The 57671-nt window shown below is 47.8% G+C and carries 55 protein-coding genes and 1 riboswitch (1 of these 56 running past the window's edge); of the genes, 53 read left to right on the top strand and 2 right to left on the bottom strand.

Annotated elements, in window-relative coordinates; genetic code table 11:
• The 6 genes from HQN90_RS30960 to HQN90_RS30935 form a co-directional block, all read left to right on the top strand.
• Positions 1–983: the 3' portion of an L-threonylcarbamoyladenylate synthase gene (locus tag HQN90_RS30960; protein ID WP_173226360.1), read on the top strand. 79 nt of this gene lie to the left of the window's left edge; the window shows 983 of its 1062 coding nt (coding positions 80–1062); its start codon lies beyond the left edge, outside the window; it ends in the stop codon at positions 981–983.
• Positions 984–1046: 63 nt separating this feature from the next.
• The gene (locus HQN90_RS30955) at positions 1047–1607 is read left to right on the top strand and encodes a manganese efflux pump MntP (RefSeq protein ID WP_173226326.1); all 561 of its coding nucleotides are present in this window, start codon (positions 1047–1049) and stop codon (positions 1605–1607) included.
• A gap of 43 nt (positions 1608–1650) precedes the next feature.
• Complete coding sequence (locus HQN90_RS30950; protein WP_173226324.1) at positions 1651–2238, top strand: low molecular weight protein arginine phosphatase; 588 nt, start codon at positions 1651–1653, stop codon at positions 2236–2238.
• A gap of 80 nt (positions 2239–2318) precedes the next feature.
• Positions 2319–2399, top strand: a riboswitch (ZMP/ZTP riboswitch).
• Positions 2400–2501: 102 nt separating this feature from the next.
• Positions 2502–2960, top strand: a complete 459-nt coding sequence (gene rpiB, locus HQN90_RS30945) for a ribose 5-phosphate isomerase B (RefSeq protein ID WP_079416962.1) — start codon at positions 2502–2504, stop codon at positions 2958–2960.
• Between the two features lie 14 nt (positions 2961–2974).
• Positions 2975–3580: a TIGR01440 family protein gene (locus HQN90_RS30940; protein ID WP_173226322.1), complete on the top strand. Its 606-nt coding sequence runs from the start codon at positions 2975–2977 to the stop codon at positions 3578–3580.
• Positions 3581–3640: 60 nt separating this feature from the next.
• On the top strand, positions 3641–4891 hold the full coding sequence (locus HQN90_RS30935) for a serine hydroxymethyltransferase (protein WP_079416966.1): 1251 nt from the start codon (positions 3641–3643) through the stop codon (positions 4889–4891).
• Positions 4892–5049: 158 nt separating this feature from the next.
• Here HQN90_RS30935 and HQN90_RS30930 read toward each other — a convergent pair whose 3' ends face one another.
• The gene (locus tag HQN90_RS30930) at positions 5050–6264 is read right to left on the bottom strand and encodes a helix-turn-helix domain-containing protein (RefSeq protein WP_173226320.1); all 1215 of its coding nucleotides are present in this window, start codon (positions 6262–6264) and stop codon (positions 5050–5052) included.
• A 226-nt stretch (positions 6265–6490) separates the two neighbouring features.
• Here HQN90_RS30930 and HQN90_RS30925 point away from each other — a divergent pair, with 226 nt between their 5' ends.
• The 17 genes from HQN90_RS30925 (at position 6491) to HQN90_RS30845 (ending at position 21059) form a co-directional block, all read left to right on the top strand.
• On the top strand, positions 6491–7795 hold the full coding sequence (locus HQN90_RS30925; RefSeq protein ID WP_173226317.1) for an NtaA/DmoA family FMN-dependent monooxygenase: 1305 nt from the start codon (positions 6491–6493) through the stop codon (positions 7793–7795).
• Between the two features lie 3 nt (positions 7796–7798).
• A complete protein-coding gene (locus tag HQN90_RS30920) occupies positions 7799–9160 on the top strand; it encodes an LLM class flavin-dependent oxidoreductase (RefSeq protein WP_173226315.1) in 1362 nt (453 codons plus the stop codon).
• A gap of 27 nt (positions 9161–9187) precedes the next feature.
• The gene (locus tag HQN90_RS30915; RefSeq protein WP_173226314.1) at positions 9188–10081 is read left to right on the top strand and encodes a transporter substrate-binding domain-containing protein; all 894 of its coding nucleotides are present in this window, start codon (positions 9188–9190) and stop codon (positions 10079–10081) included.
• Between the two features lie 21 nt (positions 10082–10102).
• A complete protein-coding gene (locus HQN90_RS30910) occupies positions 10103–10789 on the top strand; it encodes an amino acid ABC transporter permease (protein WP_173226311.1) in 687 nt (228 codons plus the stop codon).
• Positions 10790–10809: 20 nt separating this feature from the next.
• The gene (locus HQN90_RS30905) at positions 10810–11523 is read left to right on the top strand and encodes an amino acid ABC transporter permease (RefSeq protein ID WP_246362922.1); all 714 of its coding nucleotides are present in this window, start codon (positions 10810–10812) and stop codon (positions 11521–11523) included.
• Positions 11524–11706: 183 nt separating this feature from the next.
• The gene (gene upp, locus HQN90_RS30900) at positions 11707–12336 is read left to right on the top strand and encodes a uracil phosphoribosyltransferase (RefSeq protein WP_079416976.1); all 630 of its coding nucleotides are present in this window, start codon (positions 11707–11709) and stop codon (positions 12334–12336) included.
• Between the two features lie 177 nt (positions 12337–12513).
• The gene (gene wecB / locus HQN90_RS30895; RefSeq protein WP_173226309.1) at positions 12514–13650 is read left to right on the top strand and encodes a non-hydrolyzing UDP-N-acetylglucosamine 2-epimerase; all 1137 of its coding nucleotides are present in this window, start codon (positions 12514–12516) and stop codon (positions 13648–13650) included.
• 222 nt (positions 13651–13872) lie between these two features.
• Positions 13873–14094, top strand: a complete 222-nt coding sequence (locus HQN90_RS30890; protein WP_173226307.1) for an AtpZ/AtpI family protein — start codon at positions 13873–13875, stop codon at positions 14092–14094.
• Positions 14094–14474 carry an ATP synthase subunit I gene (locus HQN90_RS30885; protein WP_173226305.1) on the top strand — a complete coding sequence of 127 codons (381 nt, stop codon included), beginning with the start codon at positions 14094–14096 and terminating at the stop codon, positions 14472–14474. The genes HQN90_RS30890 and HQN90_RS30885 overlap by 1 nt, the downstream gene beginning before the upstream one ends.
• Before the next feature lie 33 nt (positions 14475–14507).
• Positions 14508–15206 carry a F0F1 ATP synthase subunit A gene (atpB, locus tag HQN90_RS30880; protein ID WP_173226303.1) on the top strand — a complete coding sequence of 233 codons (699 nt, stop codon included), beginning with the start codon at positions 14508–14510 and terminating at the stop codon, positions 15204–15206.
• A gap of 76 nt (positions 15207–15282) precedes the next feature.
• A complete protein-coding gene (gene atpE, locus HQN90_RS30875) occupies positions 15283–15507 on the top strand; it encodes a F0F1 ATP synthase subunit C (protein ID WP_028556930.1) in 225 nt (74 codons plus the stop codon).
• A 79-nt stretch (positions 15508–15586) separates the two neighbouring features.
• The gene (atpF, locus tag HQN90_RS30870; RefSeq protein ID WP_173226301.1) at positions 15587–16072 is read left to right on the top strand and encodes a F0F1 ATP synthase subunit B; all 486 of its coding nucleotides are present in this window, start codon (positions 15587–15589) and stop codon (positions 16070–16072) included.
• Positions 16069–16602: a F0F1 ATP synthase subunit delta gene (locus HQN90_RS30865; protein WP_173226298.1), complete on the top strand. Its 534-nt coding sequence runs from the start codon at positions 16069–16071 to the stop codon at positions 16600–16602. Before atpF ends, HQN90_RS30865 begins: the two co-directional genes overlap by 4 nt.
• A 32-nt stretch (positions 16603–16634) precedes the next feature.
• Entirely contained in the window at positions 16635–18149 is a 1515-nt protein-coding gene (atpA, locus tag HQN90_RS30860) for a F0F1 ATP synthase subunit alpha (protein ID WP_079416984.1), read from the top strand.
• Between the two features lie 128 nt (positions 18150–18277).
• The gene (gene atpG, locus HQN90_RS30855; protein ID WP_173226296.1) at positions 18278–19135 is read left to right on the top strand and encodes an ATP synthase F1 subunit gamma; all 858 of its coding nucleotides are present in this window, start codon (positions 18278–18280) and stop codon (positions 19133–19135) included.
• A gap of 45 nt (positions 19136–19180) precedes the next feature.
• Positions 19181–20578, top strand: coding sequence for a F0F1 ATP synthase subunit beta (atpD, locus tag HQN90_RS30850; protein WP_147950322.1), 1398 nt, complete (start codon positions 19181–19183; stop codon positions 20576–20578).
• Positions 20579–20654: 76 nt separating this feature from the next.
• Complete coding sequence (locus HQN90_RS30845; protein WP_173226294.1) at positions 20655–21059, top strand: F0F1 ATP synthase subunit epsilon; 405 nt, start codon at positions 20655–20657, stop codon at positions 21057–21059.
• A gap of 473 nt (positions 21060–21532) precedes the next feature.
• Here the strand turns inward: HQN90_RS30845 and HQN90_RS30840 are convergent, their stop codons facing one another.
• Positions 21533–21829 (bottom strand): hypothetical protein, encoded by a 297-nt coding sequence (locus HQN90_RS30840; RefSeq protein ID WP_173226292.1) that lies wholly within the window; start codon positions 21827–21829, stop codon positions 21533–21535.
• A 288-nt stretch (positions 21830–22117) separates the two neighbouring features.
• On the opposite strand from HQN90_RS30840, the gene HQN90_RS30835 reads away from it, so the two are divergent.
• The 30 genes from HQN90_RS30835 to HQN90_RS30690 all read left to right on the top strand — a co-directional run.
• The gene (locus HQN90_RS30835; protein ID WP_079417058.1) at positions 22118–22483 is read left to right on the top strand and encodes an NADH-quinone oxidoreductase subunit A; all 366 of its coding nucleotides are present in this window, start codon (positions 22118–22120) and stop codon (positions 22481–22483) included.
• A complete protein-coding gene (locus tag HQN90_RS30830; protein WP_029195655.1) occupies positions 22468–22986 on the top strand; it encodes a NuoB/complex I 20 kDa subunit family protein in 519 nt (172 codons plus the stop codon). Before HQN90_RS30835 ends, HQN90_RS30830 begins: the two co-directional genes overlap by 16 nt.
• Positions 22983–24065, top strand: a complete 1083-nt coding sequence (locus HQN90_RS30825; protein ID WP_173226290.1) for an NADH-quinone oxidoreductase subunit C — start codon at positions 22983–22985, stop codon at positions 24063–24065. Before HQN90_RS30830 ends, HQN90_RS30825 begins: the two co-directional genes overlap by 4 nt.
• A 3-nt stretch (positions 24066–24068) precedes the next feature.
• Positions 24069–25169 carry an NADH-quinone oxidoreductase subunit D gene (locus tag HQN90_RS30820; protein ID WP_079416992.1) on the top strand — a complete coding sequence of 367 codons (1101 nt, stop codon included), beginning with the start codon at positions 24069–24071 and terminating at the stop codon, positions 25167–25169.
• Positions 25169–26176, top strand: a complete 1008-nt coding sequence (gene nuoH, locus HQN90_RS30815; protein WP_079416994.1) for an NADH-quinone oxidoreductase subunit NuoH — start codon at positions 25169–25171, stop codon at positions 26174–26176. The genes HQN90_RS30820 and nuoH overlap by 1 nt, the downstream gene beginning before the upstream one ends.
• A 73-nt stretch (positions 26177–26249) precedes the next feature.
• The gene (gene nuoI / locus HQN90_RS30810; RefSeq protein WP_173226288.1) at positions 26250–26702 is read left to right on the top strand and encodes an NADH-quinone oxidoreductase subunit NuoI; all 453 of its coding nucleotides are present in this window, start codon (positions 26250–26252) and stop codon (positions 26700–26702) included.
• Positions 26695–27225, top strand: a complete 531-nt coding sequence (locus HQN90_RS30805; RefSeq protein ID WP_173226286.1) for an NADH-quinone oxidoreductase subunit J — start codon at positions 26695–26697, stop codon at positions 27223–27225. Before nuoI ends, HQN90_RS30805 begins: the two co-directional genes overlap by 8 nt.
• A 2-nt stretch (positions 27226–27227) precedes the next feature.
• Complete coding sequence (nuoK, locus tag HQN90_RS30800; RefSeq protein WP_079417000.1) at positions 27228–27539, top strand: NADH-quinone oxidoreductase subunit NuoK; 312 nt, start codon at positions 27228–27230, stop codon at positions 27537–27539.
• A gap of 15 nt (positions 27540–27554) precedes the next feature.
• The gene (nuoL, locus tag HQN90_RS30795) at positions 27555–29474 is read left to right on the top strand and encodes an NADH-quinone oxidoreductase subunit L (RefSeq protein WP_173226284.1); all 1920 of its coding nucleotides are present in this window, start codon (positions 27555–27557) and stop codon (positions 29472–29474) included.
• Positions 29464–31089, top strand: coding sequence for a complex I subunit 4 family protein (locus HQN90_RS30790; RefSeq protein ID WP_173226282.1), 1626 nt, complete (start codon positions 29464–29466; stop codon positions 31087–31089). Before nuoL ends, HQN90_RS30790 begins: the two co-directional genes overlap by 11 nt.
• 4 nt (positions 31090–31093) lie before the next feature.
• Positions 31094–32605: an NADH-quinone oxidoreductase subunit NuoN gene (locus HQN90_RS30785; protein ID WP_173226280.1), complete on the top strand. Its 1512-nt coding sequence runs from the start codon at positions 31094–31096 to the stop codon at positions 32603–32605.
• 203 nt (positions 32606–32808) lie between these two features.
• Positions 32809–35337 (top strand): S8 family peptidase, encoded by a 2529-nt coding sequence (locus HQN90_RS30780; RefSeq protein ID WP_246362921.1) that lies wholly within the window; start codon positions 32809–32811, stop codon positions 35335–35337.
• 20 nt (positions 35338–35357) lie between these two features.
• Positions 35358–35618: a DUF1146 family protein gene (locus HQN90_RS30775; protein WP_244209196.1), complete on the top strand. Its 261-nt coding sequence runs from the start codon at positions 35358–35360 to the stop codon at positions 35616–35618.
• Between the two features lie 197 nt (positions 35619–35815).
• Positions 35816–37135 carry a UDP-N-acetylglucosamine 1-carboxyvinyltransferase gene (gene murA / locus HQN90_RS30770; RefSeq protein WP_173226355.1) on the top strand — a complete coding sequence of 440 codons (1320 nt, stop codon included), beginning with the start codon at positions 35816–35818 and terminating at the stop codon, positions 37133–37135.
• Positions 37136–37871: 736 nt separating this feature from the next.
• Positions 37872–38924, top strand: coding sequence for a stage II sporulation protein D (spoIID, locus tag HQN90_RS30765; protein WP_173226278.1), 1053 nt, complete (start codon positions 37872–37874; stop codon positions 38922–38924).
• Between the two features lie 82 nt (positions 38925–39006).
• Positions 39007–39732, top strand: coding sequence for a M23 family metallopeptidase (locus HQN90_RS30760; RefSeq protein WP_173226276.1), 726 nt, complete (start codon positions 39007–39009; stop codon positions 39730–39732).
• A gap of 175 nt (positions 39733–39907) precedes the next feature.
• The gene (spoIIID, locus tag HQN90_RS30755; RefSeq protein WP_079417016.1) at positions 39908–40198 is read left to right on the top strand and encodes a sporulation transcriptional regulator SpoIIID; all 291 of its coding nucleotides are present in this window, start codon (positions 39908–39910) and stop codon (positions 40196–40198) included.
• 166 nt (positions 40199–40364) lie between these two features.
• The gene (mreB, locus tag HQN90_RS30750) at positions 40365–41366 is read left to right on the top strand and encodes a rod shape-determining protein (RefSeq protein WP_079417018.1); all 1002 of its coding nucleotides are present in this window, start codon (positions 40365–40367) and stop codon (positions 41364–41366) included.
• A 35-nt stretch (positions 41367–41401) separates the two neighbouring features.
• A complete protein-coding gene (locus HQN90_RS30745) occupies positions 41402–42295 on the top strand; it encodes a flagellar hook-basal body protein (RefSeq protein WP_173226274.1) in 894 nt (297 codons plus the stop codon).
• Positions 42296–42318: 23 nt separating this feature from the next.
• Entirely contained in the window at positions 42319–43185 is an 867-nt protein-coding gene (locus HQN90_RS30740) for a flagellar hook-basal body protein (RefSeq protein ID WP_173226272.1), read from the top strand.
• A 26-nt stretch (positions 43186–43211) separates the two neighbouring features.
• Entirely contained in the window at positions 43212–43430 is a 219-nt protein-coding gene (locus tag HQN90_RS30735; RefSeq protein ID WP_079417024.1) for a DNA-directed RNA polymerase subunit beta, read from the top strand.
• 100 nt (positions 43431–43530) lie between these two features.
• Positions 43531–44049, top strand: a complete 519-nt coding sequence (locus HQN90_RS30730) for a CDP-alcohol phosphatidyltransferase family protein (protein WP_246362920.1) — start codon at positions 43531–43533, stop codon at positions 44047–44049.
• Positions 44050–44217: 168 nt separating this feature from the next.
• On the top strand, positions 44218–44646 hold the full coding sequence (gene fabZ, locus HQN90_RS30725) for a 3-hydroxyacyl-ACP dehydratase FabZ (protein WP_079417028.1): 429 nt from the start codon (positions 44218–44220) through the stop codon (positions 44644–44646).
• Positions 44647–44670: 24 nt separating this feature from the next.
• Entirely contained in the window at positions 44671–46374 is a 1704-nt protein-coding gene (locus tag HQN90_RS30720) for a phospho-sugar mutase (RefSeq protein ID WP_420851098.1), read from the top strand.
• Between the two features lie 173 nt (positions 46375–46547).
• Positions 46548–48596 carry a DUF5693 family protein gene (locus HQN90_RS30715; RefSeq protein WP_173226266.1) on the top strand — a complete coding sequence of 683 codons (2049 nt, stop codon included), beginning with the start codon at positions 46548–46550 and terminating at the stop codon, positions 48594–48596.
• Complete coding sequence (csaB, locus tag HQN90_RS30710; protein ID WP_173226264.1) at positions 48572–49693, top strand: polysaccharide pyruvyl transferase CsaB; 1122 nt, start codon at positions 48572–48574, stop codon at positions 49691–49693. The genes HQN90_RS30715 and csaB overlap by 25 nt, the downstream gene beginning before the upstream one ends.
• Before the next feature lie 47 nt (positions 49694–49740).
• Positions 49741–50529 carry a WecB/TagA/CpsF family glycosyltransferase gene (locus HQN90_RS30705; RefSeq protein ID WP_173226263.1) on the top strand — a complete coding sequence of 263 codons (789 nt, stop codon included), beginning with the start codon at positions 49741–49743 and terminating at the stop codon, positions 50527–50529.
• 132 nt (positions 50530–50661) lie between these two features.
• Positions 50662–51771 carry a glycosyltransferase family 4 protein gene (locus tag HQN90_RS30700; protein WP_079417038.1) on the top strand — a complete coding sequence of 370 codons (1110 nt, stop codon included), beginning with the start codon at positions 50662–50664 and terminating at the stop codon, positions 51769–51771.
• 262 nt (positions 51772–52033) lie between these two features.
• On the top strand, positions 52034–55903 hold the full coding sequence (locus HQN90_RS30695) for an S-layer homology domain-containing protein (protein WP_173226261.1): 3870 nt from the start codon (positions 52034–52036) through the stop codon (positions 55901–55903).
• A gap of 387 nt (positions 55904–56290) precedes the next feature.
• Positions 56291–57671: S-layer homology domain-containing protein (locus HQN90_RS30690; RefSeq protein ID WP_173226259.1), on the top strand; the 1381-nt coding region annotated here is incomplete at its 3' end.

Raw genomic sequence — 57671 nt, 5'->3', positions numbered from 1 at the left:
GTGAAACGGTCGCGTTCCCAACGGAGACGGTATACGGACTTGGTGCAGATGCGACGAATACAGAAGCTGTGCAGCGTATTTTCAAAGCCAAAGGAAGGCCTTCTGACAACCCGCTGATCGTTCACATTGCTGATAGGGAGCAGCTCTCAGATTTGGTAAATCCTGATAGTCTAACATCAGAACATCGCCAGCTTATGGATGCTTTCTGGCCAGGTCCCCTTACCCTCGTGCTGCCTGTGCAAACAGGCGGCATTTCGTCGTTGGTGACCGCAGGACTTGCCACTGTGGGCGTGCGCATACCGGATCATCCGGTTGCTTTAGAGCTGCTTCGTGAAGCTGGGCTCCCGATAGCGGCGCCAAGCGCCAATAGCTCCGGTCGACCTAGCCCAACGTTAGCTTCACATGTACGGGATGATTTGGAAGGACGTATTGGTGGAATTGTAGACGGCGGCGCAACAGGCGTTGGTGTGGAGTCAACGGTGATCCAGATTGTAGACGGTCAATTATTTATCCTGCGACCTGGCGGTGTTACAGCGGAACAGCTGCAGGCGGCACTTCCGGCAATTCGGATTCATGAACCGGAGCAGGAAGAGGTGCGAGATTCGGAGACTCCTCGTGCTCCTGGAATGAAATATACGCATTATGCGCCGAAAGGGTATATGCATATTGTGCAGGGCGACAAGTCAGAGGCCGTCATGGCCTGGATCCAAGCCGATATTCATGCTGCCAAGGCTCGCGGCGAATCTACGGGTATTCTTACTTTTGAAGAAAGAGCCGGTGCGTATGAGGCGGATTTGGTTATTGCCTGTGGGTCGCTTGCGCAGCCGGAAACGATTGCACAGGAGCTCTATGGGGCGCTGCGACGATTTGATCAGGAAGGAATCGCCTATATTGCAGCAGAGGGCTGCCCGGAAACGGGAATCGGCCTTGCGATTATGAATCGTCTGCGCAAAGCAGCCGGTCATCGGCTTGTCCGTATTTAGCTAGAATGTTTCCCTGTTTGTCCGCATATCTTGAGAGAGAAAGCGGACAAGGGGGATAGCACGATGCTCGAATCAGGTGTGGATTTTGGACAACTTTTAACCATTATGATTATGGCGATTGCTCTGGGTCTGGATGCTTTTTCCTTAGGGATCGGCATTGGCATGAAGGGCATTCGTTTGCTGGATATTTTGAAAATTAGCTTCGTGATTGGCTTTTTCCATGTCATTATGCCTTTGATGGGGATGCTTATGGGCCAATACGTATCCTTGCTACTTGGGAATGTGGCGACTGCCGCCGGAGGATGCTTGCTTATTCTGTTAGGCTCTCATATGGTGTATAGCTCGATTCGGGGCGAAGAAGCGACTTCTTTTGATCACAGAACGTTATGGGGATTAATGATTTTTGCCCTTAGCGTCAGCATAGATTCTTTTTCAGTAGGCGTATCTCTGGGTATGTTTGCGACAGATATCGTTTTGACGGTCCTTATTTTTGGTCTGTTTGGCGGTTTGCTTTCCATAGCGGGCTTATTGGTTGGCCGGCGGGTAAGCGGCTGGGTTGGAGAATATGGAGAAGCGTTCGGTGGATTGATTCTGCTGGCGTTTGGGATCATGCTTTTACTGTGATACAATAAGGGCGAGAACGTTTAACGCTTAGGAGGATTTCAAGTTGCGAATTCTATTTGTTTGTACAGGAAATACGTGCCGCAGTCCATTAGCAGAAGGTTTGCTGCGTATTCGGGTGCACCAAGAAGGGCTTGCGGCGGAGGTTCGTTCAGCAGGGGTATCCGCAATAACAGGAGGTCCTATTTCTCGAAACAGTGCATCGCTGCTGCAGGAAGCAGGATTCAAGGAGCCATTGTATTCATTGACGATTCAAGAGTCAGAGGTGCAGTGGGCCGATCTTATTTTAACCATGACCATGGGGCACAAAAGAACCGTCATTCAGCGGTTTCCGCATGCGATAGATAAGACGTTTACACTCAAAGAGTACGTGGAAGACGATGAGCATGTCCTACAAGCGATTGAAGAGCGGGAGCGCCTCGTAACTGAGGTTCAGCTCAAACAAGCTCTTTCGCAAGCAGTTTCCGTGGAAGAAAGAAGTCGGATCTATCAGCTTGAGGTTGAAATTCCTGACTATGACATATCCGATCCATTCGGCGGACCTTTAGAGGTTTATCGGCAAACGGCGGAAGAGATCGGCAGCAGCTTGGATAAATTAGTTATAAAACTCCGCAAGAGCCGTGAAGAGCAGTAATCATTCGACAAATGGACTTAGGAAATGAGGTTCCATCTTTACACTTAAGCCGGAATGCGATAGAATATAAAGTATCAAGCAAGACTCAATGTAACTGGCGACGAGTGGGGGCAACCACAATGGAGCATTGAGCTATACGGCCGGTCGCCTGGGCAAAAGAGCAACGCGCGTATTTTAGCGTGTCCGCTCTTTTTTTCGTTTTTGGTGCGCTTTGGGATATAATAGGATGGTCGAATTCGAAGAAGATGAGGAGCGTTCTATTCATGAAAATTGCCTTAGGTGCGGATCATGCAGGCTATCGTTTGAAAGATGTAATCATTCCTTTTATTGAATCTTTAGGCCATCAAGTCATCGATTATGGCTGCAGTTGTGCAGATTCGGTGGATTATCCCGACTATGCGCTTCAAGTGTGTGAGCAAGTCGTTTCAGGCGGTGCCGATAAAGGAATCCTCATTTGCGGGACGGGCATTGGCATGTCGATTGCTGCGAACAAAGTGCCGGGCATCCGCTGCGCGCTTGTTCATGATCTTTTTTCGGCGAAAGCAACGCGTGAGCATAACGATACGAATGTGCTTGCGTTAGGGGAACGTATCATTGGTCCCGGCGTAGCCGAGGAAATTGTGAAAATCTGGCTGGAAACCGAGTTTTCCCAAGGTGTTCGCCACCAGAACCGCATTAATAAAGTGCAAAGCATCGAAGATCGCTTCACGGTTCAATCGTAGGAGCGGGCGCCATCATGACAGATTCCATACTTCACAATGTTGCTGAAGGTTTGGAAACGAATCTTCGAGAGTTGATCCAAGTAGGCAGTCTGCGGCCAGGTCATATTCTGGTCATCGGTACGAGCACGAGTGAAATCCTCGGGCATCAGATTGGCACGTCGGGCACGCTGGATGCGGCGAAGCCGATTTATGACACGGTGCAGCGCATTAGCCGCGAATTCGGGCTGCATGTTGCTTTTCAGTGTTGTGAGCATCTGAATCGTGCTCTCGTTATTGAAGAAGAGCTGTTGCTGCTAGCACCGCAGCTTGAGCCTGTATCCGTGATCCCAGTTCCAAAAGCTGGAGGCTCGATGGCCTCCTACGCCTATCGCCAATTCGCGAAGCCGGTGGTTGTGGAGACGATTCAAGCGCATGCCGGCATCGATATTGGCTCTACCCTGATAGGGATGCATCTACGTCGTGTCGCTGTTCCTGCAAGGCCGCCCGTGCGGCATCTGGGTCATGCTTATGTGACCATGGCATTCACACGGCCCAAACTCATCGGCGGTATCCGAGCTGTCTATTCGGCAGATACGGCTGAGCAGCTTTACCAAACAGCCGCACCGGATGCGGATTGTTAACTTATTCTCTCAGTGAATGATGATTCAACAGATATGACTATTTTCTAGGAGGAATTTCAAATGACTAATTTTCTGAACAAACAAGATCCGAAAATCGTAGAAGCAATGAACCTTGAGCTTGGCCGTCAACGCGACAAAATCGAGCTGATCGCTTCCGAAAACATCGTAAGCCAAGCTGTTCTTGAAGCAATGGGTACTGTACTTACGAACAAATATGCAGAAGGCTACCCAGGCAAAAGATACTATGGCGGTTGTGAGTACGTAGACATCGTGGAAGATATCGCTCGCGACCGTGCGAAAGAGCTTTTCGGTGCTGAACACGCGAACGTTCAACCTCACTCCGGCGCACAAGCGAACATGGCTGTTTATTTGGCAGCTCTGAACCCTGGTGACACGGTGCTTGGCATGAACTTGGCGCATGGCGGTCACTTGACGCATGGCAGCCCGGTGAATGCTTCCGGTATTCTTTACAATTTCGTCGCTTACGGCGTAAGTGAAAAAGATTTCCGCATCGATTACGACGATGTTCGCAAAGCCGCATTCAAACATAAACCTCGCATGCTTGTAGCTGGCGCAAGTGCTTACCCGCGCACGATTGATTTCGAAGCTTTAGCTTCCATCGCTAACGATGTAGGCGCATTGTTCTTCGTCGATATGGCACATATCGCAGGTCTGGTTGCTGCTGGTTTGCACCCGAACCCAGTGCCGCACGCGCATTTCGTTACAACAACAACGCACAAAACGCTTCGCGGACCACGTGGTGGTATGATTCTGACGCGCAAAGCTTGGGCAGCAGCGATTGATAAAGCGGTATTCCCTGGTTCCCAAGGTGGTCCTTTGATGCACACAATCGCAGCGAAAGCTGTTTCCTTCGGTGAAGCTTTGCAGCCGGATTTCAAAGTATACGGTCAAAATGTGATCAACAATGCACAAGCATTGGCGACAGCTCTTACAGCTGAAGGCATCAACCTGGTTTCCGGCGGTACAGATAACCACTTGATGTTGATCGACCTTCGCAACCTGAACATCACGGGTAAAGATGCTGAGCACGTGCTTGACGAAATCGGAATTACAGCGAACAAAAATGCGATTCCTTTCGACCCGACTAGCCCGTTCATCACAAGCGGTATCCGTTTGGGTACACCAGCTGTAACGTCCCGTGGCATGGGTGAAGAAGCGATGAAAACAATCGCGAAAGTGATCGGTCTTACCCTGAAAAACCCGAAAGACGAAGCTGTTTTGGAAAAAGCTCGCGGTCTCGTGAAAGATTTGACGGCGCAATATCCGCTTTACCCAGGTTTAACTTACTAATTCCTAATAGTAAATATACGAAGCCGACTCTTTCGGGAGTTGGCTTTTTTTGTTTTTGGTGACTTAGAGTGCTGACTCTCGATCCTGTGGATGTGCTCTTTTCGCTGAATAGGCTGCGAACATTAGGATCCGACAATTCCAGCGATGTAAACGGACTTCTAATAATAATGATCCTGCTGCCAAGCGCCAGCGATCGGATGGACGGGAAGCGTCGGAAGCCTTAACTCTTGAGCGGCGATACGGAGATAGGCGATGTTATACGCAATATCTGCCTGCCGGGTCGAGTCAAAATAACTCAGACGGGTTAGATCCGATTCGTAGAGCGCCGCATCCCATCTAATCTGGGAAATGGAGCGGTGGATGACTTCTTCGGGAAATCCGGTTTCCAGGCTGAAGAATTTGGCCGCTTTGTTGGGCTGCTCCCGCATGAGCCGGTTCGCTAGCAGGTGGGCTTTCAAATAGGCAACGACCAAATCCTCATGGGCTAGAGCCCAGCGTTCATCAGCGACGACGCCTGCCATGAAACCAAGCCCTAGTTCTTTATCAAAAATGGATTTGCCAACACGCTGATAATGCGCCAGGCTGAGGAACGGCTCCCACATAATCGAAGCGCTCAATTTGCCCTGGTGCAGGCTCTCCATGCTTTCTTCGATGGAACGATGAATAATGTTGAGCTCGGTCATATGGTAGGATTCGAGCATTTTCTTCAGTCGATACTCCGCGTTGGTGCGGAATGTCGTCGCAATGGGCAGTGTGGCCAGCTCGGAGATGTTCTTCAGGGTCAGGCTCATAGGGACGACCATCCCGAAGCCGTTGCCTTCCGCAGACTTGCCGCCAGCAGCGAGCAGAATGGGACGGAAGTCCGGCAGCAGCCGACTGATGGTATGGCTGACAGAGAGGGCGTAATCGCCGAAAGTAGCCAGATGAATGGTGCCGGCAATCATGCCTTTCACGAGCTCCATGCCATCTTTGGCTTTATGCCATTTGATTTCAATCCGATTCTTGGGGTTGACGCGCCTTAATTCTTCCTCCAGCAGTCCGAACTCCTTGATGATGTGCGGGCTCCACATATGGGTTGAGACCGTAGTATATCCGATGGTCAGGGTCTGGTTGGCATTCAGAATAGGAGCAGCTTGTCGAACCTGACCGAACTGCCTGTACCAGCGGATCACTTCGTTCTTGTCAAAATAGATTTCTTTCCCGATCTTCATACTGGGGAGTTGTTTCGTTTTCCGCCAGCGATCTATGGTTGAGCGGCTGACATCCAATTCATTCATGACTTCACTGATGTGAATTAAATTAAATTGATCTTTGATCATGTGGGCAACCCTCCTAGCTGTCAAATGATGGGCATTTTCTTCAATTCTGTTCATTCTTCTTTGATCTTTATCATTCAGTTGACGTAAAAAAAAGGGCGTGCTATTTTGTATTAATCCTAGTATATCGATATGAAATAAGGTATTTCAATCTTTTTATTAGAAATAAATAAAAATAGCTGGCTGGACGACCGGAGGCTAAGAATTTCCCCCTTATAGCAAGGTGGATTCTTAGCCTCTTGTTGGTGTCTGATAACAGAGAGGAAAGGTGTTGGGGACCTACATGGGGACAAGAAGAGGGCAGCTGCATCTGGCATTGTCCGTACAGGGTGCCGGGTATTATCCGGGGAGTTGGCGTCATCCGGAAGTTAAAGCACAGCAATTGCATGAACCGGCCTATTTCTACCGTATTGCACAGCTGGCAGAGCAAGGGAAGCTGGATCTGTTGTACTTGGATCGCACTTCCATCGCCGCGCAGCTTCGTGCCACTGGCACGGAGCCAGGGCTGCTGCTCGAGCCTTTCACTTTGCTGGGGGCGCTAGCGTCAGTGACTGCGCACATCGGGCTTGGCGCAGCGATATCGACTTCGGTGACGGAGCCGTTCGCGGCTGCCCGCCAATTGGCTGCGCTCGACCATCTGAGCGGCGGGCGAATAGCGTGGCTGGCCAGCGCCACGGACTGGCAGGAGCCGCACCGCCGCTATGGCGGGCCGCCTGAGTTGTCGGCTGCCGAGCGTCAAGAGCGCCGTCAGGAGTTCATTGAAGTCGCGGAGCGTCTATGGGACAGCTGGGAGGAAGGCGCCGTTATCGTTGATAAGGCGTCAGGCCGATACATCGACTCGGAGAAGGTGCATCTCATCCACCATACAGGTTCTTACTTCCGGGTGCGCGGCCCGCTAAGCATACCTAGACCACCGCAAAGGTACCCCGTTCGTCTTGGCCTGAGCTGGGAGCAGGGGGGCGCGAACAACGTTGATGCGGAGATTCTTTTCAGTTCCAGGCCATCGATCAGGGCTGCTGCTGATTTCTATGCCAAGCTGGGTAAAGAGAGGGAACTCTTCGGGCATTCGCCAGGCAGTAGGAAGGTCCTGACAACTCTCTCGCCGATTCTTGGCAGGACGGAGGAGGAAGCGCGTCAGAAAGCGGCGGAATTGAAAGGTCTTGTTGATCCCCAAGCGGCGCTTGCGCTGCTGTCTGATCTGTTCGAGGTGGATTTGGCAGCCTATCCACTGGATGACTCGCTGCCTGCGATCCCCGCCTTGAGGGCAGCAATGGAAGCAGCGGAGATTACAGCTTCGACGCTGCGCGAACTGACGGATAGTGTGCTGGAATTAACCGGTACCCATGTCTTCGTAGGAACACCCAAGCAGCTGGCAGATTGGATGGAGGCTTGGTATCAAGCGTACGGAAGCGATGGCTTTCATCTCCAGTTTCCGCTGCTTGAGAGCGGGCTTACGGCTTTCGTTCAGCACGTTATTCCTGAGCTGCAGCAGCGAGGGCTTTTCCGAACGGCCTACACAGCAGCGACTCTGAGGGAGCAGGTAGGACTAACATCGATAGATAACGAGCGAATCAGCAAGGGGGGTTAACGTATGGCAACAACCAAAAAACAACTGCACCTCGGCGTCTTCCTTCTTAATGCCGGTCAGCATACAGGCGGATGGCGCCACCCGGAAACACAGGCAGATCGGCTGTTGGATATTGCTTTTTATCAGGATTTCGCCAGGCTGTCTGAGCGGGGGAAATTCGATACGATTCTGGTGCTGGAACAGATCGCAATTGGAGAGCAGAACGAGAGAGTCGGGGAGGATCGTTCCATACCGACGCTGGATACGCTGACGCTGCTTTCTGTGATGGCTGCTGTTACAGAGCGGATTGGCCTGACGGCAACGCTTTCTACTACGTATAACGATCCGTATCATGTAGCGGCCCGATTCGCCACGCTGGATCATCTGAGCGGCGGCCGTGCGGGCTGGAATATGGTGACTTCGCAGGACCCGCGCATCGCGTCCCAATTCAGCAAGGATGCCCATATGGATCATACGCTGAGATATCAAAGGGCGAACGAATTCGTCGAGGTGGCGATGAAACTCTGGGATAGCTGGGAAGAGGATGCGCTGGTTGCGAACCGGGAAGCGGGCATCTATCTCGATCCTGCCAAAGTGCATGATATCGATCACTCGGATACACATTTCTCCTTCAGCGGCAGCTCCTACATACCCCGGCCGGTACAAGGTCATCCTGTGCTGTTCCAGGCAGGGTCATCAGGAAGCGGTCTCCAGTTTGCCGCTCGCAAAGCGGAGGTTGTCTTCACTGCACAGGATAATTTGCAGGATGCCCAGCGCTACTATGCGAATCTGAAGGGGATGCTGGAGCCTTACGGACGCGATGCAGAGAAGTTTCATATTTTGCCTGGACTCGCCCCTATTCTTGGATCTTCAGAACGTGAAGCCAAGGAGCGGCAGGTTTATTTCAATGAACTGGTGCTGCCCGAAATTGCGGTCCGGAACTTGTCCGGTACGATTGACGTCGATTTGTCGTCGTATCCATTGGACGGCCCGTTTCCCTACTGGGAGATCGATGCCGAGGCCAACAACAGCAAGAAGAGCCGCTTGCAGCTATTGAAAGATTTGGGGCAGCGCGAGAAATGGACGGTTAGGCAAATGAGTCAGCACGTTATATCGGCTGGCGGCCACCATACTTTCGCTGGAACGCCGGAACAATTGGCTGATTTGATGGAATCATGGATCGATCAGGCTGCTTGTGACGGATTCACGATTATGCCTTCCCACTATCTTCAAGGATTAGAGGAGTTCGTGGAGCAGGTCATTCCGATTTTACAAAAAAGAGGCCGCTACCGCACCGAGTACACAGGTCATACACTGCGTGAACATCTGGGTCTGACTTCCCCAACCAATCGCTGGTCCAAGGTTCAGGCGTCTGCATCCCTATAAATACCATCTACCTAGGAGGAATCATCTATGAAACAACCACGCATTCATCTTATTTTGGCAGTCGTTCTGTTTATTATTTTGGCAGGCTGCGCCAAAGCCGCTACAAACAAAGAAGGGGCAGCCACCAACGTGCCTGCGACGACTACAGCACCAACCGCCAAGGCAGCGCCGAAAGTTGTCAAAGCAGCACTAAACACGGTTCCGGTGCCATTGTTCAGCTTTCTGGATGAGAAGAATCAGCCAGCCGGCTTCATCATCGATTATTTGAAGGAATTGGAGAAAAAGCTGCCAGAATATAAATTTGAATATGAATCGGTCGACAACGAAGGCCAATTGATCGGGACAGATACAGGCAAATATGCGTTTGCCGCTAATTTCTGGTTCAAGAATCCGGAGCGGGAGAAAAAGTATTTGTACCCGCAGCAAGAGTTCGGCTATTCGATTACAGGTTTGGCTGTTAAGCCAGATCGAGATGATATCAAAACGCTGGATGATCTGGTCGGTAAGAAATTAGTACCGATGAGCCCAGTCTCAGGGTTCCGTTATATTCTCAAAGATTACAATCTGAAACACCCGGGCAAGGAAATCAAAGTCGAGGATGTTGACAAGACGACGCCAGCCGACGACTTGAAGCTTGTGGAATCAGGCAAATACGATGCGCACTTGCTGAACATCAACCATTTCGAAGATGCCGTGAAGAAGTTGAATTTGAACTTGAAGATTGGCGGCGTTATTTCCAAAGAGCCGGTATATTTCATTTTTAATAAAAATCAAACAGAACTTGCCCAGAAAGTGGATGCGGCCACGACTGAACTGATTAAGGATGGCAGTTTGTCGAAACTTTCGGAGAAATGGTTCAAAGTCGATGTATTCAAAAGCCTGGAGTTCGTGCAGCAGGGCTATAAGTTCCGCAAGGAATAACCTGAGAGGAGTGGGTCCGGAATGGAAACAACGCTGAATTTGGTCCTGCGAATCGCCCAGAGATTGCCTGTCACGCTGACGATTCTGCTGGCCTCTCTCCTGTTCGGCTTATTGCTCGGGTTGGTGATTGCGCTCGCCCGTATTCAGAAGAACAAGTATCTGTATGGGCTGGCAACGATTTATTTATCTTTCATGCGGTGTACACCGACTATCGTTCAACTGTTTCTTGTTTATTACGGACTGCCGCAGCTGTTGATTCTATTCGGAATTGACGTGAATAACTGGAATAAAATGATTTTTGCTGTTATCACCTTTTCGCTGCACAGCTCAGCGTTCTTCTCCGAGGTCATTCGCTCTTCTTATCTGGCCGTAGGCAGCGGGCAGCAGGAGGCGGCATACAGCATCGGCATGACTTACGGGCAGTCGCTTAGACGGATCATTTTACCCCAGGCATTCGGGATCGCAATTCCTAACTTGGGCAACAACGTCATTATTTTATTAAAAGAAACATCGCTGGCCTTCTCCATCGGCATCATTGACCTTATGGGACAGGTGCAGATCATTCTGGGGAATAATTATGGCAAAAATACGTTTCAGGTGTATATTCTGGTCTCCCTGATCTACTGGATTATCAGCATTCTCATCGAGAGAGGGTTTCGGATCATGGAAAGAAACTATAAAAAAAGCCATATCAGTATTGCCGGATAAAGGGAAGGGAGGGGGCTGCTTTGGTCGAATTCAGTTTAGCTTTTGCCATTGAGAAGTTCCCGGAGGTGTTGAAGGGCGTCCCTTCCATGCTGTTCGTCGCAATCATCTCGATGCTGCTAGGAACTTTGCTGGGCTCTGTTATCGCCTTGTGCCGCATATATAAAGTGCCTGTGCTGGATAAGGCGGGGGCTTTGTATGTTTCCTTCATACGCGGAACTCCCCTGCTGGTACAGCTCTACGTGGTGTTCTACGGTACGCCGCTGCTCGTTGATATTCTCAATGAAAAGTGGGGATGGCACATTCCGCTGCAGGATATGTCGCCACTAGCCATCGCGCTGCTTGCTTTCACGATTAATTCAGCGGCTTATCAGTCAGAAGTGATTCGCGGGGCGCTGAGCAACATCGAAATTGGCCAGATGGAGGCGGCGCAGTCGATCGGCATGACGACGTCCCAGGCCTTGACGCGAATTATTGCGCCTCAGGCATTCGTTACGGCACTTCCCAATTTGGGCAATATTTTTATTAATTTAATCAAAGGGACTTCGCTGGCTTTTGCGATCAAAGTGATTGAGGTCATGGCTCAAGCGAAAATTGTGGCGGGCGACGGTTATCGCTATTTGGAAATGTATTTTGATGCATCTATTATTTATTGGGTTATTTGCTGGGGCTGCGAGCGGTTATTCCGCTGGCTGGAGACCCGATATAGCCGTCATGAGAAACGAATAGCCGTATAAGCGGCAATAAAGCGAACCGTCCGGGATTCTTGTGTCTCGGGACGGTTTTTCGTGCTGTTAGGGGATGTTTGGTTTTTCAGAGGATAAGTTGGATAACATATGATATAATGGACGAGGTTTGTCGTACAATGACGCTAATTTTTGCAAAATACATAGAAAATGAAGCTATTTTAGGAGGATATTATGGGGAAGTTATTTATTTGTGATCATCCGCTTATTCAGCATAAGCTTACCTATATTCGGGATGAGAATACGAAAACGAAGGATTTTAGAGAACTGGTTGATGAAGTTGCAACTTTAATGGTTTATGAAATTACTAGAAACCTGCCGCTTGAGCATGTACAAGTGAAAACGCCAGTTACAACGGCAGATTGCCGAATTATTTCTGGAAGAATGCTGGGTTTAATTCCGATTTTACGAGCTGGCCTAGGTATGGTTGATGGCGTATTGAAGCTAATGCCTGCTGCCAAAGTGGGCCATGTTGGCCTTTACCGTGATCCTGACACGCTTCAGCCTGTCGAGTATTATGTGAAGCTGCCTACGGACGTGCTGGAACGTGAGTTGATCGTGATTGATCCTATGCTGGCGACCGGCGGTTCGGCGAATATGGCTATTGAAGTGCTTAAGCGCAGAGGTTGTACGCAAATGAAGCTGATGTGCCTGATCGCTGCACCGGAAGGAATCAAGGCTGTTCAACAAGAGCATCCTGACGTGGATATCTATGTAGCAGCTGTTGATGATTATTTAAATGATCATGGCTATATTGTACCAGGGCTCGGAGACGCGGGAGATCGTCTGTTCGGCACGAAGTAATTGGCAATAAGCTTACGAAGTGAACTTTCTGGCAGAAAGCTCAGTCAAAGCTTACGAAGTGAGCTTTGCTACGGAAAGCTCAGCTTATGCTTACGAAGTGAGCTTTCATGCGGAAAGCTCAGCCTATGCTTACGAAGAAAGCTTTCCTACGGAAAGCTCTAAGGGGAGAGAAAACCGATGAAACGTCTTAAAGTGATTACGATTTTCGGCACGAGACCCGAAGCGATTAAAATGGCTCCGCTGATTTTGGAGTTGGAGAAGCACCCTGAGCATATTGAGTCGCTAGTCTGCGTAACCGCACAGCATCGTCAAATGCTGGACCAAGTGCTAGAAATTTTCAAAATTACACCTAACTTTGACCTAAATGTGATGAAGGATCGTCAAACGTTGAATGAGATTACAATGCGTGTGCTTCAAGGTTTGGAGCCGGTGTTTCAAGAGGCGAAGCCTGATCTGATTCTCGTGCACGGCGATACTTTGACTACGTTCCTAGCGAGCTATGCGGCGTTCATGCAGCAAATCCAAGTAGGACACGTGGAAGCGGGTCTTCGTACGTGGAACAAAATGTCGCCATACCCGGAGGAAATGAACCGTCAGCTAACAGGCGTTTTGGCCGATCTTCACTTCGCGCCAACACAGCAGTCCGCAGACAATCTGCGTAAGGAAAATAAATCCGAGTCGCAAATTTATGTGACCGGCAATACGGTAACGGATGTATTTAAATACACTGTTAAAGAGAATTTCAACCACCCCGTTCTGGAGTGGGCGGCAGGACGCAAGCTCATCTTGATGACGGCGCATCGCCGTGAAGCTCAAGGAGAGCCGCATCGCCAAATTTTCCGAGCTGTGAAGCGGATCGCTGATGAGTTCGACGATATTGCGATTGTTTATCCGGTGCATCCAAGCCCGGCGGTTAAAGAGCCTGCGCATGAGATTCTTGGGAATCACCCACGCATCAAGCTGGTAGAACCCTTCGACGCGAGTGAGTTCCATAACTTCTACCCGCATACGCATATGATTCTGACGGATTCAGGTGGGCTTCAAGAGGAAGCGCCGTCTTTTGGCGTGCCCGTTCTTGTTCTGCGTGATACCACAGAGCGTCCGGAAGGCATTCAAGCAGGCACGTTAGAGCTTGTCGGCACCGATGAGGAGAAAGTCTACGAGCGCGCTCGCGCCCTGCTGACGGACCCCGAATTGTACAGCCAAATGAGCCAAGCTGCCAATCCTTATGGGGATGGAAAAGCGTCTGAACGTATCGTGCAAGCGATTCTCCATCACTTCGGCAAGACCTCCGAACGGCCTGAAACATTCTAACCGTGACAAAATCATGACAAACGCTACAGCGTACAGTTCGACTGTTTGGTTTGGAAACTCGCAAACCCTAGAGCCGCAAGGCTCTGAGGGGTTTTGTGAGAAGTCACAAATGAAGTTCTGTCAATTGACAAACCTTGCATGGCTTCGATACAATGAATGAGGATTCGTAGCACGATGTCTACGAAGCGGGTTTTCCATGCGGAAAACGCTCAGGAGGGTGCGATGAAACGGCCAAATCCCAATGATAATCCGTGGCGGGCAGTAGCCCTAACTAGTGCAATTGGTATCGACCTCGTAGTATGTTTAGCGGCCGGGTATTTCTTCGGCGAGTGGTTGAGTCGCACACTAGGGGGACAGCTCTGGTTGTTAGGTGGATTCTTGCTAGGGCTTGTAACCGGAATCATTAGCATTTACTTCATGATAAAGCGGTACGGAGGGCTATAATGGATGACTTTTCAGCCACTCTGAAAACGGTTCAAAATGTGTTTCTTTTCTTTTTATCCTTTTGTTTGGCTGCATGGGCGCTTCTTGTCGACTATCGGGTTTACTTTGCCGGCATAATGCTCGGATCCATGGCGAGTATGGTGAATGCAAGGTTTTTGGCCTGGAAGATTAACAAGTTGGCAGCAGCTGCGATAGAGCAGAATGGGCGCAAGGTGACCCTGGGTTTTCTGACAAGAGCAGCAATTGCTGGTTTCGCAGGCTTGGTTGCCGTACGGTATCCCGAACATATCGCGTTAACCACGACGATCGTTGGATACTTTTTTGCTCAATTGGCAACACTCGTACTGGGTATTCTTTCTATTAGGAAGTCTAAGAAGTAATTCCATTCGATGAAAGGGGTGAAAATGGAAAACATGGAACATCACGTACCAGAATTTGAGTGGTTAGGCTTTACTTTCGATGCATCTGCACTAATGATGATCGGAATTACCACACTTATCGTGCTAATTCTTGCAATTGCAGGAGCCAGCCGAGCATCCGTAACAAATCCTTCGAAATTGCAAAACTTCATGGAATGGACAATTGAGTTTGTAGAAGGCATTATCGGAAGCACGATTGGATCGAAACACGGTAAAGGTTTTATCGCATTAGGTCTTACGCTCATCATGTACATCTTTATCGGCAACATGCTTGGTCTCCCTTTCTCGATTGTGACAACAGATCACGTGTCATGGTGGAAATCGCCAACAGCTGATATTGCCGTTACAGGAGCACTTACGGTTATCGTAATTGTATTAAGTCACTATCTAGGGATTACTCGCAATACGAAGCATTACTTCGCGCATTACTTTGAGTTCAAAGGGGCAATGTTGATCCTTCATTTAATTGAAGTTGTATCAAAGCCGCTTACGCTCGCTTTCCGTCTTTACGGAAACATTTATGCTGGTGAAATTATGATATCTGTCATTGTTGGAGCAGGTTGGTTTGGAATTGCGCCTCTCTTTGTATGGCAGGGCTTCAGTGTGTTCGTAGGTGCGATTCAAGCCTTCGTATTCACGATGCTGACCATGGTTTATATCTCGCAAACGTTGATTCACGAAGAAGAGCATTAAGAGAAAGACTTACCTCGGGAAGTCTCGAGTCACTTATAAACAAAACAAACTTAAGAATTTGAGGGAGGATTTATCAATGGGAGCAATAGCATTAGTAGCAGCAGGTATCGTATTCGGTTTAGGAGCACTAGGTGCAGGTATTGGTAACGGTTTGATCGTAGGTCGCGCTTTGGAAGGTATTTCCCGTCAACCAGAACTTCGTGGTACGCTTCAAACAACAATGTTTATCGGGGTAGGTCTAGTTGAGGCAATGCCGGTCGTAGCATTGGTTCTTGCATTCATCTTTATGGGAAAAGCTTAAGAAACCGTTCGGCGGGGATGGCATATCATTGCCGCCACGCCTTCGTTTTGCCCATGTTATCAGAAGGGAGTGACGTTACTTGGATATTCAATGGTCCACGTTTTGGATTCAACTTATCGCGTTCTTAATTTTATATTTGTTGCTTTCTAAATTTGCATTTGGCCCTTTGTTTGGCATGATGGAGAAACGCAGACAATTGGTGAAAGATCAAATTCAAACAGCTGAAGCGAGCCGCAAGCAAGCTGATCAATTGTTAGAGGAACAAAAGCAAGCGCTGCAACAAACTCGTAAGGAAGCTTACGATATCATTGAGCAAGCGAAGCATACAGGTTCCAAACAAGCTGATGATATTATTCACGCTGCTAGCGCAGAAGCTAACCGTCTGAAAGACGAAGCACTGAAAGATATCGAAAATGAGAAGAACAAAGCGGTTGCCGCTCTTCGCAGCCAAGTTGGCGCGATGTCCGTTCTAATCGCATCCAAAATTATTGAGAAACAAATCGACGAAAAGTCACAAGAAGAACTTGTTGAGCATTACCTCAAAGAGGTAGGAGGCAACGTATGAGTGACATCGTCGTAGCGAAGCGTTATGCCAAAGCTTTATTCGAAGTAGCGAAGGAACAAGGTATCATTTCCCAAGTTGAAGAAGAGCTGAAATCTGTAGCTAGTGCGATTAGGGACAATGCAGACTTGCAGAAGTTCCTGAACCATCCGAACATCGGGACTTCCGCGAAAACGGACCTGCTAAAGCAGATTTTCGAAGGCAAAGTTTCCGAACCGGTGTGGAACACGCTGCTGGTCTTGATTGATAAAGGAAGACAATCGATTCTTTCAGCTTTACTTAACGACTACGTTAAGGTAGCCAATGAAGCACTAGGACAAGCGAGTGCTGTTGTTTACTCCGCTATTGCGTTAACGGATGCTCAACAAGCTGAGATTGCTTCACATTTTAGCAAAGTAACAGGTAAAACGATTCGTGTTTCGAATGAAGTCGAGCCGAAATTGCTCGGTGGCGTTCAAGTGCGCATCGGTGATCGTTTATATGATGGAAGCTTGGCAGGCAAGTTGGATCGTTTGGCCAAAGCGTTAGTTTAACACAAGCACTGTAAGAATAGGGGTGAAGTTCGTTGAGTATCAAACCTGAAGAAATCAGCTCATTGATTAAACAACAGATTGCAAACTATAATTCCGATATCCAAGTGGTTGATGTAGGTACAGTCATTCAAGTTGGTGATGGTATCGCTCGTGCTCACGGCTTGGAAAGCGTAATGGCAGGCGAGCTGCTTGAGTTTCCAAGTGGCGTTCTGGGCTACGCGTTTAACCTGGAAGAAAGCAACGTAGGTATCGTTATTCTCGGACCTTACAAAGATATTCGTGAAGGCGACCAAGTAAAACGTACGGGCCGCATCATGGAAATCCCAGTAGGCGACGCGCTTCTCGGCCGTGTAGTTAACCCACTGGGTCAACCTGTCGATGGCAGAGGACCAATCGAAACAACTGGATTCCGTCCAATCGAATCCCCAGCACCAGGCGTTATGGCCCGTAAATCGGTACATGAGCCAATGCAAACAGGGATCAAAGCGATTGACGCGATGGTACCAGTTGGCCGTGGACAACGTGAGTTGCTCATCGGTGACCGTCAAACAGGTAAAACAGCGATCGCAATCGATGCGATCATCAACCAAAAAGGCAACGGCGTTAAATGTATCTACGTTGCAATTGGTCAAAAACAATCCACGGTTGTAGGCGTTGTTGAAACACTTCGTCACGCTGGCGCTTTGGATTACACAATCGTAGTAACAGCTTCTGCTTCCGAGCCTTCACCAATGCTTTGGTTGGCTCCATACGCAGGTTGCGCAATGGGTGAGTACTTCATGTACAAAGGCGAGCACGTGTTGATCGTCTATGATGACTTGTCCAAACAAGCAGCTGCTTACCGTGAGTTGTCCCTCTTGCTTCGTCGTCCACCGGGTCGTGAAGCTTATCCAGGGGATGTTTTCTACTTGCATTCCCGTCTTCTAGAGCGTGCTGCGAAATTGAATGATGAGCTAGGTGGCGGTTCCATGACGGCACTTCCTTTCATTGAAACACAAGCAGGCGATATCTCGGCCTACATTCCTACGAACGTAATTTCGATTACGGACGGACAAATCTTCTTAGAATCCGACTTGTTCTACTCCGGTCAGCGTCCAGCGGTTAACGTTGGTAACTCTGTATCCCGGGTAGGGGGCTCTGCACAAACGAAAGCGATGAAAAAAGTTGCCGGTACACTTCGTGTTGACTTGGCACAATATCGTGAGCTTGCTGCATTTGCTGCATTCGGATCTGACTTGGATAAAGCTACTCAATCGCGTTTGGACCGTGGTGTTCGTACGCTTGAAATTTTGAAACAAGGTGTTCACCAACCGATGTCTTTGGAAAAGCAAGTTGCTTCCCTGTACACGGTTGTTAAAGGGCATGTGGATGATCTTCCGGTTCAAGACGTAACGCGTTTTGAAGGTCAATTCTTGGCTTACTTGGAATCCAACCGTCCAGAAATTCTACACAGTATTCGTGATACGAAGGACATTACTCCGGATAACGATAAAGCGCTAGTAGAAGCAATTGTTCAATTCAAAAAGAGCTTCGCAGCTTCTGTATAAATCATGATGGCAGAGCTTCATGTTGAAGTGAAGCTCTACCTACCGTGTTAATCCTGGGCAGGCTGATCGCCTGAATTCAGGTCTTCGAATGAAGGCTTTTCTAAGCCTCAAAAGAGAGGTGAGCAGGTATGGCAAAAGGAATGCGCGAGATTAAGCGCCAAATCAAGTCCACACAAAACACGAAACAAATTACGAGAGCGATGGAAATGGTCTCTGCAGCGAATTTGAGACGAGCACAACGTTCTGCGGAAGCAGCACGTCCTTACTCCGATAAGTTGAAAGAAGTCGTTCAAAGCATTGCAGCTGGAAGCAAAGGGATCAAACACCCGATGTTACAGTCACGCGAAGTGAAGAAGACGGGCTATTTAGTAATCACCTCGGATCGTGGATTGGCTGGAGGCTACAACGCTAACGTGTTGCGGAAAGTCATGACGGAGATTCGTGAAAACCATAAATCGACAGCTGAATATTCGATTTTTGTAATCGGACGTAAAGGTAGTAATTTCTTCCGCAAACGCAATATGCCAGTTGTAGAAGAAGTGACAGGGGTTCCGGATTCACCGAAATTCGCGGATATTAAACCTGTAGCTACTGCAGCAGTGAAGAACTTCGAGAACGGTACGTATGACCAGTTGTTCTTGGTATATAACCAATTCAAAAATGCGATTACCCAAATTCCAACCATGATTCGCCTGCTTCCTATGGAAGAAGTTACTGGCGCGGCTGCTGCTAGTTATGAGTATGAGCCGTCACCGGAAGGCGTACTGGAAGTATTGCTGCCTAAATATGCTGAAACGCTTATTTACAGTGCTGTATTGGAAGGTAAAGCAAGTGAGTTTGGTGCGAGAATGACGGCGATGAACTCGGCCACGAAGAATGCAACGAAGATGATCAGCGGCTACACATTAGCTTATAACCGTGCGCGTCAAGCCTCGATTACCCAGGAAATATCGGAGATCGTTGCTGGAGCGAACGCGAACGCATGATATTAAAGCCTTTACGGAGGCACAGCTTTTTTTAGGAGGGAAACCATGAGCAAAGGGCGCGTTGTAACAATTACAGGGCCTGTCGTCGACATTGAGTTCGAACGCGGACAACTCCCTGAAATTTTGAATGCAATCAAGATCGAAAGAAATGATAACGGCGTAGTATCCACGATGACGGTTGAAGCAGCAGTTCACCTTGGTGACAACCTGGTTCGTTGTATCGCAATGTCCTCAACTGACGGACTTGTGCGTGGAGCCGTAGCTGAAGATACAAAAGCTGCTATTACCGTTCCGGTTGGAGCAGCAACATTAGGTCGTGTGTTCAACGTATTGGGAGAGCCAATCGATGGTATCGAAGGCGTAGACCGTACATTTACAAGCGGCATTCACAAAGAAGCTCCAGCTTTCGACAACTTGTCGACAAAAGCAGAGATTCTTGAAACAGGAATTAAAGTTATCGACCTTATGGCTCCTTATGTTAAGGGTGGTAAAATCGGTCTCTTCGGCGGCGCGGGTGTAGGTAAAACCGTAACCATGCAAGAGTTGATCCACAACATTGCACAAGAGCATGGCGGTATCTCCGTTTTCGCAGGCGTTGGTGAGCGTACTCGTGAAGGTAATGACCTTTACCACGAGATGAAAGACTCCGGCGTTATCGCAAAAACAGCGATGGTATTCGGTCAAATGAACGAGCCTCCAGGCGCGCGTCTTCGCGTAGCTTTGTCCGGTTTGACAATGGCTGAGTATTTCCGTGATGAAGAAGGTAAAGACGTTCTTCTTTTCATCGATAACATCTTCCGCTTTACACAAGCAGGTTCTGAGGTTTCCGCATTGCTGGGTCGTATGCCATCAGCAGTAGGTTACCAACCAACTCTGGCAACAGAGATGGGTCAACTGCAAGAGCGTATTACGTCCACGAAAAAAGGTTCCGTTACTTCCATTCAAGCGATTTACGTTCCTGCCGATGACTACACGGATCCGGCTCCAGCAACGGCTTTCGCTCACTTGGACGCAACAACGAACTTGGAGCGTAGTATTGCAGCAGCAGGTATTTTCCCTGCGGTAGATCCACTTGCTTCTTCTTCCCGTATCTTGACGCCAGAAACACTTGGCGAAGATCACTATAGAACAGCACAAGGCGTTAAACAAATTCTTCAACGTTACAAAGAGCTTCTGGATATTATCGCGATCTTGGGTATGGATGAGTTGTCCGATGAGGACAAATTGACTGTACACCGTGCGCGTCGTCTTCGCTTGTTCTTGTCTCAGCCGCTTCACGTTGCTGAGCCGTTCAACGGTTTCCCAGGTCTGTATGTACCATTGAAAGAAACTGTGCGCAGCTTCAAAGAAATCCTTGAAGGTAAGCACGACAACCTTCCTGAAGTGGCTTTCCACAACGTGGGAACGATCGAGGACGCTATCGAGAAAGCAAAAACACTGTAAGTTTGGCTTAATGCCAACGCAGTAATGCTTACGAAGCCAGTTTTGCCTAGCAAAACTTTAAGGGAGGAGAATCCAAGTGAGTACATTCCTACTGGAAATTGTTACCCCGGAGCGCAAAGTGTACGCTGAACAAGCAAACATGGTTAGCGTGAAGGGTGTCGAAGGGGAGCTTGGAATTCTGCCGAATCACATTCCACTGGTCACTCCATTGAAAATTGCGCCGATTACTGTGAAGAAACAGGGCTCTAAAGACGAAATCATCGCGGTTAACGGCGGTTTCATGGAAGTGCGCAAGGATAAGGTGGTTATATTGGCGGAAAGCGCCGAGCTACCAGAACAAATTGATATCGATCGCGCGAAAGCTGCGAAAGAGCGTGCGGAGAAACGCCTTGCTGAAACAAAGCAAGATAACGTTGACTTCAAACGTGCGGAAGCTGCTTTGCAAAGAGCCGTGAACCGTATCAGTGTGTCCGGGAAATAAATAGATGTTTGACGAAAAGCGGGGGAACTTTGGTTCCTTCGTTTTTTTTGTTTCAGATCGTTGGAGTGGGGCAGTTTTGCTGGCGATAAGAGTCTCCAAAGACTTCTATTCGTCGAAAATGGCTATTTTTTGTGCGGATAAGAGCTTCTGGGGACTCTTAATTGCTTAGTGTGGAGGGGTTTTGGCTAGTTTTGCTGACGATAAGAGTCTCTAAAGACTTCTAATCGTAAAATTAAAGCTGCTTTTTCACAAATAGGAGCTTCCAGAGACTTTTATCTTAGAACCTTTAAGTTAACGAGATGCCAATCGGGTAGGTTGTCCTTGGTTCAGGGCAACACGGGGGTATTTTTACAAAACAATATCCCCTAGCGATAATTAAGTTCCTCTGGCCTTATGCTGGAAGGCAAAAGGACTGCCCCAAGGTGCATTGCCCTTGAAAGACAGTCCTTTGCCCCAATTAGGGAATTCAATATTTAAACGTGATGCCAAGCCGTAGGTTTTCCTGTTTTTGGACAGGAAGGGAACGTATCACCGATCTTAAGCTCAATTTTTTGCCCATCGGCGTCTTGATAGTAGCCAGCTTCAGTTACTTTATCGCCTGTTTTATGTTGATGATTCGCATGCCGCCATGTGGTTTCCTTGCCCGAGACCGGACAATTAGGAAATTCATCACCGTGTGATAATTGAAGTGTTTTGCCTGCTGCACAAACGTATTTTCCTGTTTCCTCAACTTTTTCATTCGTCCGATGTAGATCAGTAGCTGTTTTCATGTGAAATCATCCTCTCTTTAATCAATTCATGGTTGTATGGAGGTTGTCCTCCATTTTTCCACTGCATAGTATTACCCACCTATCCCGATTACTAACCATCTCGGATAAGGATATGAGTATTTCAGGATAGATTTGGGAAATCTACTCTCTAAGCCTGAATATGTGACGTTTGGAATTAGCCATCGACGCCTAAAAGGCTTTTTGATATAATGTTGAAGGTGAATATTTCCAAATGGAATAGTAGATGTAAGTCAAGCAAATCAGAATGGAGGCGGTTACATTCAAATGATGTATACAAATAACTATGTAATCGTAGCGGTATTTCTAGGGTTAGGGATCTTCCTTCCCATAGCAGCGCTGACGATAGGCAAATGGTTAAGACCGAGCAAACCCGTCGAAGAGAAGTACACGACGTATGAGAGTGGAAACGAGCCTGTAGGTGAGGGACAAATTCGGTTTAATATTCGCTATTATTTGTTTGCTTTGATGTTTGTCATCTTTGATGTGGAGACCGTATTTCTGTATCCGTGGGCTGTCGCTTTTAATCAGCTTGGACTTTTTGCTTTAGTGGAAATGTGTATTTTTGTAGCCTTGCTTGCCATAGGATTAATATACGCTTGGAAGAAGAAGGTGCTGCAATGGACTTCAGTCTAGAGTCGATATCTCCCGAGGAACGGGAAGAGTTAAACCGCAATGTCTTTATGACAACACTGGAGCAAGTGAAGGCATGGGCTCGCAGTAATTCGCTTTGGCCACTAACGTTTGGCCTAGCCTGTTGTGCCATTGAAATGATGGGAACAGGTGGGTCTCATTATGATTTGGATCGTTTCGGAGTCATCTTCCGTACGTCTCCCCGGCAATCGGATGTGATGATTGTAGCAGGGACGGTTACGAAGAAAATGGCTCCTTTGCTGCGCCGTCTTTATGAACAAATGCCCGAGCCCAAGTGGGTTATTGCTATGGGATCCTGCGCGACAGCGGGCGGACCGTACGTGAAATCGTATTCCGTTGTAAAAGGTGTCGATCAAATCGTGCCTGTGGATGTATATATTCCCGGTTGTCCGCCGAATCCGGCCGCACTTATTTATGGCATCAATAAGCTCCAGGAGAAAATTCGCTATGAAGCGAAAACTGGGAAGCAGGTGACCAATCGATGAGCGATGAGAAGAAGCCGGAAGGGAAGGTCGAGCCGAAGGCTGACCAAACTCCCGCCGAGGAAGCTAAACAGAAGAAGGAATCCCCGCTGGAGAAAGCAGCGGATGCAATAGGCGAGCTGACGCCAGAAGCAAGCTCTCACGAGACCCCGCTTAGCGCGGACGTGCAAGCAGCTGTTGATCGCGCGGCGGAGAATCAGGCTGCTGACCCTGCTGCGCAAACGACGAGTGAGCCAAGCGACGCGCCTGCGGCCGAGCTTGCCGAACGCGCAGCGAATAGCGGCGAAGCTGCGCAGACGACCGATACGGCGTCTGATGCGCCGAAGAGCGACGACGCAGCGCAAGCAGCGGAGCCTGCTGCGGAGGTCAAGGCCAGCGACGCTGCAGCTGAGCGCGCCGCGGCGCGAGCCGCCCGCCTCGCAGCGCGGGCGGCCGCCGAGCCGACGGGCGAGCCCGCGTCGGCGGCACCGGCAACCCCTGCGCCTGCCGCAGGGGACGACGAGAAGGCGGCCAAAGCCCAGGCCGCCGCAGAAGCCCGCGCCGCGCGCGCAAGCGCACGCGCGAAGACCGAATCGGCGGAGCCTGACGCGCCGAAAGTGCCTTCGCCGAACCAGCCGCTGCTGGACCGGCTGGTCGCGATCTTGAAGGAGGGCGCAGGCGAAGACGCCGTCGTCGAAGCTTTCATCAACGAAAGGGACGCGCATCGTCCTTACGTGGTCATTCACAGCTCGCGCTGGCCGCAGGCCGCGCTGACGCTCAGGGATCACGAAGAGCTGCGCTGCGACTATTTGCGCAATCTCTCCGGTGTGGATCAGGAAACGCACCTCGAGGTGGCGTATCATCTGCTTTCCCTCACACACAAGCAAGAATATTGTGTGAAAGTGAAAACAGACCGGGAGCAGCCAAGCATTCCGTCCGTTGCCCTTACATGGCCTACCGCTGATTGGAATGAGCGGGAAGTGTACGATCTACTGGGGATTGATTTCCCTGGACATCCCAACTTAGTACGCATCATGATGCCTGACGATTGGGTCGGCCATCCTCTGCGCAAAGATTACGAACCGCTCGACCCGGAGGTGTAGCATTTGTTACGGACAGAAGAGCTCCTGTTAAATGTTGGTCCTCAGCATCCAAGTACGCACGGGGTTTTCCGCGTAATTGTGAAGCTGGATGGAGAAATAATCAAAGAAGCTATACCCGTCATGGGCTATCTACATAGAGGAACTGAGAAGCTTGCCGAGAATCTCAGCTACACACAAATTATTCCATACACAGACCGTATGGACTATGTTTCGGCCATGACCACCAACTATGTGTTGGTGAATGCCGTGGAGAAAATGATGCAGCTTGAAGTACCGGAGCGCGCAGAGTTCCTTCGTCTGATCGTCATGGAGCTTCAGCGTATTGCCTCTCACATGGTGTGGTGGGGAACTTATTTGCTCGACATTGGAGCCATGAGTCCATTCCTTTACGCCTTCCGAGATCGTGAGATCATCATTGATCTGTTCAATGAGCTTTGTGGAGCGCGTCTGACCTACAACTACATGCGCGTAGGCGGCGTGAAGTGGGACGCTCCGGAAGGCTGGATCGAGAAAGTTAAGAAATTTATCCCGTATATGTACGGTAAATTAGAAGAATATCACACGCTGGTCACAGGGAATGAAATTTTCCTCTCCCGGATCAAGGGAGTGGGCAAGTATGATGCAGCTACAGCCATTGCATACGGCCTTAGCGGCGCGAACTTGCGATGTACCGGTGTAGATTGGGATATCCGCAAAACGCAGCCCTACAGCTTGTACAGCCGCTTCCAGTTCGATGTGCCGGTTCGCAGCGGCGGTGATTGCTACGATCGTTATTTGCTGCGTATGGAAGAAGTGAAGCAATCGCTTCGCATTCTGGAGCAAGCTGTGGAGCAATTTCCGGAGCAAGGCGAAACTATGGGCAAAGTACCCAGAGTGATTCGTCCGCCTGAAGGGGAAGTCTACTCCGCCATTGAGTCTCCGCGTGGAGAAATTGGCTGCTATATTATTTCCAGAGGGAAGCAAGAGCCTTTCCGTTTGAAATTCCGCAGACCTTCTTTTGTGAATTTGCAAATTTTGCCCAAGCTGCTGGTGGGTGAGACGATGACGAACCTGATTACGATTCTGGGCGGCATTGATATTGTCGTTGGGGAGGTGGATGCCTAATGGTCAATTTACTGGAAGAGAGTCTAACGTGGACGAACTTCTTCGTTTTCCTATTCTGGGGCGTGGTCATGCTGATGCTCGTTCTAGGCTTCGTTACGTATGCGATTTACTTTGAGCGCAAGGTTATTGGCTGGATGCAGATGCGGATCGGACCCAACCGAACGGGCCCCTTTGGGCTTTTACAGAGTGTTGCGGACGTATTCAAACTGTTGATTAAGGAAGATACGATTCCCAAAAAGGCGGAGCGCGAGCTCTTCATTCTGGCACCAATTATTACGTTTATCCCTTCGTTCACGATTATTGCTACGATTCCGTTCTCGGATCGGATGTTTAACGCGAATTTAAATGTCGGCTTGCTCTTTTATGTGGCCCTTACGGGAATTTCTACAATCGGTATTATTCTCGGCGGTTGGGCATCCAATAACAAATACGCGCTGCTAGGCGGTATGCGTTCTGCGGCCCAAATGATTAGCTATGAAGTTCCGCTGGTCATTTCCGTTATTGGCGTCATCATGATGACTGGCAGTTTAAATCTGCATACCATCGTTGATCATCAATCCGGCGGTTTCTGGCATTGGAATTTCATTCCTCAGATCTTAGGCTTTATTATCTTTGCGATTGCCGGTGTGTCTGAGCTGAATCGTACGCCTTTTGATTTGCCGGAAGCCGAATCCGAGCTTGTTGCCGGTTATCACGTGGAATACAGCGGTTTCCGTTTTGCCTTCTTTATGCTTTCGGAGTATGTTTATGTGTTCGTTATTGCTTCTCTGACCAGCTTAATTTTCCTAGGCGGCTGGCATGCGCCGTTCCCTTTCCTTGATTTCATTCCAGGGATTATCTGGTTCTTGCTGAAATTCTCTTTCATCGTGTTCTTCCTGTTCTGGCTGCGCGCGACGCTGCCACGGGTACGGGTTGACCAATTGATGGGGTTCGGCTGGAAAGTGCTGCTGCCATTAGCACTGGCTAATATGCTGATTACAGCGATCATTATGACCATTACCAAATAAATCTTTGGCTTGCGAAATCTAAGAGGCTTTCGAAGTCAGTTTTGCTAAAGCGAAACTCGAAGGAGGGAAATGAATGAAGGGCATAATGAAAGGTTTAGGCGTAACGTTCAAAAGTATGACGCAGAAGAAAATAACGTACGCATACCCTGACGTCCCGCTCAAAATGCCGGATCGCTTTCGCGGTATTCAATATTTTGATCCAGAGAAATGTATTGTGTGCAATCAATGTGCGCGCGTTTGCCCAACAGAATGTATTACTTTGACGGGGAAAGCGAACCCGGACCCTGAGAAGAAGGGGAAGGTTATTGATACGTATGACATTAACTTCGAAATTTGTATTTTGTGCGATCTGTGCACAGAGGTTTGTCCGACGGAAGCGATTGTCATGACGAACAATTTTGAGCTGAGCTCGTACAGTCGCGATGATTTGTTCAAAAACATGCAGTGGTTAAGTGAAAACACGCAAAATATTCGCCAGGAGAACAATTCGGCCATGCCAAAAGGGGGGGCCAAGAAAGATGTTTAACGGAATTGGGGATTTCTTATCCAGCGGTTCAAGTTGGGCGTTCTTCGTCTTCGCCTTGCTCGCTATTGGCGGGGCTATCTTCATGATTTCTTTTACCAAGGTTGTCCATATGGTCATTGCCGTCGCTCTTACGTTCATCAGCTTGGCAGGCTTATATGTCATTCTTGAAGCTGAGTTTGTTGCCTTCGTGCAGGTGTTGATTTATGCCGGTGCGATCTCCATTCTGATGATTTTCGGTATTATGATGACGAAGCACAGACAAGGGGAAGAAGAGGAGCCTAGACGTCCTTGGCAGGAAGGCTTAGCCATAGTCGGGGCGTTGGCGCTGTTCGGAGTCCTATTTTATGCCATCCAAAAGACGACTTTCGTCTCTTCCGGTACGCTGGAGGCTGGCAAAGACAACACATTGGAAATTGGGAAGCTGCTGTATAACGAGCATGTTATTCCATTCGAGATCATGTCCGTGCTGCTCACGGTAGCCTTCATCGGTGCCATTGTAGTCGCGAAAAGAGAGGAGGATTAGCTATGGGCACCATTATTACTCCCTACCTCACCTTGGCTGCAATCCTGTTCTGTATCGGTTTGTACGGAGCATTATCGAAGAAAAACGGGGTTATTGTCCTGCTCTCCATCGAGCTTATGCTCAATGCGGTGAATTTGAACTTGATCGCCTTCTCGAAGCTTGGTGATCACCCGGCATTAACGGGACAAATTTTCTCGCTGTTCAACATTACGATTGCAGCTGCTGAGGCGGCTGTGGGCATTGCGATTCTAATTACGATTTATCGTAATAAAGGGACAGTAGATGTAACGGATTTGGATTCTATGAAGCGCTAGGAGGCTAACAAGGATATGGTATCGGACTATTCACAGTACGCCTGGCTCATTCCGTTGTTTCCGCTGCTTGCTTTTCTAGCGCTTACGGCTATGGGACGTCAATTGAAAGATCTTGGGATTTATATTAGCATTTTTGCAATGCTCGCTTCCTTTATCGTCGCTTTGCTGATTTTCGTTGAACGAATTGGCGGCAACGTGGAAGATTACACGTACAATAAGCTGCAGTGGCTGCAAGTCGGCGATTTCACGCTGAAAATGGGGTTTGAAGTCAACAATTTGAACGCCCTCATGCTCGTCATTGTTACACTTGTAGCGCTGCTCGTGAATATTTATTCCAAGGGTTATATGAAGGGCGACGAGCGGATTCACGTGTTTTTTGGCTACATTGCTTTGTTTTCCTTCTCCATGCTGGGTCTTGTTATTTCGGAGAATATGCTAGAGCTGTATTTCTTCTGGGAGCTTGTAGGGGTTTGTTCCTTCCTGCTCGTTGGATTCTGGTACTACAAACCGGAGGCTAAGGCGGCTGCCAAAAAGGCATTCATCGTTACCCGCATCGGGGACGTTGGCCTATTCATCGGAATTCTGCTGCTGTTCTGGTACATGCCAGGGCATGCGCTCGATTTCACATCGATTCATAATGCGTTTACTTCGGGTAAAATTGACCCGACCATCATTACATGGATTGCCATTATGATCTTCATCGGGGCGATGGGGAAATCCGGTCAATTCCCGCTGCATACGTGGCTTCCAGATGCGATGGAAGGGCCGACGCCGATCAGTGCGCTGATCCATGCGGCTACGATGGTTGCAGCTGGGGTGTACCTCGTAGCGCGCACCTTTGACATTTTCCAAGCATCCCCGGATGCTCTGATGGTTGTAGCTTATGTGGGCGGATTCACGGCCATCTTTGCGGCCACGATCGGGATTGCCCAGAATGATATCAAACGCATCTTGGCTTACTCCACGGTGAGTCAGCTTGGTTATATGATGATGGCGCTAGGGATTGGTGTTTCGTTCACCTCCGGCATGTTCCATCTGTTCACACATGCTTTCTTCAAAGCCTTGCTCTTCTTGGGTGCAGGCAGCGTGATTCACGCTGTACATACGCAGGATATTAATGAAATGGGCGGATTATCCCGCAAAATGAAGATTACGACGTGGACGTTCGCGATCGGAACGTTGGCGCTATCAGGAATTTTCCCGTTCGCCGGATTCTGGTCGAAGGATATGATTCTGACAGAAGCCTATGAGCACAATCAGCTTCTCTTCTGGGTTGGTGTCATTGCGGCCTTCTTCACAGCTTTCTACATGTCCCGTCTGTTCTTCCTTGTGTTCTTGGGTTCCCCTAGAGGGAAAGCCAAAGTTGCCGACGAGCACGATGATCATGGACACGAAGCTCATGAGCCTCAAGAATCTCCGGCGTCCATGACGACACCGCTGATTATTCTAGCTGTGCTTGCCGTTGTGGCAGGCTTTGTCAATACACCGTTCAATGAGTGGCTTGGACACTGGCTGACCGGACAGCAGCATGATGAAAAAGCGAACTGGATTGTTATTATTTTATCTACATTGGCAGGGTTGCTTGGTATTGGACTTGGGTACTTAATTTACCTAAAGCGCACGATTCCTCGCGATGTCATCTCCAGCAGAATGCCATGGCTGTACACGCTGCTCAATCGCAAATATTTTGTAGATGAAATATATGATGGCGTCATTGTTAAACCGCTTCGTGGTCTAGGATGGGTTCTTGAGCTGATTGATGTGTATGTCATTGACGGTATTGTACGGTTGGTCGCCTTCACTGTCGTCAGTCTGGGCCGCCTTGGTTCCCGTCTCCAAAATGGTCAACTGCAGACCTATGGTGTCATCATGATTCTGGGAATGCTGATCTTGGCTCTCGCCATTGCAGGAAGGAGGTTCATCCATGCTGGCTAGCCTACCCATTTTAAGCTTGATTGCCTTTTCTCCGCTGCTCGGTGTGCTGGTGCTGCTCTTCATTCGCGGTGACCGGGGTCGTTTGATTAAAACGATCGGTATTCTAACAACATTGATTCCGCTTATTTTGGCGGCATGGTTGTACGTCGATTATAACTATCAAGGTGATCCGATTCAGTACAAAGAACAGCTCGATTGGATTAAAGTCCCGCTCAACCATGAAGGGTTAAGTGAGCAAATTACTTCCTATTTCTTCGAGTTCAAATATTCACTGGCGGTTGATGGGATCTCACTGCCGCTTGTCTTTCTGACAGCTTTTGTCTCCTCCATGGCGGCACTGGCTTCGGTGTATATCAAAAAACGTTGGAAAACGTTCTATATTCTCTTCCTGTTGCTTGAGACAGGTATGTTCGGGGTCTTCATGTCACAGGATCTGTTCTTGTTCTTCCTGTTCTTCGAAGTGACGCTGGTGCCGATGTTCTTCTTGATCGGAATTTGGGGCTACATGAATCGGGAGCAGGCGGCGAATCGGTTTCTGCTGTACAACGGACTAGGTTCAGCGATTATGTTGATAGCGTTCCTCATTCTCGTCAGCACAGCTGGATTCAATCAAATGCCTACGCAGACAGAGGGCATCATTTACTACAGCGGTGATATTCATACCATCGCACGTAATTTGCTGCAGGACCCTGCTGCCTATGTCAATCAAGAGGGTACGCCGTTCTTCCTGAGTCAGACGATGAAATGGACCGTCTTCATCATGCTGCTGGTGGCTTTCGGCATCAAGCTGCCGATCTTCCCCTTCCATACGTGGATGCTCAAAGTACATACGGAGGCTCCGCCTTCTATTGTTATGATTCACTCAGGAATTTTGCTGAAAATGGGGGCGTATGGCCTCATCCGGTTCGGGATTCTGTTCTTCCCGGCGGAAGCCAAGCAGATGGCCTGGTTGCTTGCGCTCCTGGGGGTCATCAACATCATTTACGGTGCGATTCTCGCAATGGTTCAGAAGGACTTCAAGCTCGTCCTGGCGTACTCGAGTATCAGCCACATGGGCATTGTTCTGCTCGGACTCGCCGCCTTCAACATATCCGGCTTGCAGGGGGCCATCTTCCAACTGATCTCCCACGGCCTGATATCGGCCTTGATGTTCTTGCTCGTCGGCAGTATCTACGAGCGCACGGAAACGACAGAGCTGAGTCGCTTGGGCGGTCTCGCCAGCAACATCCCTTTCATCAGCGGGATTCTGCTGATTGCGGGCATGGCCTCGCTCGGATTGCCGGGCTTATCCGGCTTCATCAGTGAATTCCTGGCGTTTCTCGGAATTTTCGAAACGCACCGCGTGTACGCCATCATTGGTACACTGGGGATCATTTTCACCGCGGTCTACGTGCTGCGCGGGGTGTTGAACATCACGTTCGGCCCGCAACAGCCGAACTTGCAGCTGCAAGGCATGCGCGACGCCCGGTTAATCGAGGCGGTGCCGATGATTGCCCTGGTAGCGTTCATCCTCTTGCTCGGGGTATATCCAAGCGTGCTGAGTCAGCCGCTCCAGCAAACGATAGGCAGCTTTGATCAACTGATCCAAAGCGTAGCCGGGAAGATAGGAGGTTAGACCAGTGGAACAGCTTCGACTTCATGCTAACGATTTAGTGCATCTGCTCCCTGAGCTTTCGCTGGTTGTCACCGCGATCATCCTATCTCTCTTGGATTTAATTCTGCCGAATAGGATGAATCGCTCCATCATCGGATGGTTGACACTGGTCGGCATCGCGGTTTCTGCAGTATTCGTCATTCTTCAGTTGAATCCGGCAGAACCCTTTTCGCTGCTCAATCAGAGCTATCGTGTAGATGATTTCTCAAATCTGCTTAAATTATTTACGTTAACGGGGACCGGCCTTATCGTCTTGATGAGCCTCAGCTTCATCAAAGAAGATGCGATCCCGCACGTTGGGGAGTATTACTACTTCTACCTGCCTGCCGCGCTTGGTGCTATGATAATGTCATCGTCAGGTGACTTGATTACGTTGTATGTAGGGTTAGAACTGCTAAGCATCACCTCTTACTTGATGGTTGCCATGAAGAAGAAAGATGCGCAGTCCAACGAAGGGGCTTTTAAGTACTTGGTTATGGGGGGGATATCCTCCGCTATTATCCTGTATGGCATGTCCTTCTTATACGGAATGACGGGTTCCAGCAATTTAATGGAGATTGGCATCGCACTTCCATCCCTTGTGGCTTCTTATGAACCGCTGCTTTATGTATCATTCTTCCTACTGCTGGCCGGTTTTGGTTTTAAAATCGCAGCAGCGCCGTTCCACAGCTGGGCACCGGATGTGTATCAAGGCGCTCCGACGCCGGTGACAGCTTTCCTGGCTGTCGTGTCCAAGGCTGCCGGCTTTGCTATCCTTTTCCGAGTATTCTACGTATTGTTCGGATTTAGCAACTTCGAGGGAAGCAACATCCAATCCGATGTGTTCCTGGCTATATCCGTAATGGCCGCCATCGCGATGGTGACCGGTAACTTCATTGCCCTGAAGCAAACGAATATGAAAAGATTGTTGGCTTACTCAGGGATCGCCAATGCCGGGTATTTGCTAGTTCCAATTGGAACGTACTTCTCCGGTACGCATTACGCGAACTTTTCTGAATTTATTTTCTACCTGATCGCGTACTTGTTTATGAACATTGGTGCTTTCGCCGTGTTGATGATTATGGAGCAGGCAGAGGGACATACGGAAGCCAAGGGCTTTGGCGGTATGTATTATCGGGCTCCCTTAACCGCCGTTGCCATGGTTTTGATCGTACTGTCCTTGGCTGGTATCCCTGTTTCGGGCGGCTTCTTCGGAAAGCTCTATATCATCTTGGGAACGATGCAGACCAAGCAATATTGGCTCGGGTCTCTGATGATTCTGACCAGTGTAGTTTCTCTGTATTACTATTTCGGCATCGTGCGTCAAATGTTCATGCGCAGCGACTATGAGCCTGCTGAAGTCAAGGTTTCGGTCCCGCTCGGCATAACCGTATGGTTGTGTGCGCTTGTTGGCTTGGCTTTAGGCTTTGTGCCGCATATCGTGCTGAAGGGTATTGAATCCATCTTCACGTTGACGAAGGATTTTATAATTAAATAAGTGTTTGCAATAAGACCTTCCCCTAAGCAAGAAATTGGGGGAGGTTTTTTGTGTTTACAGAACATCCATCATCTACATGAAAAAATATTTCCAAAAATCTGAACTTTTTGCGACGAAAAACCGTTATATGTATCGAGAAGGCGGGTAATGTGGTATAGATAGAGAAGGAAAAAACCATTAAGAGATAAAGGACCTGTGATGACATGAAATTAATGCGGCACCTGTGGTTCATTTTCCTGATGATGCTCACCTTGGAACTCACAGGGATGGCAATCAAAGTAGAGGCAGCCTACCCCCTATCGACGGATCCCATGAGGGTAAAACAAACCTATCTGGATATGATTCATATCGATCAAGCATGGGCTGCAGCAGGGGATAACCGAACACCGATTGTTGTCGCTGTCGTTGATACAGGTGTTGATCTTACACATCCTGATCTTGTAGGAAATTTGGTGGACGGCGTGAATTTGCTTCAGCCCTCCAAGAAGCCATATGATGATAATGGACATGGAACGAACGTAGCTGGCATCATTGCGGCTTCATTCAATAACGATAAAGGGATTGCTGGCATTGCGCCCAATGCAAAGATTATGCCAATAAAAGCGCTGGAAGCCGACGGCACAGGCGGCGAGGCGAAGCTGGGTGAAGGAATTAAATATGCGGTAGATCACGGAGCGAAAATTGTTGTTCTCTCCCTAGGGCTGAATAAATATTCGGACTACTTGGCAGGCGTCGTGCAGTACGCGGAGGATCACAATGTGCTCTTGGTTGCCGCTGTCGGCAATGAAGGCACGAGTGTGAAATACCCGGCGGCGTATCCAACGGTTCTGGCTGTTGGAGGTGTCACTGGGAATAAGCAGGCAGATTCCCGATCCAATTTTGGGCCTGAGCTGGATCTGGTCGCACCCTGGGATGTGTATACCACCGCGCTTGGAGGCGGTTATCAGTATCAAGACGGAAGCTCGATGTCAGCGCCACAGGTAGCTGGAGCGGCTGCTTTGGTCTGGGGGAAATACCCCGGAATGAGCGCTTACCAAGTACGCTCGCAGTTGGAGCAGACAGCCGAGGACCTCGGTCCGACGGGTTGGGATGAGAAGACGGGATACGGCCTTCTGCAAGTGGACTTGGCACTGACACAGCCCTACAATGAAGATCGCTTTGAGCCTAACAACACCCAGAATCAAGCAGCCAAGCTTCCTATTCATACGGCTGTTAAGGCCGCACTGACCTCAGCGCAAGATGAGGATTGGTTTGCTATTGATGCGGCTTATGATGGGTTTATTGAAGTCTCGCTCCATAATTCGGATAGCGCTGGGATCCGTGTGCGTTTTGACTCAGGTGAAACATTCATTTCCAATAGCAGTACGGACAGCAGCAAGCCTTTCCGGGTAGCCGTGACGAAGGGACGAACGTATGTTCAGCTTCAGACCGTTGACCGTACAACCAAAACAGCCATTAATTACTCGCTCTTAACGGACTTTATCATTTATAAAGATCCTTTTGAGGACAATGATAAACAGTACAAAGCGTTTGCCTTGCCCGCGCGCAGCCAAACGCTTCGCGGCACTTTTGATAAAAAAGATGATCTCGATTGGTTCGTAATTAATCTGGAGCATTCGGGTACGATGCGTGTTAAACTGTCTGTCGATACCGGACGAATTGATCCGATGCTGCTCATTCAGAAGGAAGGCGAGAAATCGATTACGATTGATCAGGGTGGAGATGGCGCCATCGAGATCAGTCCGCAAATGGATGTGTTTCCCGGGCAGTATTACATTCGTGTCAGCAATGTGAAGGATTATTCTGGACCGATTACAGGAGAATACACGTTAGAAATTGAATATACACCTAAGCTAATTGATCCCAATGAGCCGAATGATAAATCGTATCAAGCTACATTTGCCGCAATGAATTCGGTTTATGAAGGTTTGATGCATACGAATGATGACGTCGATTGGTTCGAATTCCGTATGACCAAAGACGGCTTGGCACAAATACGGTTAACGAACATTCCGACATCGCGTATCATGTACGCTACGTTGTACGACAGCTCCTTGAAGGAACAAAACTTTTACCGGAATGAGTCAGGTATTGATCAATTGTTCATCGAGAAGACGCTTAATGCGGGGACTTATTATATTAAGCTTCAAGCAAACCAATGGTTTATGAGTCAAATGTATCGGTTAAAGATAAATAGCTATGCACTCATAAGCGGCTTTGCCGATATCGAGGGGCACTGGGCGCAGGCGGCAATCAGCCAGCTAACCGAACAAGGTGTCATTAGCGGCTATGGCAATTACCGATTTGCTCCGAATCAGCCGATTACACGCGCTGAGGCGGCGACAGTACTAACACGTGCTTTGAAGCTGACTAAGCGGAAGGAAGTAAGCTTCGGTGATATGAATAGTTCGCACTGGGCTTATGACTATGTGGCTAAGGCTGTTCAAGCAGGGATTGTAACAGGTTACCCGAATGGCACCTTTGGACCAGACCGTACTCTTACACGTATGGAAATGACACAGATGCTGGCCAGCAGCATGAATATGACAGGGAAGAAGCGGGGCAATTCGCCCTTTACGGATGTGGATGATTCTTACTGGGGAATTGGCATTCTGAAGCAAATGTCGGCTGATGGGTGGGTAGCTGGCTACGCAGATGGTACCTTCCACCCCGATGAGCAAGCTACCCGTGCTGAATTCGTTACCCTGCTTGCTAAAGTAGTAAATCGATAATCTACAAAAAGGAGCGGCCTATGGGAGAAACAGATAAATGGAATGAAGCGGCCAAGTATGCTTCAATGATGAATATGGTCGACATTGTTGTCTATATCTTGTGTATAGGTTTAGCTTGGTGGGCACTTCAGGCATTCCGTTTCGATGTCCTGCTCAAAAGGCCAAAGGCAGCTCAAGCGATTATGCTTCAAATCCTGCTTTCCATTGGGCTTGGGCATCTGGTTGCCAGTTTTTTCATTCAATATTTGGGTTTATCCATGGGCTTTGGGAAGATGTTTTAATTAGATTTTTCGAATAATGCGTTAATTAGTTGTCAACAATGGTAATAGAACGGATCGAAAATCGGGATCCTATTCGAACTCTATGTAGGTGCTTGCGAATACCAAAAGAACACAGTTGTAACAGTATGGGTTGAAATGATAAACTTAGGAAATGTGCAAAACCTTGTAATTTAAAATAAGTGCGCGGAGGGACCATGATGAGCAAAATTATCGTCCGCGGTGGCCGAAAGCTAGCTGGCAATGTGAAAATCAACGGAGCAAAGAATGCGGTTCTGCCGATTATTGCGGCTTCCATTCTGGGGTCGGAAGGTGAAAGCGTCATCCATGATGCGCCTCCCCTTGACGATGTACTAGTCATTAATAAAGTTTTACAGAGCTTAGGCATTGAAGTGGAATACGACCGTCAGGTTATTCGTGTTCGCGCTCAGAACATCAACACATGTGAAGCCTCTTATGATCTGGTTCGTAAAATGAGAGCTTCCTTCCTCGTGATGGGCCCTTTGTTAGCCAGACTGGGTCAAGCGAGAATTTCGCTGCCAGGCGGCTGTGCGATCGGCACAAGACCGATTGATCAGCATCTCAAAGGCTTCGAAGCGATGGGTGCCGATATTGAATTAGGTCAGGGATATATCGAAGCCAAGGTAAAAGGACGCCTCAAGGGCGCCAAAATTTACTTGGATGTGGCCAGTGTTGGAGCAACGGAGAATATCATGATGGCAGCTACGCTTGCTGAAGGCACAACCATCATTGAAAATGCAGCCAAAGAGCCTGAAATTGTCGATTTGGCCAATTATTTGAATGCTATGGGTGCTACCATTCGTGGTGCAGGTACGGGTGTTATTCGTATAGAAGGCGTAGAAAAGCTATGTGGAGTCGTACATACGGTTATTCCAGATCGAGTAGAAGCGGGTACATATATGATCGCCGCAGCGATTACGGGCAGCGAGCTGTACATGGAGGGCGCAATTGGCGATCATCTCCGACCGGTTATTTCTAAAATGCAAGAAATGGGCGTTGTCATCGAAGAAGATGAAAACGGTATTCGCGTTCGCGCTTCGGGACCACTCCGTGCCGTTGACGTGAAGACGCTGCCGTATCCCGGCTTCCCTACCGATATGCAGTCGCAGATGATGGCGCTGCTTATGGTGGCCGACGGCACGAGTCTTGTAACCGAGACCGTGTTCGAGAACCGGTTCATGCACGTGGAGGAATTCGCGAACATGAATGCTCACATCAAGGTCGATGGCCGCACGGCTATCGTCAGCGGCAACGCTAAGCTGCAGGGCGCGAAAGTCTGCGCAACCGACCTGCGTGCAGGGGCAGCGCTTATTCTGGCAGCGCTGGCAGCTGAAGGTGAAACGGAGATTACAGGCGTTCACCATATTGACCGCGGGTACGTGGACATCACGGACGTTCTCCGTGAGCTTGGTGCCGATATTCATAGATCGGTGCCGCAAGAAGTCGAACAGGAAGCGGCGGATTTAGGTTTCTTCAACATTCAGCCGACGCTGGCTTAAATAAAGAGAGGGCTGTCCCATAAGTAGATAAACCTACTTGAGGGACAGCTTTTTTTGTTGGGATTCGGAGAGGCTCGGTCGTGACTATTCTAAACTTACTATGCTTCTCGATTACCGGCAGTTCAGATTTGTACCTTGTAGCCTGGCATAAACTGGCCGCTCCGCGTACGCCGATCTTTTTCATGCGTATACATGTAGCATCCGGATCTATGTAGCTATTACAGGTTCTGATAATCTCTTGATGAGCCTCCTACTTTCGAGCTCTAGCTCCAGATGCTTTCTCTAAACCTGCAATAATGCATCTTTTTTGCTCTTGGAACAGCCTCAACGATTAAATGCCTGCGTTTGTGCAGGTTTTTGAGGCTTTTCTTGGATGAGCGGCTGAAAAAGATGAAAATACCTGCACAATTGCAGGAATTTCCACTTTTTAACCGAATTCGCCCGGAAATTCCTGCATTTTCGCAGGTTTTTACACTTGGGTGAACTAAACTGATCTGATCTGAGACCCCTTAATCCCGCGTGGAGCTGTAAAGTAATCAACTATAGACGCTCACACACTTAACTTCGCTTATGGGTCAGTCTCTTTTTTGCATTTGGAAGATTAACGTATGCCCTCTCCTCTCGCCCCCTCCCCCATCTACCGCTCTACCTTGTTCTATTCTAGCAAATCCTCTCATAAGCTAAGTCATACCAAAATACCTGCTAGTAAACGCGCTTATGGAGGCTGTTCAGACCTATGTTCAAGAAAAAACGCGTGCTTAACCACAGGGTCATCCTCTGGATGGCTGTTTGCTTGTCTTCGATGTTATGCGTCACTATGTTTGTGCCTATGCTGCTAGTCAAGAAGATTCCTAATGGCGACGCGGCAGCCCCTGTGCAAGTAGCGACGGATGGATCACTGCAGGAGACGATTACCGCGCAAGGCTTAATGATTCCCGTGTATTTAACGAAGAAGGCGATGGTTGAGACCGTGCCGCTGGAGCAGTACGTGAAAGGTGTTCTCGCTGCGGAAATGCCGGTTGAATTCGAGCTGGAGGCTCTGAAGGCGCAGGCCATGGCAGCCAGGACGTATGTTGTGCGTAGAGTCATAGAAAAGGACTACAGCAATATGCCGGTGAATGACGCCCTTGTGACGGATACTACCGCGCATCAAGCCTATCTGACAGAGCAAGAGCTGAAAGAGAAGTGGGACAAGCGTTCGTATGAGGCGAATATGGCTAAGATTGATAGAGCCGTGAATGAAACCAAAGATATGATTCTTACTTATGAGCATAAGCCTATCAATGCCACTTTTTTCTCGACAAGCAATGGGTATACAGAGAATTCCGAGGATTACTGGCCGTTTGAGAGTCCCTATTTGCGCAGTGTGCCTAGCCCTTGGGATGTGAAGTTATCTTCGCGCTATCAAGAAACCGTTGAAATCACCTACAAAAATATGCTTCAAAAGCTCGGGGTTACGAGTATTGCTACGACGGGCACGAATGCCAAGGCGATGAAAGTGCTGGAATGGTCTGCCGGTCATCGGATTAAGAAAATGACGATCGGTGGTAAGACATTCTCCGGGCGTGAAGTAAGAGAGAAGTTGGGTCTAGCATCCTCGCAGTTCGATTGGAAATGGTCCGGCTCGAAAGTCGCGATTACAACCTATGGATTCGGTCACGGCGTTGGTATGAGTCAATGGGGGGCCAATGGTATGGCGAAGGAAGGCAAAACGGCCGAGCAAATCGTAACCTACTATTACACCGGCATCTCTATTGAAAAAGCGGCTCCTTTTATCCAAAAATCTTAATCTGATCTTGTCTCTATAAAAATATCTTTCTTCAAGTATAAAACCTTTAAAAGTGTCAAGAATGGTTGATGAGGTGATAACCATGAGTGATCAAAACAAAGGTTTTCAAAAAGAAGAAGCTCCTAAAACTGTTCAAGGAGCACAAGGTAGTCCATCTGCATGGAAGAGGTTGCTTGCTAAGAAGTGGGTATTCCCAGCAACGTATGTGGCGGCAGCAGCAATTATCTTAACCTTAATGTGGGTGTACCAGGACATCGGGACCAAGTCAGTCAGCCAAGATCTGGGCATTAAGGTTAGCAGTACAGACAAATCGACGAACGCACCGGATGGGGCCGTTGCCGTTAATGCGCAGCCTGAGACTATCCAGTGGCCTGTCAAAGACAGATCGCTTGTCGACGTTTCAATTCCTTTCTACGACACCAATGCAACCAATGATGTGAAGCAGGCGGCTATGATTCAATATAACGATCAACTGACGCCGCACTCCGCGATTGACTTGAAAGCCAAAGATGGCGCGGCATTTGATGTCTTGGCTGCTTTGAGCGGCAAAGTAACAGCCGTCGAGCAGAATCCGGTGGTTGGCAGCCTGGTTGAGATTACCCACAGCAACGGTCTGATCAGCGTGTACCAAAGTTTATCTGACGTGAAGGTTGCCAAAGGTGCAGAAGTGAAGAAAGGCGACGTTCTCGCCAAGGCAGGCCGCAATGAGTTCGAGAAAGAGGATGGCGTGCATTTGCACTTCGAAGTACGCCAAGCCAGTGACAATGCAGCGGTTAATCCCGAGACGCTCTTGAACGCGAAACAGTAATTGCTGGCATCCAAACAGCTACATAGATAGGGGCAGCGGGTACATCCTGCTGCTTTTTTGTATTGATTTTGAAAATAAATATGGGAATTGGGCTTGTCAGGCTTGGTTACGTAGAATATCTAGTCATGCCCCTCATATACTTTACCAAACTATCTCGAGTAGGGAGGCGAGGGGAGTGCACGATTACATCAAAGAGCGAACCATTAAGATTGGTACCTGTATCGTCGAGACCAAGAATACGGTTCGCACCATTGCTAAGGAATTCGGCGTTTCCAAAAGCACGGTGCATAAGGATTTGACGGAAAGATTGCCGGAAATCAACCCGGACCTGGCCAATCAGGTGAAGCACATTTTGGAGTATCATAAATCCATCAGGCACCTTAGAGGAGGAGAAGCGACGAAGATTAAGTATCGCAAGACACGAAACCCGAAGCTTTCCGATAACTTGGTCACAGTTAAATCCTAAAGAACTGCTTCATCCCGGCCGCTTCCTGAAACTGGACATGTCGAAATTTCACGGAAAAAGAGGAATTAATGCAATTGCAACGAATTTAGCTTATAATTAGAAATATCTATAAAGAGCGCCGATTCTTCACGGGATGGACGGTAGATTTAGGGAGGATTAACTTGAAATGTTAAGCAAGGATATTGGAATAGATCTCGGCACGGCAAATGTGCTTATTCATGTGAAAGGACGCGGCGTCGTACTCGATGAGCCTTCCGTAGTTGCCATTGAAAGCGATACGAAACGCGTACTTGCTGTAGGAGAAGAAGCTTTCCGCATGGTTGGTAGAACTCCCGGCAACATTATTGCGATTCGCCCATTAAAAGATGGCGTTATTGCGGACTTTGATATTACGGAAATGATGTTGAAGCATTTTATTGCCAAAGTAGGGGGCAAGAACTGGTATTCGCATCCTAGAATTCTGATCTGCGCCCCTACCAACATTACCTCGGTCGAGCAGAAGGCGATCCGCGAAGCAGCTGAGCGCAGCGGTGCCCGAGAAGTATTCATGGAAGAAGAACCTAAGGCAGCGGCTATCGGTGCCGGCATGGACATCTTCCAGCCTAGCGGCAACATGGTTGTAGATATTGGTGGAGGGACGACGGATGTTGCCGTATTATCCATGGGCGACATCGTCACCTCCTCCTCCATCAAGATCGCAGGCGACAAGTTCGATATCGCGATTACGAAGTATATCAAAAATAAGTACAAGTTGCTCATTGGTGAACGGACAAGCGAAGACATCAAGCTGAAAATCGGAACGGTATATCCACATGGCAGAGATCAAGAGATGGATATTCGCGGTAGAGATATGGTATCCGGCTTGCCACTTACGATTACGATCCATTCCAGTGAAGTACAAGAAGCTCTGTGGGATCCGGTTTCCTCCATTGTTACAGCAGCGAAGAGTGTATTGGAGCGAACACCTCCCGAGCTTTCGGCAGATATTATCGACCGTGGTGTCATTCTGACAGGCGGCGGAGCATTATTGCATGGGTTAGATCAATTATTGGCAGACGAGCTGAAGGTTCCTGTCTTAATCGCGGAAGATCCGATGTCTTGCGTTGTTAAAGGAACAGGCATCATGCTTGACAATTTAGATAAAGTATCCAAACGCAAATTCAACTAAGCCAGCTAGGCAACAAACTACCCAAGAGGTGAAATATGTTAAGAGGACTATATACCGCGGCGGCCGGCATGATCTCCGAGCAACGCAGGCATGATACGATTACGAATAATATTGCGAATATCAATTCGCCCGGCTTTAAGCAAGGGAATTCATTGTCACGTTCGTTCCCGGAGATGCTCATTTCGACCATTCGCGGTGGACAAGGCGCTTCGACAGCTCCGCTTGGGAGAATGAGCTTAGGGGTATTTGCGGAAGAAAACATTTCTATTCATACACAAGGGGATTTGCAAGAAACACAAAATCCCTTCGATTTCGCACTAGTCTCGAATATTCAATTGCCGGGCATGACCTTTGATGCGACAGGCAAATATGTAGGTCCGGACGGAACGCGTACGTTTCAGCCGCAAGCTCTATTTACGGTACTGAATGAGAATGGCGAACAACGTTACTCTTTGAATGGGAAATTCACGGTGGACACGACAGGTCAGCTTGTGAATGCGAACGGCAATCAAGTCGTGGGCCGAGATGGACAACCTCTTCTCCTCATGGATGGAGCGGGTCAACCAATTCGTTCCTTCAAAGTGACGGACAAAGGTGAATTCCTTGACTCGAATGGTCTTCCGCTGCTGAATGCGGCAGGACAACCTATCGGATTAATGCTTTCACGCGCCGAGAACCCGAATCTTCTGCTGCGTGAAGGGAATGGGATGCTGCGGATTAATCCAGGCGATGAAGCGACGGTCACACAGGTTGCTGTAGGCGATCAAGTTGAGGTTCGCCAAGGGTTTATTGAGCGTTCTAACGTAGATTCCGCTCAATCGATGGTGGATATGATGTCAGCGGCTCGTGCTTATGAAGCCAACCAGAAGGTCATTCAGTCTTATGATAAAAGTATGGACAAAGCTGCAAATGAAGTAGGGCGCGTTTAATCTAGCTTGCGAAGGAGCCAGCCATGAACAATTCCATGATTAACTCATCGGTATCCATGCACAGCTTACAGCAAAAGCTGGATATTCTCTCTAATAACATAGCAAATGTGAATACGAACGGTTTTAAGAAGAAGGAAGCTTCATTTGAGGACGTTCTAACGAACGTGAAAGCACAACCGGAAGGATTCCGTCAGCAAGGACGCTTTTCTCCGCTTGGTTTCAACCAAGGGTGGGGTTCTAAGCTGGTGCAAATTCAAACGAATTTGGCACAGGGGCCAATTCAACCTACAGGCAATGCAACCGATTTTGCGATCCAAGGAGATGGATTGTTCGAAGTATCGGTCAGCACAATCGACGCGAATGGCAATCCTGCATTCCAGCCGTCTTGGACGCGCAATGGGGCGTTCAGTTTAACACCGGATACAACGGGCGGCACGGTACTTTCGACCAAAGAAGGTCACTTCGTCACAGGGATCGATGGCAACCCAATTCATGTACCAACCGGCTTCAGACCAGTGGTTGAATCGAATGGTACGGTTAACGGCTATAACGAGCAGGACCCTGCTGCTGCACCTATTCGAATAGGTCAGATCAAGCTGGTTCGGGTTGTACGTCCACAGCTTCTCCAAGATATTGGGAATAACCTGTATGCACTGCCTAATGGGATTACCGCTGCAGAGAAAGCCAACATTTTGCAAGATGTGAATGGCGGTCTCGACACATCGAATAATCGCGTAACCCTTATGCAAGGGTTTCTGGAGCAATCCAACGTGACATTAGCCGATGAAATGACCGATCTGGTTATCGTGCAAAGAGCGTTACAACTCAATTCCCGTGCTATCACATCTTCGGATCAGATGATGAATATGGCGAATAACTTGCGCGCCTGATCGTAGAAAGGGAGGGATAGGGCTCGATGTCGGACAAGCCAACTCCAAAGCAAAAGAAAGCAAGGCCCAAATGGCTTACTATACTATGGATTATTTTCAAGATCATTCGTATCCCCGTACTCTGCGTACTGGCCGTCTATATCGGTCTTTGGGTAGGTTATACCAAGCTTGGTCATCAGCCGGCTGGGGAAATCTTTCATATGAGTACCTGGCGTCATTTATACGATCTGGTCTTTGCGAATTAACTCGGACTCCCTTACTGGGAGTTTTATTTTTGTCTGAGCAGCGGTATAATGAATGAAGGTCCATGAACAGATACCAGATATTAGGTGCAGGAGGGGTACTTTGAATATACCGAACATGCTCACCCTTAGCAGGTTTGTTCTAATTCCTGTTTATCTAGCGATTTTTCTTAGTGGGCATATCCAAATTGCTTTCGTGATCTTGCTGGCAGCTGGGCTTACGGATATTCTTGACGGTTATATTGCAAGGACACGAGGATTGATTACGCCCGTTGGGGTTATGCTCGATCCATTAGCGGATAAATGTATGATGATTGCTGTTATTTTATCCTTGTTGATCACTCACATGATTCCTTGGCAAGCCGCAGCCGCGATGTTCATTCGGGATGCAGGCATGATCATAGGCTCGGCCTTCTTTCACTTTAGGGGCAAATTAACGGTTCCTGCGAATGTGATGGGGAAGTTGACGACCGTCTTATACTATCTCGCGATTCTCTTTATCGTGTTTAAGTTAACCTTTGCTGTGACCTATCTGTGGTTCGTGATCAGTGTTTCTTTTTTAACGTCCTTTATATATATATTCCAGTTCCTATTATTGAATCGAGCTGCCAAGATGAAATAATCGTACATATTAACGTAAAAAGAGCTTATGCAAAGGACTGTGCACAACCCATTAGACATAAGCCCCTCTATATGAACCTTCATTTCTGCAGTTAATGAAGGGACAACCCTATTGTAAGTGATTCCCTTGTATTTTATACAAGCTATTCTGAAAGGAGCTTTACCTGTTATGTTAGATATTAATCAGATTCAAGAGATTATACCACACCGTGCGCCATTCCTATTGGTGGATCGTATTTTGGAAGTTGAAGAAGGCGTTAGAGCGGTTGGCATTAAGAATGTAACGATCAATGAACCGTTCTTCGCAGGACATTTCCCTGGCTATCCAGTTATGCCTGGTGTGCTTATCGTGGAAGCTCTTGCGCAGGTTGGCGCTGTAGCTGTTCTATCGATGCCTGAATATAAAGGCAAAATCGGTCTATTCGCTGGTGCGGACGGGATCCGTTGGCGGCAACAAGTCGTACCGGGTGATACCCTTACGTTAGAAATGACGATTACACGGGTAAAAGGAACTATCGTCAAAGGCAACGCAGTAGCCAAGGTTGGTGACAAAGTGGTAGTCGAAGGCGAACTTATGTTTGCCCTTGCTAATAAATAACCCATAGATAAAAAGGAGATGAACCTGACTACTATGACGCGTGTACAAACAGAGTATCAATTATGGTTAGAGGATCCAGCGGTGGATGCCGAAACGAAGAAAGAACTGCAAGCCATTCGGGACGATGAGAAGGAAATTGAGGATCGATTCTATAAAGATCTCGAATTTGGCACTGGCGGGCTTCGCGGTGTGATTGGTGCTGGAACGAATCGAATCAACGTATATACCGTTGGACGCGCAAGCCAAGGCTTGGCACAGTATGTGAATGGAACGGGCGCAGCAAGTCCCTCCATTGTCCTGGCTTATGATTCCCGTCATATGTCGCCGGAGTTCGCTTTAGAAGCGGCCCTCGTTTTCGCAGGGAATGGCATCAAGGCTTATCTTTTCCAGACGCTGCACGCGACACCACAGCTTTCTTTTGCCGTGAGATACTTAGGGGCAAATGCAGGCGTAGTCGTAACAGCGAGTCACAATCCACCTGAATATAATGGTTACAAAGTATATGGCGCAGACGGCGGCCAACTCGTGCCTCAGTATGCGGAGCAAGTTATCGCAGAAGTTCAAAGCATTGATTCTTTCAGTAAAGTAAAGAAGCTTAGCCAGCAAGAAGCAGAAGCTCAAGGGTTGCTAGCTTGGTTAGGTGAGGATGTTGATCAAGCTTACATCGAAGCGGTCACGGCAATCAGCCAGAATCCGGAGGTCATTAAGGAGATTAGTGATGATTTCCGTATTATCTTTACTCCGCTGCATGGAGCGGGGAATGTGCCGGTTCGCGAGGTGCTGAAGGCAGTCGGTTTCGGACAAGTTCGTGTTGTTGCCGAGCAGGAGCAGCCAGATGCTCAATTCTCGACCGTGAAGTCTCCGAACCCCGAGGAGCGGGAAGCTTTCACACTGGCAATTGCACAAGCGAAGGAATGGAATGCTGATATTATCATCGGGACGGATCCCGACGCGGATCGCATGGGCGCGGTCGTGAAGGATCCGAACGGGGAGTATGTTGTGTTAAGCGGCAATCAGTCTGGCGCCATCATGGTGAATTATTTATTGTCCAGCTTGAAGGAACGTGGAACATTGCCGACAAACGGCGTTGTGGTCAAAACGATCGTGACCAGTGAAATGGGCGCAGTCATCGCCAATCATTATGGAATTCCTACCTTGAATACGTTAACCGGCTTCAAATATATCGGGGAAAAGATGTCCCAGTTTGAGCAAAATGGCGAACATATCTTCGTATTCGGTTACGAAGAAAGTTATGGCTATTTGGCTGGCGACTACGCCCGCGATAAAGATGCTGTTATTGCAGCGATGCTTATTGCAGAAGCTGCAGCGTATTACAAAAAGCAAGGCAAGACCTTATATGAAGTGCTGCAAGAGCTATACGAATCCTTTGGTTACTTTTTGGAAAAACTGGAATCAAGGACGCTTAAAGGCAAGGATGGCGTGGAACAAATCGGACGCATGGTGGATGCATGGAGAACGAACCCGCCGACCGAAATCGGGGGTACCCGTGTAACGGCGTTAGAAGATTACGCCAAAGGCGTGGATGGGCTTCCGATCGAGAACGTACTGAAGTTCAAGCTGGAGGATGGTTCCTGGTTCTGCCTGCGTCCGTCAGGCACAGAGCCCAAGATTAAATTTTATTTTGCGGTAAAAGGATCAACAGGTCCGGCAGCCGCAGAGCAGCTGGATGGCATCATTCAATATGTACTTAGCCGTGTAGACGGATGATGGAATAGGATCAATTGAACCTCTTCAGAACCTAAGTCAGGGATAGGTCGTCTAATGAATAAATGGAAACAAAATCCGTATTCATTTGGCCTATTTCCCAAGCTTGGGAACTGGAGAGGTTTTCGAATGTATAAGGAATTATCCAAGTAAATGCTCTAAGGAGTGGACAATTAGTGAATTGGTATAAAACATGGAACAACCCGCTCAAAAATGTCTTGTGGTGGCTCGTCATTATTGGCATGCTCGGCTCACTGCCGCTTGCCTTCACACGTCACCAAACGGAAACATCGGCGAATAAAGTCGAATTTGTTTTCGATTACCGCGACCTGTTGGATGTCTCTGATATTCAAACAAACCCGCAGACCTTTGTTGCCGAGCAATTGAAGAAGATGAAGGCAGCAGGCATTCAGTCTATGGCTGTCTACGAAAGCACCTTGGCGGAACTCAGAGAGAGCCGTCGCATTGAGATGTACAATTCACGGGATGCCGCCGCATTAACGCAAACATTTGGTAACCCGAATGAGAACTTCACGTATGTGTTGTTCCCAGATAGCGCTACCCAGCAAAAGCTGGAGCCTTTGATTCAGAAAACCTTCGGTGATCTGCAGGTGGGCGTTAAGCCTTGGAGTTTCAGGAATAAAAATGGGCTTATCATTCAAATGAGTTCGGACGACGCTTCGATTAAGACCATGGATCCGGATCCCATTACGCTGCAAACACTGAAGGACCAAGGCTTTCAAATCGTTGTTCGTTTATCCAATCGCAGGGCGTTTGTTACGAATGACATGGATCGTCTCCTGAAGCAATTGTATGATTTGGGCGTGAAACGAATTATTGTGGACGGCAATGAAGTGCCAGGGTATACCGAAGAAAATACGGAAGTTAATCTTAATAAAATGGCCGATCTTCTTCATAAATATGATATTGGTCTTGCCGCTATTGAAATGCTGAAGGAACCGCAAAAAGGGTTCAGTACGCTGGCCAAGCAAACGAATTATGATGTCGTTCGCCTGCATTCTTTTACGGAGAAAGACAGTGAGAAATTGATGGAACCGCTCAAAAAGGCGGAATTGGAAGATCGGATTCAAGGGGTCGCGGATCGTTTTGTTCTTGCGGTCAAAGATCGCAACATCCGCATGGTGTTCTTGAATGCGAAGCCGTTGAAAAGTTTGGACAAAGGCAAGCTGGTAGATCCACTAGCTGCTTTTTATGAAAGCTTGCAAGGGAAGGACGGAGCCATTCCTCGTATTGAGAAAGCGGGCTTTACACTGGGAACGGCGGAAGCATTTACGGTAGAATCCAACGGATGGCAGAAGATAGCGCGAGTGTTTATCCTGGTGGGTGGGGTTAGCTTGATTGTGCTGACGGCTTCCTTCTTCATTCCGGAGTCTGTTTTGTTCCTATTCGTGATTGGCCTGCTGGGCGCTATTGCGCTGCATACGTTGTCTGCAAACCTTTACGCACAAGCACTTGCTCTTGCGACTGCAATTTGTGCGCCGAGTGTTGCCATGATGCTCGTTATTCGGTCTATTCAATCGGGAGCCGCGGCCAAGTGGAAGTCCGGATTAGCCTTTGGCTTATGGCAGCTGCTCAAAACCTCATTGATTTCTCTTATCGGCGTCGTATTTGAGGTTGCCCTGTTGAATCACATTAGCTACTCGCTGGTTATCCAGCAGTTCCGCGGCGTCAGCGCGCTGCATTTATTGCCTATTGCGATTGTCGCACTGTATCTGTTGTTCTTTAGCGAGAATAATACCTATAAGGAGAAAATGGCGAAGGTTCGCAAAATATTCTCTTCTTATATCAGCGTTCTGTGGATTGTAGTAGCTGGCATTGTTTTGGCGGCTGGTTATTACTACTTATCCCGTACAGGGAACGAGGGACAAGCCTCCTCGATAGAGAAGCTGTTCCGGTCTTTCTTAGAGAATACGTTAGGTGTGAGACCTAGGACGAAAGAGTTCTTGTTTGCTCATCCACTGTTCTTGCTAGGCGCGTATCTATCCGTTCGCTATCGCAATGCGATGTATGTTCTATTCATAGGTGTTATGGGGCAATTATCTATTGTGGATACATTCGCTCATCTCCATACGCCGCTGCATATCTCTTTAATCCGTATTACTTATGGGCTAGTTTTCGGTGCGTTGATTGGAATTGTCCTCATTATTGCTTGGGAAATTATCACGAGGAGTTGGAAGCGATGGGTTCCTCAGTGGTCAAAATAGCGCTATCCGGCTACTATGGCTTCGATAATAGCGGGGATGAGGCTGTACTGCAGTCGATTTTGTTTGCCCTCCAGGAGCAAAGCAAAGAACAGGGCATTCAAATTGAGCCGATTGTCCTTTCCGCTAATCCGGAGAAAACAGCGGCTATGTACGGAGTTAAAGCGTATCATCGCATGAAACCGGGGGCACTGTTCCGCGCATTGCGTGAAGCGGATGGCTTAATCAGCGGAGGCGGCAGCTTGCTGCAGGATGCAACCAGTTCGAAGACAATCCCGTATTATTTGGCTGTTCTGAAGCTTGCGCAGTGGCTTCGCAAGCCTACGTTTATTTATTCGCAAGGCATCGGCCCTGTGGGCCGTCCGATGTTCTTTGGCTGGATCCGCAGCGTATTTCAGCGCTGCGCGTATGTGTCGGTCCGCGACACGGAGTCCGCGGACTTGCTTGTTCGGATGCGCCTCCCGCGGGAGCGCATCACCGTCGTGCCAGACCCGGTCATGGGTCTGCCGCTGCGCGCGAACGGCGCGGCCGTTGGCGCGCCGTCTGTTGAGCGGACGGTCGGCGTGTCCGTCCGCTTCTGGAACGAGGACCGCTCGGAGCTGGAAGCTCTCTCGCGGTCCCTGGCCCTACTGCTTGCCGCGAATGCCGATGTGCGGCTGCGGTTCTTGCCCTTCCACCTCCCTTTGGATGAGGTGGCTTCGCAGTACGTGATCGACCGCTTAGGCGATCACGGGTCGCGGGTGGAGATGGCGCGAGGCGTCGTCCATCCGCAGGACATGCTGGCGCAGGTTGCGGCGTGCGACCTGCTGATCGGGATGAGGCTGCATTCTTTGATTTATGCAGCCTCGCAGTATGTGCCTATGGTAGGCATCTCGTACGATCCGAAGATCGACCAGTTCCTCCATAGGCTTGGCATGAAAGCCGCCGCATCGACAGCCAGCTTCGATGCGGATGCCTTCGCCGAGGAGGCGCAGCGCCTCCTCGTGGATCGCGAGCAGTGGGCGGCTTCCAACCGCGCCGCCATTGAAGAGCTGAAAGCGCAGGCTCAGCTTCCAGCGAAGCGCATTGTTTCATTTTATAAACAAAAGATTAATAAATAAGCAACTAAATTTCGAAACTCAACGTCACATAAAGGAAGAGATATGCCATGAGTTCAACATCAACAACGATCCCTCCGGAGTCAGCCGCCGCGAGTGCGATCCCCAAAGTTCGTATCTACGGTGTGCCTGTCTCCAAAATGAGTATGGACCAAACCGTGGCCTACCTTACGAAGGCTATAGAGCAAAGGCAGCCTCATCAAGTGATTACAGCTAATCCGATTATGGTCATGGCTGCACAGGATGATCCTGCGTACCTAAGCATGATGCAGCGTGCGGAACTGATTGTTCCGGACGGAACGGGCGTCGTGTGGGCCTCTGGATACGTGGGGCAGCCTGTGGCGGAGCGAGTTCCTGGCTATGATCTGCTTCATAGGCTGATGAAGGCCGGGGAGCCGCGAAGCTGGAAAGTCTACTTGCTTGGGGCTTCCAATGAAGTTATCCAGGCGGCAGCAGATAAGCTTCGTGCCAGCTATCCAGGAATCCAGCTTGTTGGTGTGCGAGACGGTTATTTCAGCGATGCACAGGATGCCGAAGTTATTCAAGAGATCATCGATGCAGCGCCGGATCTGCTTTTTGTAGGAAGATCAGCGGCTAACCAAGAGCCATGGATTGGGAAATATAAGCACCAAATTGGAGTACCCGTTATGATGGGTGTCGGGGGAAGTTTTGATGTGCTTTCGGGCAAGCTAAAACGAGCGCCGGTACTTTTTCAAAAACTACGCCTAGAGTGGTTCTACCGGCTAATGCAGGAGCCTTGGCGCTACAAAAGAATGCTGCTGCTCCCCAAATTTGCCATCAAAGTGATGCGTGACAAAGAGAAAGTCACGAAATCCTGAAAAAATGTTTGAAAATTGCCTGAAAACGGTCATTTCAGACAAATTTAGCAGTAGTATTTGTGGACAAATGGGAGTATAATTCATTTCGGCGGATTACCTGCCACCCACGACAAGAGGAGCTGTGAAGAGAAGATGTATGGATTATATGCGATTGGGTTTATCGCTTCGTGCTTAATGGCGCTGCTGCTGACACCCCTGGTCAAAAAATTTGCCTTTAAGGTAGGAGCGGTTGACGCCCCGAACCATCGGAAGGTACATACCCGAATTATGCCACGTCTCGGAGGATTAGCGATATTCCTTGCGTTCGTCGGAGCTTATTTCGTCGTCTCTCCAGCACTTGATGCTGTTAATTCGAATGCTGCCTTTGGTTTGCTAATCGGGGGCTTTGTGATTGTCGTGACGGGGGCTTTGGATGACCGGTTTCAACTATCTCCCAAATGGAAGCTGCTTGGGCAATTGATTGCTGCCTGTATCGTAGTCTCCTTTGGACTCAAGATCGATCTCGTTAACATTCCGTTCGGAACAACGAACCTGCCCATTGGCTGGTTAAGTATTCCGATTACGATATTATGGATAGTCGGCGTATCCAATGCCATTAACTTGATTGACGGCCTAGATGGCTTGTCTGCTGGTGTTTCCGGTATTGCTACGACTACAATTCTTGTATTAGCTCTGATGATGGGCAACGTGACCGTTATTCTGCTTTGCGTGATCCTGCTCGGAAGCATCATCGGGTTTATGTTCTATAACTTTCATCCGGCCAAAATCTTTATGGGTGACTCTGGGGCGCTGTTTCTAGGGTTCGCTCTAGCAACGCTGTCCATCCTTGGGTTCAAGCAAGCTGCTGTCGTTTCGCTGCTCATTCCTATTATGATTTTGGGCGTGCCAATATCGGATACCTTCTTCGCGATTATGCGTCGTTATGTGAACAAATTGCCGATCTCGGCGCCGGACAAAAGCCATCTGCATCACTGCTTGCTGCAGCTTGGATTCAGTCATCGTACAAGCGTGTTGATCATCTATGGGATTGCTTCTATCTTTGGCGGCAGCGCCGTGGTCTGTTCGGTCTTTATCTCCCAAGATTCGACTTGGGGACTTATCATGATTATTGTTGCTCTATTCCTCGTTATGCTCGTAGGAGCAGAAGCCATTGGTATCATTAGTAAGAGCCGCAAACCGGTGCTCAACTTCCTGCAGAAGCTTGTAGGGAAGCAAGTGCAAAGTGATCGCGTGGGCAAGTAAGCTTTACTCTTAAATCGTATCTATCGAATCCAACCTTCGGGTTGGATTTTTTTTGAATTTTATGAATTTATTTCTTTCTCTAAACTTTTGCTTGGTTTTGACCGATAAGTAGGATACAAGAACTTTTGGCGTTCAGCCACGTCTAATCATGTAGAATGATAGAAGAATATGGGAGGGATTGTCGAAAGTCGTACTGTAAAGTAAGGATTATTATCATTAACTATGAATAACAACATTTAAATTACATAAGGAGGAACTAGTTTTGAAATTATTGAATAAAAAATGGGCAAGTCTCATGTTGATTATGACTCTGCTTATTAGTGTGCTTCCTACCATGACGGCAAGTGCTGCTGGGACCATAACGGTGACTAACCTTTATACGGTTGATTTTGCAGCAGCTCCACCCAATAACGCTTATAATGATGCACTCGTTGATCGTTTTACTCAAAGTCCGATTACAGTAAATGTAACGATTAATGGTATTACAGCGGATCAAATTAATAGCGTCTATTATCAGGTTATTAACGAGAATACGGGACAGATTACAACCAACACAACGAATAAGCCTGTTGTGAACCCGAACAATAGTAGTGAAATCTATTTCCAAGGGGTCAATCTGACCGAAGGCAAGAATATCATCACTGTAAAATATGGGCAAACGGGCGGGATCGTTTCTAATCCAGCTTATGCTTATTACACTCCAGTGTCTAACATTGCCGGCTTGAAATTCAACGACGACTCTTTCGTTGATGGCGGCATGTATCCAACTCATGGTCCTTACACAGGCATTAATATCACAGGTAGCGCGAATAATGCCTCTGATATTGAAGCGACGCTGGGTGGAACCGTTTATCAGCGTTCCGCATTTGCTAGTGGTTTGTTTACTTTTGTAACTAACACAGGAAGATCTACGGATATTGAATTTAATCCGGGAGACAACAAGGTTACCTTTGCTGCAAGGAACCAGTCGAATTTCTTTACGACAGAGCGTTCTTTTACTTATGACAACGGCAAAGCTTTTGCCTACAACACGCAAGCAAAATTGTTAGGTGCTGCATCCTACAGTAAGCTTGTTGATAATCCAATTTTCGAAACTACAACACCAAGCGTAAAAGATATCGATTTTCAAACAGACATTAAGATTCATGGAACTGTAAGCAACTATGTATATGTAGATATATATTCAACAGCGGGCAACAACTATCGTTATTATCTATTAGGCAATAGTCAATTAAACAAGCCGAAACTTAGTGATAACACTACTTTTGCTCAGGACCTTGCAGTAGCTACCCCACATCCTTATTCAATGTCGGAACCATATCGTATTATTAACTTTAAAGGACAACTACCAGTCAATGTAAATAAATCTACGCAAGAATTATACTTTGTATTTACGGATGTTAATGGTGCAACAAGCACATCCCGTTACATTTATACTTATGTAGATAAAGACCAACCTTATGTTAGCAAAGTCAACATATTGCGCACCGTCCCTGGTGGCGGAGGTTCTTATGAATCCACGCTAAGTGAGGGTGGAAGCACTCAAATAACTAACTTCCCTGCAGATTTGAAGATCTACACGAATGCTCAAGCAGATCAAGTGAAGGTCGAAATTAATGGAGCACCCTATAATTCTGGTTCCGTGACTAACGGGATCTATCCAGTAGCAACCTCGCTCGCACAATTAAGCTTGTCGGGAATTACTGATGGTCCAGTAGTCATGAGAGTTACACCTCTTAAAGGTGGAAACACTTATTCTGCAGGAGTAAAACAATATAATCTTGTCATTACAAGTGCACCATATGTTATTCTAAACAAAATTTATAATGCAATGGTTGTTAACAGCGCAAGCAAGCTTACTTGTGATTTTTCAGGAGCTACTGCTCCTTGTATATCTGGGCGTATCGTAAACATATCTAGCGCCGCCGATTATAATAGTATTGTTTATAAAGTGAATGGTATTGTGGTAACCCCTTCGGCTACTAAATTACCTAACGACAACAACAATGGACAATTTGCTATTGAGAATTTCACTGATCCAAGTAACGGTACTCCAATATTCGGCAAAGACGGTAAGTACACGCTGACGATTGAATTGAAGGTAGCTGGCAGGCTTGTTACCACAACGACAATGGAAATTTTCGTGCTCTCGGATAATGTTCCTTCAGTTGACAACTTACAGCCTTTTGAGGCCGACCCTTTAAATCCTGAGTTCATTAAAGATAAGGCGTTACCAGATACTTATGTTACTAAAGCAACTCAAGTAAAAATCATTGGTAAGGTTATAAACTCTGTTGTAGCTGCTCCTGGCAGTGTAGCTGGTGCGGTATTGTATCTCCGCAAAGCACCAACGACGATTCCAGGTGATGGACGTATTGCTTTAACTCCAGCTGGACAAGCTGTGTTTGACACGGGAACATACTTTTCGATGACTGAATTTGGTCAATATGTATTTGAACTTATTGCTACGAATACAACTTCGGGTACTACGGCTAATAAGTTGTTGACCATCACTCGCGAACCTGCACCGTATACATTTTTCCATCCGTCTTCTAAGCAAATTATTAAGAATAATAAAGGTGTCGATCAAGCCAACATCAATCAGAACTACTTTATGATTGAGCTTGAAGCAGCGCAAGCCGATTCCGTTCTTTTTGGCAAAGAAGCAGCCATCTATGACAAAGTAACTAAACACTTCTTCTATGAAGCAAAAAATCTTAAAATTGGTGCCAATGAAATTAAGTTCACAGTAAACCGCGGCACATCCAAAATGAACGGAAGCATCGTGCTGTTCAATACCAATGTTACTATGGTAGGTGCGCAAATCAAGGCTCCATTGACGAATTCAATGAAGATTTTCGATAATGATATTCAGCTATCTTTCCCTAAGGATACGAAGTTGATGCGTTATGACCGTAACAACTCTACGCAGTATGTAAGTGCGGATCGCCAAATTCTATTCGGAATCGCAAGCAATGATGATGGTCGAGTTGACCGCACAGAAGGTGTCGATGCTGTTGAGAATAAAAATGGGATGATTGCACTTGCTGAGCTTACAGGAAGATTCCGTCCAGCAAGCAAACGCTATTGGATCGATGCGGGAATCATCAAACCTGATGCCAATTCAACGGATTCAACATTGCAAGAAGCTTACATGGGTAGTGGCTATTTGCCAAACCTAATCAATGGTGGAACAGCTCGCCCTCCATTTAACCAAAGAGATTATAAAGATGTTGTTGTTCCTTCCAAAATCGGATCAATGACATTGAAGTATGATAGCAACATAGTGAATGATGCATGGAGATACCTGACTGTTTATCAATATACACCTTTCGAAGATCCAAACGGATCCGGCATCTACCTGCCTAAGTGGAAAAACATCGGCGGTAAAGTAGATCCAAGCAAGAATACGATCACTGTTCCTGTTGATTCTTTCGGATATTACCAAGTCATGTATATGGATAATAGTTTTAATGATGTAACTAATCATCCGTGGGGCAGAAATGATCTCGATATTCTTTATTCCAAAGGATATATGGACGGTAAAACGGACGGTTTGTTCATGCCGAACGATGCCATTACACGTGGTGAATTCGTAAGCATGCTTGTTGATATTTTCAATATCCCTTTAAGAAATTCAGATATTGAAGAGAATTCAGTATTCCAGAACCAAACAGGGACCTTCTTAGATGTTCAAAAAGGTTATAGCCTTCCAGGCAGTAATAATGGTCGGTTGTTTGATTATCAGCATATAGAAGCTGCTGCAAGAGCGGGAATTGTACGTGGAAATGCTAATGGACTATTCTTGCCTAACAACTCACTTACTCGTCAAGATGCGGCAGTTATGATCGCCCGTGCCGGCGATATGAAAATGACAAGTGATGAAGCAAAAGCTTTAGCGAGCTTGAAAAAAATATTTACTGATGCGGACATTGAGCATATGGAACTGTATGCAGTGCCAGCAATCGAAGCTGTTTATAAAGCTAAGTTCATTGAAGGTATTGAAAATGCATTGTTAACAGGTCAGAAGAAAGCAACTTATCGTTTCGACGCTCGTGAAACATTCACCCGTGCGCAAGCTGCCGCAGTAGCGGTACGTGTATTGAAACAACAAGGCATTATTCCAAAATGATAGCAAGACTCAAGAGACCGCCCTTCTGGGCGGTCTTTGTTTGTAGAGAAACCTGTGTCTTCTATAAGACATGGGTTTCTTTTTATATTAATTCAGGATAATTTAAGCTAATTTTTAGTAACCATTCAGGTTCTCTACTTATTTACTTCACAAATGCTTTGTAATCTTATTTAGTAGGACATTGATCAAGAGAAAACCAGATATATAGCGACTTTACTGGAAATTTCTTATCAATGAAAAAATGAATAGAGTATCGTATACTAAGTTTGTAGCCGAGATGATAGACGCGAAGCTACACGAGAATCTATCACAAGATTCAAACGTCGCCCTGTTGGTTATAAGTTTTTATAACAAAAACTTTAAAATATTAGGAGGAAACAAACCTTTATGAAAAAAACATTATCCGTCGTTCTTACGTCCGCCATGGCACTTTCCATGTTCTCATCCGTCGCTTTCGGTAAAACGTCCGCTGATTTCACGGACTTGAAAGATCTTGATGCCGCAACACAAGCGAAATTCGATGCGATGATCTCCGCTGGTATCTTTGACGGCGTAACGGACACAACATTTGGTCTGAAAGACGAAATGAACCGCGCACAATTCGCTAAAGTAGCCGCTTTGATCATGGGTCTTGATGTGAACAAAGACTTGAAAACATCGTCCTTCTCAGACGTTAGTGTAACCGACGAAGCGAATGGTTATGCACTTCCGTACATCGAAGCTTTGAAAACAGCAGGTGTTACAGATGGTTATGCTGAAGGTCAATACAATCCAGCTGGTAAAGTAACCAAAGAACAATTAGCTACATTCTTGGTACGTGTTCTTGGCCAAGATGACGCGGCAAAAGCGAAAACAGGCACAGACACAACTGTTTCTGGTTGGGCACAAGGTTATGTTGCACTTGCTCTTGAATTGAAACTTCTGGCGAACGGCACAGACGGCACGTTTGGTGGTCAAGCCAATGCAACACGTGATCTTCTATTAACAGGTGCTTATGAAGCGAAACAACAATATGTACCGGCTGGCAAAGTATCCATGACAGGCGCGAAAGCAACTGGCGTGCAAAAAGTAGAAGTAACGTTCAATAAACCGGTTGACACTGAAAAAGCTAAATTGTCCTTGAAAAAAGGTACAGCTGATGTTGCAACAACCGTGGCATTCGCAGCTGACAAAAAATCTGCTGTCTTAACATTGACAGATGCAAAAATCAGCAATGGTGAGTACAAAGTCAGCATGAGCGGTATTGATGAAGCGACTGTTGATAAAACAACAGCTACGTTTACAGGTCAAGATGAAGTGCTGCAAAAAATTGATTTTGTTAATGCCGGCGACACCATTGCCTACACCGACAAAGTCATCGTGAAAGCAAAAGCCGTGAACCAATACGGTGAAGCAGCTTCAACGAATGCAGGTTCTTACAATGTGTACACATCCGCGGCTACTTTCACGAAGATTGCTAAAGATGCTGATGGTACCCTGTTGATCACACTAGATACGAAAACAAATGATACAACACAAGGCGTTTCTGTTATCCCTGTGACGATCGTGAACAATGACAGCCACATTACGGTAACGAAAAACTTCAAGCTGGGTACACAACCAATCTTAACGAAGCTTGAACTAGGCCAAGCCCGTTACTCCGTAGGCACAGCTTTGAACGGCAAAGGCGAGAACGTGAAATATGACCTGAACCTATATGATCAATACGGCGGTTCCATTGCCTATAACTCCTTAAGTGATTACAGTGCAACAACGTTGATCTGGAATG

This window comes from Paenibacillus alba (assembly GCF_013204855.1).
Classification (GTDB): domain Bacteria; phylum Bacillota; class Bacilli; order Paenibacillales; family NBRC-103111; genus Paenibacillus_E; species Paenibacillus_E alba.
Note: the sequence above shows the minus strand (reverse complement) of the source record. Positions and strands in the feature narration are given on the sequence as shown.

What these genes read in the sequence shown, in the direction of transcription:
- HQN90_RS30790 (WP_173226282.1), top strand. Translation starts at nt 29,464, where the DNA reads ATGCTGGCTAGCCTACCCATTTTAAGCTTGATTGCCTTTTCTCCGCTG.
- atpE (WP_028556930.1), top strand. Translation starts at nt 15,283, where the DNA reads ATGGGAGCAATAGCATTAGTAGCAGCAGGTATCGTATTCGGTTTAGGA.
- rpiB (WP_079416962.1), top strand. Translation starts at nt 2,502, where the DNA reads ATGAAAATTGCCTTAGGTGCGGATCATGCAGGCTATCGTTTGAAAGAT.
- nuoH (WP_079416994.1), top strand. Translation starts at nt 25,169, where the DNA reads ATGGTCAATTTACTGGAAGAGAGTCTAACGTGGACGAACTTCTTCGTT.
- HQN90_RS30930 (WP_173226320.1), bottom strand. Translation starts at nt 6,264, where the DNA reads ATGAACAGAATTGAAGAAAATGCCCATCATTTGACAGCTAGGAGGGTT.
- atpD (WP_147950322.1), top strand. Translation starts at nt 19,181, where the DNA reads ATGAGCAAAGGGCGCGTTGTAACAATTACAGGGCCTGTCGTCGACATT.
- HQN90_RS30830 (WP_029195655.1), top strand. Translation starts at nt 22,468, where the DNA reads ATGGACTTCAGTCTAGAGTCGATATCTCCCGAGGAACGGGAAGAGTTA.
- fabZ (WP_079417028.1), top strand. Translation starts at nt 44,218, where the DNA reads ATGTTAGATATTAATCAGATTCAAGAGATTATACCACACCGTGCGCCA.
- HQN90_RS30705 (WP_173226263.1), top strand. Translation starts at nt 49,741, where the DNA reads ATGAGTTCAACATCAACAACGATCCCTCCGGAGTCAGCCGCCGCGAGT.
- HQN90_RS30835 (WP_079417058.1), top strand. Translation starts at nt 22,118, where the DNA reads ATGTATACAAATAACTATGTAATCGTAGCGGTATTTCTAGGGTTAGGG.
- atpG (WP_173226296.1), top strand. Translation starts at nt 18,278, where the DNA reads ATGGCAAAAGGAATGCGCGAGATTAAGCGCCAAATCAAGTCCACACAA.
- HQN90_RS30840 (WP_173226292.1), bottom strand. Translation starts at nt 21,829, where the DNA reads ATGAAAACAGCTACTGATCTACATCGGACGAATGAAAAAGTTGAGGAA.
- HQN90_RS30865 (WP_173226298.1), top strand. Translation starts at nt 16,069, where the DNA reads ATGAGTGACATCGTCGTAGCGAAGCGTTATGCCAAAGCTTTATTCGAA.
- nuoK (WP_079417000.1), top strand. Translation starts at nt 27,228, where the DNA reads ATGGGCACCATTATTACTCCCTACCTCACCTTGGCTGCAATCCTGTTC.
- HQN90_RS30780 (WP_246362921.1), top strand. Translation starts at nt 32,809, where the DNA reads ATGAAATTAATGCGGCACCTGTGGTTCATTTTCCTGATGATGCTCACC.
- HQN90_RS30740 (WP_173226272.1), top strand. Translation starts at nt 42,319, where the DNA reads ATGAACAATTCCATGATTAACTCATCGGTATCCATGCACAGCTTACAG.
- atpB (WP_173226303.1), top strand. Translation starts at nt 14,508, where the DNA reads ATGGAACATCACGTACCAGAATTTGAGTGGTTAGGCTTTACTTTCGAT.
- HQN90_RS30825 (WP_173226290.1), top strand. Translation starts at nt 22,983, where the DNA reads ATGAGCGATGAGAAGAAGCCGGAAGGGAAGGTCGAGCCGAAGGCTGAC.
- HQN90_RS30735 (WP_079417024.1), top strand. Translation starts at nt 43,212, where the DNA reads ATGTCGGACAAGCCAACTCCAAAGCAAAAGAAAGCAAGGCCCAAATGG.
- HQN90_RS30885 (WP_173226305.1), top strand. Translation starts at nt 14,094, where the DNA reads ATGGATGACTTTTCAGCCACTCTGAAAACGGTTCAAAATGTGTTTCTT.
- HQN90_RS30760 (WP_173226276.1), top strand. Translation starts at nt 39,007, where the DNA reads ATGAGTGATCAAAACAAAGGTTTTCAAAAAGAAGAAGCTCCTAAAACT.
- murA (WP_173226355.1), top strand. Translation starts at nt 35,816, where the DNA reads ATGAGCAAAATTATCGTCCGCGGTGGCCGAAAGCTAGCTGGCAATGTG.
- HQN90_RS30940 (WP_173226322.1), top strand. Translation starts at nt 2,975, where the DNA reads ATGACAGATTCCATACTTCACAATGTTGCTGAAGGTTTGGAAACGAAT.
- nuoI (WP_173226288.1), top strand. Translation starts at nt 26,250, where the DNA reads ATGAAGGGCATAATGAAAGGTTTAGGCGTAACGTTCAAAAGTATGACG.
- wecB (WP_173226309.1), top strand. Translation starts at nt 12,514, where the DNA reads ATGAAACGTCTTAAAGTGATTACGATTTTCGGCACGAGACCCGAAGCG.
- HQN90_RS30910 (WP_173226311.1), top strand. Translation starts at nt 10,103, where the DNA reads ATGGAAACAACGCTGAATTTGGTCCTGCGAATCGCCCAGAGATTGCCT.
- HQN90_RS30890 (WP_173226307.1), top strand. Translation starts at nt 13,873, where the DNA reads ATGAAACGGCCAAATCCCAATGATAATCCGTGGCGGGCAGTAGCCCTA.
- mreB (WP_079417018.1), top strand. Translation starts at nt 40,365, where the DNA reads ATGTTAAGCAAGGATATTGGAATAGATCTCGGCACGGCAAATGTGCTT.
- HQN90_RS30700 (WP_079417038.1), top strand. Translation starts at nt 50,662, where the DNA reads ATGTATGGATTATATGCGATTGGGTTTATCGCTTCGTGCTTAATGGCG.
- HQN90_RS30775 (WP_244209196.1), top strand. Translation starts at nt 35,358, where the DNA reads ATGGGAGAAACAGATAAATGGAATGAAGCGGCCAAGTATGCTTCAATG.
- upp (WP_079416976.1), top strand. Translation starts at nt 11,707, where the DNA reads ATGGGGAAGTTATTTATTTGTGATCATCCGCTTATTCAGCATAAGCTT.
- HQN90_RS30920 (WP_173226315.1), top strand. Translation starts at nt 7,799, where the DNA reads ATGGCAACAACCAAAAAACAACTGCACCTCGGCGTCTTCCTTCTTAAT.
- HQN90_RS30805 (WP_173226286.1), top strand. Translation starts at nt 26,695, where the DNA reads ATGTTTAACGGAATTGGGGATTTCTTATCCAGCGGTTCAAGTTGGGCG.
- HQN90_RS30745 (WP_173226274.1), top strand. Translation starts at nt 41,402, where the DNA reads ATGTTAAGAGGACTATATACCGCGGCGGCCGGCATGATCTCCGAGCAA.
- HQN90_RS30935 (WP_079416966.1), top strand. Translation starts at nt 3,641, where the DNA reads ATGACTAATTTTCTGAACAAACAAGATCCGAAAATCGTAGAAGCAATG.
- HQN90_RS30925 (WP_173226317.1), top strand. Translation starts at nt 6,491, where the DNA reads ATGGGGACAAGAAGAGGGCAGCTGCATCTGGCATTGTCCGTACAGGGT.
- HQN90_RS30915 (WP_173226314.1), top strand. Translation starts at nt 9,188, where the DNA reads ATGAAACAACCACGCATTCATCTTATTTTGGCAGTCGTTCTGTTTATT.
- HQN90_RS30955 (WP_173226326.1), top strand. Translation starts at nt 1,047, where the DNA reads ATGCTCGAATCAGGTGTGGATTTTGGACAACTTTTAACCATTATGATT.
- csaB (WP_173226264.1), top strand. Translation starts at nt 48,572, where the DNA reads ATGGGTTCCTCAGTGGTCAAAATAGCGCTATCCGGCTACTATGGCTTC.
- spoIID (WP_173226278.1), top strand. Translation starts at nt 37,872, where the DNA reads ATGTTCAAGAAAAAACGCGTGCTTAACCACAGGGTCATCCTCTGGATG.
- nuoL (WP_173226284.1), top strand. Translation starts at nt 27,555, where the DNA reads ATGGTATCGGACTATTCACAGTACGCCTGGCTCATTCCGTTGTTTCCG.